General features: G+C 73.1%; 60 protein-coding genes (2 of these 60 cut by a window edge). 16 read left to right on the top strand and 44 right to left on the bottom strand.

Annotated elements, in window-relative coordinates:
• Positions 1 to 703: the 5' portion of an MDR family MFS transporter gene (locus GQ466_RS08085; RefSeq protein WP_202420006.1), read on the bottom strand. Its footprint begins 737 nt before the window's first position; only the first 703 of its 1,440 coding nucleotides appear in the window; its start codon is at positions 701 to 703; its stop codon lies off the left edge, out of view.
• A 90-nt stretch (positions 704 to 793) separates the two neighbouring features.
• Here GQ466_RS08085 and GQ466_RS08080 point away from each other — a divergent pair, with 90 nt between their 5' ends.
• Entirely contained in the window at positions 794 to 1,363 is a 570-nt protein-coding gene (locus tag GQ466_RS08080) for a TetR/AcrR family transcriptional regulator C-terminal ligand-binding domain-containing protein (protein WP_161102070.1), read from the top strand.
• 451 nt (positions 1,364 to 1,814) lie between these two features.
• Here the strand turns inward: GQ466_RS08080 and GQ466_RS08075 are convergent, their stop codons facing one another.
• Together GQ466_RS08075 and GQ466_RS08070 are read right to left on the bottom strand one after the other, a co-directional pair.
• Positions 1,815 to 2,795 carry an alpha/beta hydrolase family protein gene (locus GQ466_RS08075; protein ID WP_337193364.1) on the bottom strand — a complete coding sequence of 327 codons (981 nt, stop codon included), beginning with the start codon at positions 2,793 to 2,795 and terminating at the stop codon, positions 1,815 to 1,817.
• 72 nt (positions 2,796 to 2,867) lie between these two features.
• Positions 2,868 to 3,017, bottom strand: coding sequence for a hypothetical protein (locus GQ466_RS08070; RefSeq protein WP_161102069.1), 150 nt, complete (start codon positions 3,015 to 3,017; stop codon positions 2,868 to 2,870).
• Between the two features lie 73 nt (positions 3,018 to 3,090).
• Between GQ466_RS08070 and GQ466_RS08065 the strand changes: the two genes are divergently transcribed.
• Positions 3,091 to 4,014: a cupin domain-containing protein gene (locus GQ466_RS08065; RefSeq protein WP_161102068.1), complete on the top strand. Its 924-nt coding sequence runs from the start codon at positions 3,091 to 3,093 to the stop codon at positions 4,012 to 4,014.
• 261 nt (positions 4,015 to 4,275) lie between these two features.
• On the opposite strand, the gene GQ466_RS08060 is transcribed toward GQ466_RS08065, so the two are convergent.
• The 6 genes from GQ466_RS08060 to GQ466_RS08035 form a co-directional block, all read right to left on the bottom strand.
• Positions 4,276 to 4,782: a DUF5946 family protein gene (locus tag GQ466_RS08060; protein ID WP_161102067.1), complete on the bottom strand. Its 507-nt coding sequence runs from the start codon at positions 4,780 to 4,782 to the stop codon at positions 4,276 to 4,278.
• A gap of 37 nt (positions 4,783 to 4,819) precedes the next feature.
• On the bottom strand, positions 4,820 to 6,235 hold the full coding sequence (locus GQ466_RS08055; protein WP_161102066.1) for an RsmB/NOP family class I SAM-dependent RNA methyltransferase: 1,416 nt from the start codon (positions 6,233 to 6,235) through the stop codon (positions 4,820 to 4,822).
• Entirely contained in the window at positions 6,235 to 7,161 is a 927-nt protein-coding gene (gene fmt, locus GQ466_RS08050) for a methionyl-tRNA formyltransferase (RefSeq protein WP_161102065.1), read from the bottom strand. Before fmt ends, GQ466_RS08055 begins: the two co-directional genes overlap by 1 nt.
• Entirely contained in the window at positions 7,162 to 7,707 is a 546-nt protein-coding gene (def, locus tag GQ466_RS08045; protein ID WP_161102064.1) for a peptide deformylase, read from the bottom strand. It lies immediately after the preceding gene.
• Between the two features lie 70 nt (positions 7,708 to 7,777).
• Positions 7,778 to 9,007: a hypothetical protein gene (locus GQ466_RS08040; protein ID WP_161102063.1), complete on the bottom strand. Its 1,230-nt coding sequence runs from the start codon at positions 9,005 to 9,007 to the stop codon at positions 7,778 to 7,780.
• Between the two features lie 35 nt (positions 9,008 to 9,042).
• Positions 9,043 to 11,106 carry a primosomal protein N' gene (locus tag GQ466_RS08035; protein WP_161102062.1) on the bottom strand — a complete coding sequence of 688 codons (2,064 nt, stop codon included), beginning with the start codon at positions 11,104 to 11,106 and terminating at the stop codon, positions 9,043 to 9,045.
• Between the two features lie 84 nt (positions 11,107 to 11,190).
• On the opposite strand from GQ466_RS08035, the gene GQ466_RS08030 reads away from it, so the two are divergent.
• The gene (locus GQ466_RS08030; RefSeq protein ID WP_337193363.1) at positions 11,191 to 12,855 is read left to right on the top strand and encodes an MFS transporter; all 1,665 of its coding nucleotides are present in this window, start codon (positions 11,191 to 11,193) and stop codon (positions 12,853 to 12,855) included.
• Positions 12,856 to 14,739: 1,884 nt separating this feature from the next.
• Here the strand turns inward: GQ466_RS08030 and metK are convergent.
• The 13 genes from metK to pyrR form a co-directional block, all read right to left on the bottom strand.
• On the bottom strand, positions 14,740 to 15,933 hold the full coding sequence (gene metK / locus GQ466_RS08025; protein WP_103563232.1) for a methionine adenosyltransferase: 1,194 nt from the start codon (positions 15,931 to 15,933) through the stop codon (positions 14,740 to 14,742).
• A 159-nt stretch (positions 15,934 to 16,092) separates the two neighbouring features.
• Positions 16,093 to 17,325: a bifunctional phosphopantothenoylcysteine decarboxylase/phosphopantothenate--cysteine ligase CoaBC gene (gene coaBC / locus GQ466_RS08020; RefSeq protein WP_161102061.1), complete on the bottom strand. Its 1,233-nt coding sequence runs from the start codon at positions 17,323 to 17,325 to the stop codon at positions 16,093 to 16,095.
• An 11-nt stretch (positions 17,326 to 17,336) separates the two neighbouring features.
• Positions 17,337 to 17,591, bottom strand: coding sequence for a DNA-directed RNA polymerase subunit omega (gene rpoZ / locus GQ466_RS08015; RefSeq protein ID WP_103563234.1), 255 nt, complete (start codon positions 17,589 to 17,591; stop codon positions 17,337 to 17,339).
• A gap of 21 nt (positions 17,592 to 17,612) precedes the next feature.
• Complete coding sequence (gene gmk / locus GQ466_RS08010) at positions 17,613 to 18,203, bottom strand: guanylate kinase (RefSeq protein ID WP_161102060.1); 591 nt, start codon at positions 18,201 to 18,203, stop codon at positions 17,613 to 17,615.
• A gap of 94 nt (positions 18,204 to 18,297) precedes the next feature.
• Entirely contained in the window at positions 18,298 to 18,624 is a 327-nt protein-coding gene (gene mihF, locus GQ466_RS08005; RefSeq protein ID WP_019630791.1) for an integration host factor, actinobacterial type, read from the bottom strand.
• 343 nt (positions 18,625 to 18,967) lie between these two features.
• On the bottom strand, positions 18,968 to 19,660 hold the full coding sequence (gene pyrF, locus GQ466_RS08000) for an orotidine-5'-phosphate decarboxylase (RefSeq protein WP_161102059.1): 693 nt from the start codon (positions 19,658 to 19,660) through the stop codon (positions 18,968 to 18,970).
• On the bottom strand, positions 19,657 to 20,667 hold the full coding sequence (locus tag GQ466_RS07995) for a dihydroorotate dehydrogenase (RefSeq protein ID WP_161102058.1): 1,011 nt from the start codon (positions 20,665 to 20,667) through the stop codon (positions 19,657 to 19,659). The genes pyrF and GQ466_RS07995 overlap by 4 nt, the downstream gene beginning before the upstream one ends.
• The gene (locus GQ466_RS07990) at positions 20,664 to 21,551 is read right to left on the bottom strand and encodes an iron-sulfur cluster-binding protein (RefSeq protein ID WP_161102057.1); all 888 of its coding nucleotides are present in this window, start codon (positions 21,549 to 21,551) and stop codon (positions 20,664 to 20,666) included. The genes GQ466_RS07995 and GQ466_RS07990 overlap by 4 nt, the downstream gene beginning before the upstream one ends.
• A gap of 33 nt (positions 21,552 to 21,584) precedes the next feature.
• Positions 21,585 to 24,914, bottom strand: a complete 3,330-nt coding sequence (gene carB, locus GQ466_RS07985) for a carbamoyl-phosphate synthase large subunit (protein ID WP_161102056.1) — start codon at positions 24,912 to 24,914, stop codon at positions 21,585 to 21,587.
• The gene (gene carA, locus GQ466_RS07980) at positions 24,914 to 26,032 is read right to left on the bottom strand and encodes a glutamine-hydrolyzing carbamoyl-phosphate synthase small subunit (protein WP_161102055.1); all 1,119 of its coding nucleotides are present in this window, start codon (positions 26,030 to 26,032) and stop codon (positions 24,914 to 24,916) included. Before carA ends, carB begins: the two co-directional genes overlap by 1 nt.
• On the bottom strand, positions 26,029 to 27,315 hold the full coding sequence (locus tag GQ466_RS07975; protein WP_161102054.1) for a dihydroorotase: 1,287 nt from the start codon (positions 27,313 to 27,315) through the stop codon (positions 26,029 to 26,031). The genes carA and GQ466_RS07975 overlap by 4 nt, the downstream gene beginning before the upstream one ends.
• Positions 27,312 to 28,253, bottom strand: coding sequence for an aspartate carbamoyltransferase catalytic subunit (locus GQ466_RS07970; protein ID WP_161102053.1), 942 nt, complete (start codon positions 28,251 to 28,253; stop codon positions 27,312 to 27,314). The genes GQ466_RS07975 and GQ466_RS07970 overlap by 4 nt, the downstream gene beginning before the upstream one ends.
• The gene (pyrR, locus tag GQ466_RS07965; protein ID WP_161102052.1) at positions 28,250 to 28,855 is read right to left on the bottom strand and encodes a bifunctional pyr operon transcriptional regulator/uracil phosphoribosyltransferase PyrR; all 606 of its coding nucleotides are present in this window, start codon (positions 28,853 to 28,855) and stop codon (positions 28,250 to 28,252) included. Before pyrR ends, GQ466_RS07970 begins: the two co-directional genes overlap by 4 nt.
• Positions 28,856 to 29,275: 420 nt before the next feature.
• Between pyrR and bldD the strand changes: the two genes are divergently transcribed.
• On the top strand, positions 29,276 to 29,770 hold the full coding sequence (gene bldD, locus GQ466_RS07960; protein ID WP_103563243.1) for a transcriptional regulator BldD: 495 nt from the start codon (positions 29,276 to 29,278) through the stop codon (positions 29,768 to 29,770).
• A 210-nt stretch (positions 29,771 to 29,980) separates the two neighbouring features.
• Here the strand turns inward: bldD and GQ466_RS07955 are convergent, their stop codons facing one another.
• From GQ466_RS07955 to GQ466_RS07915, 9 genes are all read right to left on the bottom strand, one after another.
• A complete protein-coding gene (locus GQ466_RS07955) occupies positions 29,981 to 30,508 on the bottom strand; it encodes an SAV_6107 family HEPN domain-containing protein (RefSeq protein WP_161102051.1) in 528 nt (175 codons plus the stop codon).
• A 395-nt stretch (positions 30,509 to 30,903) separates the two neighbouring features.
• A complete protein-coding gene (locus GQ466_RS07950; protein WP_237417618.1) occupies positions 30,904 to 31,152 on the bottom strand; it encodes a hypothetical protein in 249 nt (82 codons plus the stop codon).
• A 77-nt stretch (positions 31,153 to 31,229) separates the two neighbouring features.
• Positions 31,230 to 32,543 carry an alkaline phosphatase D family protein gene (locus GQ466_RS07945; protein ID WP_161102050.1) on the bottom strand — a complete coding sequence of 438 codons (1,314 nt, stop codon included), beginning with the start codon at positions 32,541 to 32,543 and terminating at the stop codon, positions 31,230 to 31,232.
• Complete coding sequence (locus GQ466_RS07940) at positions 32,544 to 33,647, bottom strand: hypothetical protein (protein ID WP_161102049.1); 1,104 nt, start codon at positions 33,645 to 33,647, stop codon at positions 32,544 to 32,546.
• Between the two features lie 95 nt (positions 33,648 to 33,742).
• Positions 33,743 to 34,690 carry a hypothetical protein gene (locus GQ466_RS07935; protein WP_161102048.1) on the bottom strand — a complete coding sequence of 316 codons (948 nt, stop codon included), beginning with the start codon at positions 34,688 to 34,690 and terminating at the stop codon, positions 33,743 to 33,745.
• A 1-nt stretch (position 34,691) separates the two neighbouring features.
• Positions 34,692 to 35,846, bottom strand: coding sequence for a Gp37-like protein (locus GQ466_RS07930; RefSeq protein ID WP_161102047.1), 1,155 nt, complete (start codon positions 35,844 to 35,846; stop codon positions 34,692 to 34,694).
• Positions 35,843 to 36,838 (bottom strand): phage distal tail protein, encoded by a 996-nt coding sequence (locus GQ466_RS07925; protein WP_161102046.1) that lies wholly within the window; start codon positions 36,836 to 36,838, stop codon positions 35,843 to 35,845. Before GQ466_RS07925 ends, GQ466_RS07930 begins: the two co-directional genes overlap by 4 nt.
• Before the next feature lie 3 nt (positions 36,839 to 36,841).
• Complete coding sequence (locus GQ466_RS07920; protein WP_161102045.1) at positions 36,842 to 38,110, bottom strand: phage tail protein; 1,269 nt, start codon at positions 38,108 to 38,110, stop codon at positions 36,842 to 36,844.
• 24 nt (positions 38,111 to 38,134) lie between these two features.
• Positions 38,135 to 38,662: a hypothetical protein gene (locus GQ466_RS07915; RefSeq protein WP_161102044.1), complete on the bottom strand. Its 528-nt coding sequence runs from the start codon at positions 38,660 to 38,662 to the stop codon at positions 38,135 to 38,137.
• A 73-nt stretch (positions 38,663 to 38,735) separates the two neighbouring features.
• Between GQ466_RS07915 and GQ466_RS07910 the strand changes: the two genes are divergently transcribed.
• Positions 38,736 to 39,404 carry a hypothetical protein gene (locus GQ466_RS07910; protein ID WP_161102043.1) on the top strand — a complete coding sequence of 223 codons (669 nt, stop codon included), beginning with the start codon at positions 38,736 to 38,738 and terminating at the stop codon, positions 39,402 to 39,404.
• Between the two features lie 54 nt (positions 39,405 to 39,458).
• On the opposite strand, the gene GQ466_RS33095 is transcribed toward GQ466_RS07910, so the two are convergent.
• From GQ466_RS33095 to GQ466_RS07890, 4 genes are all read right to left on the bottom strand, one after another.
• Positions 39,459 to 39,659 carry a helix-turn-helix domain-containing protein gene (locus GQ466_RS33095; RefSeq protein WP_161102042.1) on the bottom strand — a complete coding sequence of 67 codons (201 nt, stop codon included), beginning with the start codon at positions 39,657 to 39,659 and terminating at the stop codon, positions 39,459 to 39,461.
• Positions 39,656 to 40,273, bottom strand: a complete 618-nt coding sequence (locus tag GQ466_RS07900; RefSeq protein ID WP_161102041.1) for a hypothetical protein — start codon at positions 40,271 to 40,273, stop codon at positions 39,656 to 39,658. Before GQ466_RS07900 ends, GQ466_RS33095 begins: the two co-directional genes overlap by 4 nt.
• 71 nt (positions 40,274 to 40,344) lie before the next feature.
• Positions 40,345 to 40,611, bottom strand: a complete 267-nt coding sequence (locus GQ466_RS07895; RefSeq protein ID WP_161102040.1) for a WhiB family transcriptional regulator — start codon at positions 40,609 to 40,611, stop codon at positions 40,345 to 40,347.
• A gap of 67 nt (positions 40,612 to 40,678) precedes the next feature.
• Positions 40,679 to 40,897, bottom strand: coding sequence for a helix-turn-helix domain-containing protein (locus tag GQ466_RS07890; protein ID WP_161102039.1), 219 nt, complete (start codon positions 40,895 to 40,897; stop codon positions 40,679 to 40,681).
• Between the two features lie 206 nt (positions 40,898 to 41,103).
• On the opposite strand from GQ466_RS07890, the gene GQ466_RS07885 reads away from it, so the two are divergent.
• Positions 41,104 to 41,604, top strand: coding sequence for a helix-turn-helix transcriptional regulator (locus tag GQ466_RS07885; protein WP_161102038.1), 501 nt, complete (start codon positions 41,104 to 41,106; stop codon positions 41,602 to 41,604).
• Positions 41,605 to 41,678: 74 nt separating this feature from the next.
• Here the strand turns inward: GQ466_RS07885 and GQ466_RS07880 are convergent, their stop codons facing one another.
• The 4 genes from GQ466_RS07880 to GQ466_RS07865 form a co-directional block, all read right to left on the bottom strand.
• Positions 41,679 to 41,954, bottom strand: a complete 276-nt coding sequence (locus GQ466_RS07880; RefSeq protein ID WP_202420005.1) for a hypothetical protein — start codon at positions 41,952 to 41,954, stop codon at positions 41,679 to 41,681.
• A gap of 98 nt (positions 41,955 to 42,052) precedes the next feature.
• Entirely contained in the window at positions 42,053 to 42,364 is a 312-nt protein-coding gene (locus GQ466_RS07875) for a hypothetical protein (RefSeq protein ID WP_161102037.1), read from the bottom strand.
• A complete protein-coding gene (locus GQ466_RS07870) occupies positions 42,361 to 42,912 on the bottom strand; it encodes a phage tail tube protein (RefSeq protein WP_161102036.1) in 552 nt (183 codons plus the stop codon). The genes GQ466_RS07875 and GQ466_RS07870 overlap by 4 nt, the downstream gene beginning before the upstream one ends.
• 14 nt (positions 42,913 to 42,926) lie before the next feature.
• Positions 42,927 to 43,358 (bottom strand): hypothetical protein, encoded by a 432-nt coding sequence (locus GQ466_RS07865; RefSeq protein ID WP_161102035.1) that lies wholly within the window; start codon positions 43,356 to 43,358, stop codon positions 42,927 to 42,929.
• A gap of 281 nt (positions 43,359 to 43,639) precedes the next feature.
• Here GQ466_RS07865 and GQ466_RS07860 point away from each other — a divergent pair, with 281 nt between their 5' ends.
• Genes GQ466_RS07860 through GQ466_RS07840 form a run of 5 tightly spaced genes read left to right on the top strand, consistent with a single transcriptional unit; the run spans position 43,640 to position 46,278 of the window.
• On the top strand, positions 43,640 to 44,104 hold the full coding sequence (locus GQ466_RS07860; protein WP_161102034.1) for a YbaK/EbsC family protein: 465 nt from the start codon (positions 43,640 to 43,642) through the stop codon (positions 44,102 to 44,104).
• 1 nt (position 44,105) lies between these two features.
• The gene (locus GQ466_RS07855) at positions 44,106 to 44,462 is read left to right on the top strand and encodes an arsenate reductase family protein (protein WP_161102033.1); all 357 of its coding nucleotides are present in this window, start codon (positions 44,106 to 44,108) and stop codon (positions 44,460 to 44,462) included.
• 46 nt (positions 44,463 to 44,508) lie between these two features.
• On the top strand, positions 44,509 to 45,336 hold the full coding sequence (locus tag GQ466_RS07850; RefSeq protein ID WP_161102032.1) for a hypothetical protein: 828 nt from the start codon (positions 44,509 to 44,511) through the stop codon (positions 45,334 to 45,336).
• Complete coding sequence (locus GQ466_RS07845) at positions 45,333 to 45,665, top strand: hypothetical protein (RefSeq protein ID WP_161102031.1); 333 nt, start codon at positions 45,333 to 45,335, stop codon at positions 45,663 to 45,665. Before GQ466_RS07850 ends, GQ466_RS07845 begins: the two co-directional genes overlap by 4 nt.
• Positions 45,666 to 45,675: 10 nt before the next feature.
• Positions 45,676 to 46,278: a GNAT family N-acetyltransferase gene (locus tag GQ466_RS07840; RefSeq protein ID WP_161102030.1), complete on the top strand. Its 603-nt coding sequence runs from the start codon at positions 45,676 to 45,678 to the stop codon at positions 46,276 to 46,278.
• Here GQ466_RS07840 and metF read toward each other — a convergent pair.
• The gene (metF, locus tag GQ466_RS07835) at positions 46,215 to 47,150 is read right to left on the bottom strand and encodes a methylenetetrahydrofolate reductase [NAD(P)H] (protein WP_161102029.1); all 936 of its coding nucleotides are present in this window, start codon (positions 47,148 to 47,150) and stop codon (positions 46,215 to 46,217) included. The genes GQ466_RS07840 and metF overlap by 64 nt on opposite strands.
• A 138-nt stretch (positions 47,151 to 47,288) precedes the next feature.
• Here metF and GQ466_RS07830 point away from each other — a divergent pair, with 138 nt between their 5' ends.
• From GQ466_RS07830 to GQ466_RS07815, 4 genes are all read left to right on the top strand, one after another.
• Positions 47,289 to 48,341, top strand: coding sequence for a polyprenyl synthetase family protein (locus tag GQ466_RS07830; protein WP_161102028.1), 1,053 nt, complete (start codon positions 47,289 to 47,291; stop codon positions 48,339 to 48,341).
• Positions 48,342 to 48,411: 70 nt separating this feature from the next.
• Entirely contained in the window at positions 48,412 to 48,927 is a 516-nt protein-coding gene (locus GQ466_RS07825; RefSeq protein ID WP_161102027.1) for a carboxymuconolactone decarboxylase family protein, read from the top strand.
• Complete coding sequence (locus GQ466_RS07820) at positions 48,924 to 51,053, top strand: glycoside hydrolase family 3 C-terminal domain-containing protein (RefSeq protein WP_161102026.1); 2,130 nt, start codon at positions 48,924 to 48,926, stop codon at positions 51,051 to 51,053. The genes GQ466_RS07825 and GQ466_RS07820 overlap by 4 nt, the downstream gene beginning before the upstream one ends.
• 83 nt (positions 51,054 to 51,136) lie before the next feature.
• Positions 51,137 to 52,060, top strand: a complete 924-nt coding sequence (locus tag GQ466_RS07815; RefSeq protein WP_161102025.1) for a protein kinase family protein — start codon at positions 51,137 to 51,139, stop codon at positions 52,058 to 52,060.
• 12 nt (positions 52,061 to 52,072) lie between these two features.
• Here the strand turns inward: GQ466_RS07815 and GQ466_RS30665 are convergent, their stop codons facing one another.
• The 4 genes from GQ466_RS30665 to GQ466_RS07800 form a co-directional block, all read right to left on the bottom strand.
• Positions 52,073 to 52,243 (bottom strand): hypothetical protein, encoded by a 171-nt coding sequence (locus GQ466_RS30665; protein WP_202420003.1) that lies wholly within the window; start codon positions 52,241 to 52,243, stop codon positions 52,073 to 52,075.
• Between the two features lie 84 nt (positions 52,244 to 52,327).
• Entirely contained in the window at positions 52,328 to 52,999 is a 672-nt protein-coding gene (gene thiE / locus GQ466_RS07810) for a thiamine phosphate synthase (protein WP_337193362.1), read from the bottom strand.
• Between the two features lie 67 nt (positions 53,000 to 53,066).
• Positions 53,067 to 53,441, bottom strand: a complete 375-nt coding sequence (locus GQ466_RS07805; protein ID WP_161102023.1) for an Rv2175c family DNA-binding protein — start codon at positions 53,439 to 53,441, stop codon at positions 53,067 to 53,069.
• 50 nt (positions 53,442 to 53,491) lie between these two features.
• Positions 53,492 to 54,703, bottom strand: coding sequence for an NAD(P)/FAD-dependent oxidoreductase (locus tag GQ466_RS07800; RefSeq protein WP_161102022.1), 1,212 nt, complete (start codon positions 54,701 to 54,703; stop codon positions 53,492 to 53,494).
• 175 nt (positions 54,704 to 54,878) lie between these two features.
• On the opposite strand from GQ466_RS07800, the gene thiO reads away from it, so the two are divergent.
• Positions 54,879 to 55,478, top strand: partial view of a glycine oxidase ThiO gene (gene thiO, locus GQ466_RS07795; RefSeq protein WP_161102021.1) — the 5' portion only. It continues 522 nt past the right edge of the window; the window shows 600 of its 1,122 coding nt (coding positions 1-600); it begins with the start codon at positions 54,879 to 54,881; its stop codon lies beyond the right edge, outside the window.

Below are 55,478 nucleotides of genomic sequence, written 5' to 3'. Positions count from 1 at the left end.
GCTGGGTCAGACCGTAGACGGCGGCGGCGATGCCGGGCGACAGCAGCAGCATGCCCACGGCGTCCAGGCGGGGACGGGGAACGGGGCGGGACTCGTCGGCGGGCAGGTCGCGCCGGGCGAAGTAACCGCCGGCGAGGCAGAAGGGGACGTTGAACAGGAAGATCCAGCGCCAGTCGCCCAGGTGCAGGAGGACGCCGCCCAGGACCGGGCCGAGGACCGGGCCGAGGGCGGTCGGCACGGTGATCAGGGACATGACCCTGCCGATGTTGCGGCCCTTGGCCGCCTGCATGATCAGCGTGGTCATCAGCACCATCATGATGCCGCCGCCGACCCCCTGGACGACCCGGAACATGATCAGGCTATGGATGCTCCACGCCCCCGCGCACAGCAGCGACCCGACGAAGAACAGGGCCAGGGCGGCGATCCACAGGCGTTTGCCGCCCAGGACCGACTGGGCCCACCCGACCGCCGGCATCGTGGCCGACAGGGCCAGGAGGTAGGCCGTCGTCACCCACTGGACGGTGCCGAGCGAGGCGTGCAGCCGCCCGGCGAGGCCGTCGACGGCGACGCTCATGATCGTGGTGTCGAAGATGACGGCGAGCGCGCCGATGATCAGCGCGATGATCATCCGCCGCAGGGCTGGGTCGACGCGGCCGGAGTCCGCGGAGGTGGGAGGCGGTGATGTCGTGGCTTCGGTGGCCATGAGCGCTCCTTAGGATAGACGACTCTATCTTACGGAGCCCAGACTAGGCGGTTAGGATTAGATAGGCAAATCTATCTAGGAGGAGTTCTCGTGGCCGAGCGACGCCGCGGCGCGGCGCTGGAGAAGGCGCTGCTGGACGCGGCCTGGCAGGAGCTCACCGAAGGCGGTTACGCCCGGTTCACCATGGACGCCGTCGTCAAGCGGGCGGGCACCAGCCCTCCGGTCCTCTACCGGCGCTGGCCCGACCGCGACGCGCTCGTCCGGGCGACCATCATCCACGTCGCCCGGGAGAACATCCTGGACGTCCCCGACACCGGGAGCCTGCGGGGCGATGTCCTCACCCTGCTGCGGGAGATCAACGCCACCCGCTTCCAGCTCGTCGTCGTCATGAACGCCCACCTGGCCGGGTACCGCCAGGAGACCGGGGCCGACCCCGGCGATCTGTTCGACCCAACGGTGACGGGCCGCAAGGAAGCCGTCGACGCCCTGTTCGCCCGCGCCGTCGACCGCGGCGAGATCCACCCGGAACGCCTGACCGAGCGCATCAAGACCCTGCCCTTCGACCTGCTGCGGCACGAGTTCCTCACGACCTTCGCCCCCGCGCCCGACCACGTCCTCGAAGAGATCGTCGACACGATCTTCCTGCCCCTGGTGCGCTGAACCGCCGCCCCGGACTCTGGGCGGACACCTTGATGTTGCCCCCGTTCGGCGGGCACGGATGTTGGGAGAGGCAGGGTTCGGCGATCTTGTGCAGGAGATCGTTCTGGTGCCCAGGATTTATCCCCCTGAGTTCCGTCGTGAAGTGCTCGATCTGCTGCGTGCTGGGCGAAGGTGAAGAACCCTTCTGACACAGACAGTCAGCGGGCCCCCGCCCGGTGTGGGCGGGGGCCCGCCGCCGTGCCCGGCGCCCGCTCGGCAACGACGACCCCCGGTACCCACGACCTACTTTGCGGCTGGTGGATACCACCATCCGGAACGTGGTGAGCGGGCGAGTTCGCTGATTGCCGTCCAAATACTTCCCGAGGGCCGCGTTCTGTCGGGCCAGCGGGCCGGCCGGGCAGAACGCCACGTCGTCGCTGGTCCTTGTGGTGCTGTCGCGTGCGCGGAGGGTCTACTTCGACTCGACGCGTCCGATCGGTGCTGTGCTGCCGGTGAGAGCTGCAGTGGCCCGCGCCCAGGCTGGATCTTCGGGGTAGAGCTCGCTACGCAGATAAGCCCAGATGAGCGCTCGTACGGCAGCGACACGGTCGGGGTTCTCGTCGGTGGTCTCGGCTGCGTCGAAGGTCGAAATACCGCCCAGCCCATGCTCCGCGTCGAAAAACTCCAGCAGGGTCTTCGGCGCGGGAGCCGCGGTGTAGGGATCGTTTCGCCAGTCCTGCCGGTCGGAGAAGTACGGAATCCAGTCCTTCTCTCCGACGACGATGAGGACCTTCGGCGTCATGCCGTCGAAATTGGTGCTGGTGAGCACCGCGTAAGGCTCCGCCGCCGGGCCGTTCAAGTCCTCGCCGCGACCGGGAGCGGCAATCATGACACGGGCGCCGAAGCGTGTGTCGACGGCTCCCACCGTCGACCCGTCGCTCGTGTCGATGATGGTCTGGCCCGAGATCAGGCCGACCGTGTGACCACCGGCCGAGTGACCGACAGCGGCGATCCGGCCGGCGTCCAGGCGCCCCGCCAGTCCCGGAACGGTGCGCTCGATGTCGCCGAGGTGGTCCACGACCTGGCGAAGATCTTCGGCTCGTGACTTCAGGTACAACGGTGCGTCCGGGTCATCGCTCTCTCGTAGGCCGAGGAACGTGGCGTCCAGGTGCGTGGGCTGTATCACGACGAACCCGTGCGCGGCCCAGAAGTTCACCATCGGACCGTAACCGTAGAAGGAGGGAATGAAGTTCGATGGGCCGTGCCCGTGTGAGAGAACGATGACCGGCAGATCGCCGCCGACGGCCGGAGCCGACACGCGAACCGCCAGCGGAATCGGCCGCCCCGGAACGTCGATCAGGACGGGATGGTAGGAGGAGACGGGCGTAGGGCTCGTCACCGGGATCCCGGCGGCATACGTCGACGGGTCTTTCGCAGAATCGTTGCGTTCCACGGAGCACTCCTTCTTAGTTGTTTGCGACGTCCAGGTCGGTGGCGCGTCAAAGGCGGTGCGGCACGAGAGGTGTCACAACGACGCGTTCGAGACGACCTCGAGCCGCGTGATCGCGAAGATCCGCAGCCACGCGACAGCCGACTCGGTGGACCGGACATCCGCCCGCACCGTGATCGGTGACCAGGGGCCGAGCGGCTGCTGGTTTCCCAAGGTGCTGGTCATGGCTCCAGTCTGCGCTCGTTCGGTTGAACTGAGAATGCTTGACAGGACGGTTTTTCTTCGCGAGAGTTCGGCCGTGGCCATCGATCATTTGTCCGAGGTGTTCGATCTCATCGAGGTTCGCGGCCAGATCTCCGGCGCGTTCGCCGTGCGCGGACACTGGGTCACGCAGTCCGTCATCGCGAGCCCGCTGAAGCTGTCGGTGATGGTTCGCGGCCGGTGCCGGCTGTCGACCGACGGGCTCGATGCCCCGATCGAGATGGAGGCCGGCGACGTCGCGGTCCTGACCGGTCGCTCGTGGCTGCGTGCCGAGGGCGGCGCCGGTGACGGTCCGCCCGTGGAGTTCGAGCCCGAGGCGGGGAAGTACGCCCTGCGCGTCGGCGGCGCGGACTTCGCCGTCGACGACGTCATCCTCGGCGGCCACGTCGAGCTCGACCCGGCCGGTGCGGCGCTGTTGACGCAGGCGCTGCCGGCCGTGGCGCTCATCCGAGCATCCGATTCCGCCGCGCCCGCCCTGCGCGCGTGCGTCGATCGGCTGGTCGAGGAGGTGACGGGCGAGCGTATGGGTGCTGCCTTCGCGGTGCGCCAGCACGCCCAGCTGTTCCTCCTGGAGGTGTTCCGGGCCTACCTCGGCCAGGCCGAGCTGCCGCCGGGATGGCTGCGGGCGCTGACTGACGACCGGCTGCGTCCTGCGCTGGCTCTCATGCACGGCGACCCCGGGCGGCCCTGGGGACTGGAGGAGCTGGCTCGTGCGGCAGCGATGTCACGGACGTCGTTCACCGTGCGCTTCCGCTCCGTGGCGGGTGTCCCTCCGCTGACCTACCTCAACTCCTGGCGGATGCTGCTGGCCCGGCGGGCGCTGCGCGACGACGACGTCCGGATCGGGGCCCTCGCCGCGCAACTGGGCTACACCTCGGAGAGCGCCTTCAGCACCGCCTTCAAACGCGAGGTGGGCGAGGCGCCCCTGCGCTACCGGCATCGGATCCGGCAAGCGTCGTGACCATCGGCGTCGACGGCGGATCCCGTGTGCTCCCCGCTCCCCTGCCGAGGAAGCCACCGGCGGCTCCTGTGACTGTTCCTCTGTCGTAGCGTTCGTCCACGCCGTGGAAGGTGGCGGCGATGAGATGCCCGCCGTCGTAGCCGGGTGCGTCGGCCATGTGGCCGACCTTGCGCCCAGGCCCGCCCGGCGGTCTTTGGCTGACCTTCTGGCTGGCCCGCCGACAGCGCGGACCAGCACGCCGAACGAGCTTTGAAACACTGCCTAGGCGGTCGGGCGCCAGCCGTCGAGCTGACGGTCGGTCATCGCGGCAACGTCGGCGTGCACATGGCTCCAGGCGGCCCAGACCGAGCGGCCCCACTCCTGGACGCGGTCGGCGTGCTCCGCGACCGTCCCGGCCATCGCTACATCGAAGACCGTGACGGCGCCGACGCTCGGTGCCCGCTCGAACTCGGGCCAGGCGGCGACCGTGTCGGCCAGGTACCCGTGGGCCTCCCGCGCCTGGACGCCGGTGAAGCCCCGCTCGAAGACCAGGTACAGCGCGTTCAACGCGAACGCCGTGGTGATCGGCTTCGTGGACGGCGCAAGGTGCTGGAGCCGGTAGGCGTCCGTGCAGGTCTGGTGCCACCGTCCCAGCTCCGCCGGGTGAGCCATGCCGAACGCGATGACCTCGCCGTACAGCTCCAGGCACTCCGGGGAAGCCCTGTACGCCGAGCCCGCGCCCTCACGCGCACCGGGAAGGTCAAGCCCGCAACCAGGACAAACACTCATCGGCGAATGATCGCGGTCCGACGATACGGCGGGCGGGTCAGGAGCGGGTGAGCAGGGAGAGGAACATCGCGTCGGTGCCGTGGCGGTGGGGCCAGAACTGGGCGTCTTCGCCGACCGCCACCCGGGTCAGGGAGGGGGCCAGGTCGGTGAGGACGGCTGGGGCGTTCAGGCGTTCGGTGTCGTCGCGTTCGCGGAGGATGTCGTCCACGACCACGCGGGTTTCGGCCACGTGCGGGGAGCAGGTCACGTAGGCGACCACCCCGCCGGGGCGGACGGCGTCCAACGCCGCGCGGAGCAGGGCGCGTTGGGTCGTGCCCAGCTCGGCCACCGCGCTGGGACCTCGGCGCCAGCGGGCCTCGGGGCGGCGGCGGAGGGCGCCCAGGCCGGTGCAGGGGGCGTCCAGGAGGATGCGGTCGAAGGACGCGGGGCGCCACGCGGGAGCTGTGCCGTCGGCGGCTATGACGGCTGTGCGGGTGTCCACTGTGCGGCGCACGAGCGCGGCGCGGTGGGGTTGCAGGTCGGCGGCCAGCAAGTGGGCGTTGCGGGGCGCGGCCAGGGCGGCCAGCAGCCCGGCTTTGCCGCCTGGGCCGGCGCAGACGTCCAGCCAGCGGGCGTCCGGGCCGTCCAAGGGGACGGCGGCCAGGGCGGCGGCCACCAGTTGGCTCGCCTCGTCCTGGACGGCCGCTCGGCCCTCGCGGACGGCCGCGAGGGTCGCGGGGTCGCCTTCGGGGAGGACGGCGCCGTACGGCGAGTAGGGGGCGGGGGCGGCGCCCGCGTCGGTCAGTTCCGCGACCGTCGCGCGGCCGGGGCGGGCCACCAGCGTCACGCGCGGACGGGCATTGTCGGCCGCCAGCAGCTCCGCGATCTCGGAGGCGTCCGGGCCGAGCGCGTCGCGCAGAGCGGACACGATCCACTTCGGGTGGCTGTGCGCGATGGAGAGCCGGGTCGTCAGGTCCGCGTCGGCGGGCGCGACGATCTCCAGCCACGCGTCCAGCGGACGGGCCGCCACCTTGCGCAGCACGGCGTTCGCGAACTTCGAGCCACCGGGGCCGGTCACCGAGCGGGCCAGGTCCACGGCGGTGCCGACGGCGGCGTGCGGCGGGATCCGCGTCGCGAGGATCTGGTGCGTCCCGAGCCGCAGGACGTCCAGCAGCGGCGCGTCGATGCGGCGCAGCTCGCGGTCGCTGCACAGCGCCAGGACGGCGTCGTACGTGCCGCGTCCGCGCAGCGTCCCGTAGGTCAGTTCGGTGGCGAGCGCGGCGTCGCGGCCGGTGAGGTGCCGGTCCCGCAGCCGCGCGGGCAGCAGCAGGTTCGCGTACGCGTCGCGGGTCTCGACGGCGCGGATCACGTCGAACGCGGTGCGCCGGACGAGGTCCTCGGGGCGTCCGGTGCGGCGCGGGCCTCCCGGACGGCGGCTGTCCCGGCCCCGGTGGGCGCGGTGGTCACGGGCCATCAGTGCAGCGCGTCCTTACCGGTCACGTCGATGCCGCGCGCCCAGTCCGCGGCGTTCATGAGGCGCTTGCCCTCGGGCCGGACCTCGCCGAGCACGACGGGGTGCGTGGCGGTGCCGACGAGGACGTCCTTCTTCCCGGCCAGCAGCTCGCCGGGCGCGAGCGCGGGCCCGTCCGGGACGAGCCGCACCGGGCCGAGCTTGAGCCGCGCGTCCCGGAACGTCGTCCAGGCGCCGGGCGCGGGCGTGCAGGCGCGCACGAGCCGGTCCACGTGCCGGGCGGGGGTGCGCCAGTCGATCCGCGCGTCGTCCGGGGTGATCTTCGGGGCGGTGGAGACGCCCTCGGCGGGCTGCGGACGCGGCGACAGCGCGCCCGCCTCGATGCCGTCCATCGTGTCCGCGAGCAGCCGCGCCCCGGCGAGCGACAGCCGCTCCAGCAGCGTCCCGGACGTGTCGTCCGGACGGATCGGCTCGGTCAGCACCCCGAACACCGGCCCGGTGTCGAGCCCTTCCTCGATCTGGAACGTCGCGGCGCCGGTGACGTCGTCGCCGTGCAGGATCGCGTGCTGGACGGGCGCCGCCCCCCGCCACGCCGGCAGCAGGGAGAAGTGCAGGTTCACCCAGCCATGAACCGGAATGTCCAGAGCAGATTTCGGGATCAACGCCCCATAGGCCACGACCGGGCAGCAGTCCGGCGCGAGCGCGCGCAACCGGTCCAGGAACTCCGGGTCGCGGACCTTGGCGGGCTTCAGCACCTCGATCCCGGCGTCCGCGGCCCGCTCGGCGACGGGCGACGCGACGAGCCGCCGCCCCCGTCCGGCGGGCGCGTCGGGACGGGTCACGACCGCCGCCACCTCGTGCCCGGACGCCAGCAGCGCCTCCAGGGCGGGCACCGCGGTCGCGGGCGTTCCGGCGAAGACGAGACGCACTCAGATGGCCTTCCCGAACGTGGGGTGCGGGGACTGCCGGACGACCGGCGGCCCGTCCCCGAACCACTCGGCCTCGCGGATCGCCTTCATCGCGGCCTTGCGCTGCTCGGGGTCCATCCGGTCGATGAAGATGATCCCGTCCAGGTGGTCGGTCTCGTGCTGGACGCAGCGCGCCAGCAGATGCGTGCCCTCCAGCGTGATCGGCTCGCCGTGCTGGTTGAACCCGCGCGCCACGGCCCGCACCGAACGCGGCGTCGGGAACGCCAGGCCGGGCAGGGACAGGCAGCCCTCGTCGTCGGTCTCCTGCTCGTCCGACAGGTCCAGCGTCGGGTTCACGACGTGGCCGAGGACGTCGTCGACGTAGTAGGTGAACACCCGCAGCCCCACGCCGAGCTGCGGCGCCGCGAGGCCCGCGCCGGGCGCGTCGATCATCGTGTCCGTGAGGTCCTTGACGAGCTGCCGCAGCTCCTTGTCGAAATCCCGGACCGGCTCGGCGGGCGTGCGCAGCACCGGGTCGCCGAAGATGCGGATGGGCTTGACGGCCAACGCGGACTCCGTTTCACAGGCGGGCGTTCGAGGGTCCAGTCTACGGAGCCCGTGACCTTGGTCGCGCCGGTCACAGCGCGGGCGACGCCTCGCCGTCCAGGGGCGCGGTGTACCCGTCGGCGAGCAGCATCTCGCGGACGCCCCAGAGTCCGAGCGGGGTGAGCGTCCAGCCGTCCCCGGCGCGGACGGCGACGCCCCACGCGGCGAGGTCGGCCAGCTCCAGCGTCAGCGCCTCGGTGACGACGGCGCCGTCGGTGATCGCGTAGGTCTCGGCGACGTGCTCGGCGAGCGCGGCGGCGATGGCGGTGTGCGGCACCGGCCCGCCCTGCTCGTACAGGTAGAGCAGGACGCCGGGCAGCTCCGCCCGGACGAGCCCCGCCGCGTCCTGGCCCGTGGGCGCGTCGGCGGCGGCCACGGCGTGCTCGAACAGGCCGAGCCAGGCTGTCAGGACGTCGTCCCCGGCGAGCGCGGCCTGCGCCGGGCCGGGCGCGCCGACGCCGCCGGACGTGTCCAGCACATCCGCGCGCACCGCCGCCCACCACAGCCGGTGCAGTTCCGGCAGATCGGACAGGGCGGCGACGGTCGCGGCGCGGCGCGGGATGGCGAGGCCGATCGCGTCCACGGCGGCCAGCGCCTCCCGCGCGGACGGCTCGGCCCCGGCGGTCAGCCGCCGGTTCACCGCCCACGCCGCGAGCGCGAGCGCCTGCCTGGTCAGCCCCGACTCGGCGGCGGCGACGGCCAGCTCGTCGCGGGACGGCAGCCGCACCGGCGGGACGACCAGGTCGTCGCCGTGCTCGCGCAGGTAGGCGTCCACACGGGCGTAGCGCTCGCGCTCGGGCAGCGCCTCGAACGCGGCGACCCAGCCGTCGGCGGCGTCCTGGTCGGCGGGGTCGACGCCGTCCGCGCGCATCAGCGCGGTCATGATCTCGGCGGCGGCGCGGCGCTCGTCGGACTCGGCGCCGGCGACGGCCCGGGCGAACTCGGGGGCGATCTCGGCCAGCGCCGCCGTCAGCGCGGGCCCGTCGGCGTGCCCGCGCGCGCCGAGGTAGGCGACCAGGTGGCCGACGGCGGTGAGGATCGCGGGGACCTCGTCGGCCTCGGCGACGACGGCGTCCGGGAACGCCTCGAGCAGCAGGCGGCGCAGCGCGGCCGGGTCGAGCGCGTCCGGGCCGGTCAGGTCGATCTCCTCGCGGGCCAGGTCCAGCAGGAGCCGGACGCCCTGGACGTCCACCGGCTCGTCGTGTTCGTCGGTCCACCGGCGCAGATCGTCGGCGGTGCGCTCCACCCAGTCCTCGGCCACCCGAGCACCCTAGAGCACGGGCGGGCGCCGGGCCGTCAGATCAGTTCGAGCGGGTCGATCCGGATGCGGACGACCTCGTCGGCGCGGCGCGCGCTGCGGACGGCCGCCGCCGCGCGCAGGGCCCGGGCCAGCGCGGACGCGGCCCCCGGCGGCACCCTGACGAGGGCGCGCTCCTTGTCGTCCTCGACGGGGACCGGGCCGAGGACTTCTGCGCCGTCCGGCAGCCGGGCGTCGGCGAGCAGTTCGCGCAGCGCGGCGGGGGACGCGGTCAGCGACGCCATCCGCGCGGCGGGCGGGAACCCCGCCTCGCGCCGCTCGGCCAGTTCCAGTTCGGCGTAGGTCGCGGGGTCCCAGCGGACGAGGGCCTGGACGGGGCGCAGCGCGCCGTCCGCCGCGACCACGACCGCGCCGCCGGGGCGGACCAGCGCGGCGGCGTTCATCCAGCGCCGCAGCGCCTCCTCGCCCGCCCGCAGGTCCGGGCGGGCCAGCAGGACGCGGCCGTCCAGCAGCAGCGCCGCCGCGTAGCCGTCCGCCGCGACCGGCTCGGCGCCCGGCGTCGCGACGACCAGCGCCGGTTCCGCGCCGACCTCGGTGAGGATCTGGTCGCGGCCCGACGTCCGCACCGGGACGCCCGGGAACGCCCGGCCCATCTCCTCGGCCGTCCGGCGCGCGCCGACCGCGACCGCGCGGACCTGGAAGTGCCCGCACTCGGGGCAGTGCCAGTCGCCCGCGATGCGCCCGCACCAGCGGCAGGACGGCGCGGCGTGCGACGACATCAGCATCAGCGGGCCCTGGCACGCGGTGCAGCGCGCGGCCTCCCGGCACCGGCCGCACGCCAGTCCCGGGACGTAGCCGCGTCGCGGGACCTGGACGAGCACCGGGCCGTCGGCGAGCGCGGCGCGGGCCGTCCGGAACGCCAGTTCGCCGAGCCTCGCCGTGCGGGCCGCCGCGTCGCGCGCCAGCTCGCCGTCCTCCCCGGCGGGCCTGACGCGCGGCATCACCGCCCTGACCTGCGCGCGGTCGGCGGCGAGCGCGTGCGCCCAGCCCGTCTCGACGAGCCGCGTCGTGTCGGTGGTGCGGGTGAAGCCGCCGAACAGCGCGCCCGCGCCGACGCGGTGCGCCCGCAGGGCCAGGACCTCGCGCGGGTGCGGGTAGGGGGCGTGCGGCTCGGCGTGGACGTCGTCGCCGTCGTCCCACAGCACGACCAGGCCGAGGTCTTCGACCGGGGCGAACATCGTCGCGCGGGTGCCGACGACCGCGCGGACGTTCCCGCGCCGCACCTTGAGCCACCGCCGGTAGCGCACGGTCGGGCCGAGGTCGGCGGTGAGCGCGACGTGGCGTCCGTCGCCCAGTTCGGCGGTCAGCGCGGCGTCGACGCGGGCGACGTCGCGGCCGTCGGCGACGACGACCAGGGCGCCTCGTCCGCCTGCCAGCGTTGCCGCCACCGCGCGTGCGACGGCGTCCGGCCAGTCGCGGCCGGGGAGCGCGGACCAGACGGCCCTTGGGGCTCGTCCTTCCCTGAGTGCTGCGAGGAAGGACGGGCCTGCCGGATATTTCGCCCATGGGCCGGGGCCGGTCGTCAGGTCCTCGTGCTCCTGCGGCTCGGGGGGCGGCTCGGCCTCCACGCGGGCGTGCCGGGGCGGGATCGCGAGGCGCAGGACGTCGGCCATCGTCCCGGCGTAGCGGTCGGCGACCGCGCGGGCCAGCGCGGCGATCTCCGTCGCCAGCACCGGTTCGGGGGACGTGACGCGCTCCAGGTACAGCAGGCGGCCGTCGTGCTCGCTCTCCTCGACGCGTTCGAGCACGTAGCCGTCCACGAGCCGGCCCGCGAACCTTACGCGGACGCGGCAGCCGGGCACCGTCTGGGTGTCCAGTTTGTCCGGGACGAGGTAGTCGAACGGACGATCCAGGTGCGGCAGCGGGACGTCCACCGCCACCCGCGCCACCGGCAGTTCGGCCGCCGGGCGCCGCTCCCCCTTGCGGGCCGTTCGCGTCGCGGGCGCCGCCGCCGTGCCGCCGGACGGTAGGGTCGGACCGGGCCGCGCGGCGACCTCGTGCAATCCCGGGATCAGGCCCGTGCCCCCGCCGTCGCTCGTCACCGTCCCGTCCTACCAGACGCCGGGGACGGTCCGACGCCGCGCGGCGACCCGCACGACCGTTCGCGAAGGACGAGCAGGCCCACCGTGACCACAGCACACATTCCCGAGCGCCTCGACACCACCGGCCCCGAGCGTCCCCCGCGCCGTCCGGCCTGGCGCCGCTACGCCGACCCGCGCAACCCGGTGACGGCCGCCACGTTGCTCGCCGCCGTCCTGCACCTGGTCTGGGCGCGGTGGCTGGCCGCCGAGGGCGGCGACCTGGCCGCGCAGGCGTTCTGGACGCACTTCGCCGGCGACCACCCCGGCTCCGCCTACAGCCTCGCGTGGTACGGCGGCATCCATCCGGTGTCCTACAGCGTGCTGTCGCCGTATGTCATGTCATGGTTCGGCATCCGAACGGTCGCGACGGTCGCGGGCACGCTGTCGGCGACGCTGACGGCGCTGCTGCTCGTCCGGTTCCGCGCGCCCGCCACGCTCGCCGCGTCGCTGTGGGCCGCGTTCGCGATCTCCTGCAACGCCGGATCGGGACGCGTGACGTTCGGCCTCGGCCTGGTGTTCGCGCTCGGCGTGGTGCTGGTCGCGTTCACGCCGCGCGGGCGTCCGGTCCCGCGCGCCGCGTTGATGTTCGGGCTCGCGGTGGTCGCGACGCTCGCGTCCCCGGTCGCCGGACTGTTCCTGCTGGTCGTCGCCGCCGCCCTGTTCCTCACCGGCCGCCGCCGCGCCGGTCTCGCCATCGCCGCCGGGCCGCCCCTGGTCGTCGGCGTCACGACCGCTCTGTTCCCGTTCACGGGCGTGCAGCCGATCGGGCTGTTCTCGATCGTCGCGCCCGCGATCACGAGCGTCGTCGCCGTGCTGCTGTGCGCGCCGCGCTCGTGGACGCTCGTCCGCGTCGGCGCGGGCGTGTACCTCACGGGCATCGTGCTGACGTTCCTGATCCCGTCACCGATCGGCAGCAACGTCGAACGGCTGTCGCTGCTGTTCGGCGGGACGGTGCTGCTGTCGGCGGTCGCGGCGACGACCCGTCCGTGGCGGCTGGTGGCGCTGAGCGTCGCGTTCGTCGTGACCGCGGGCTGGATGATGGTGAAGCCGGTGGACGACATCATCCACACCCGTCCGGCCGCCGCCACCGCCGGCACCGTCGCGGGCCTGCGCGCCGAACTCGACCGCTACGGCGCCGCCCGGGGACGGATCGAGGTCGTGCCGCTGCGCTCCCACTGGGAGACGTCGGGCCTGGCGCGGAACTACACGCTCGCACGCGGCTGGAACCGCCAGGTGGACGCCGAACGCCACCCGATCTTCTACAAGGACGGCGCGCTCACCCCGGCGTCCTACCACGCGTGGCTGCGGCAGTGGGCCGTCCGCTTCGTCGTCCTGCCCGAGGACGAGACGGACTGGGCCGCCCACGAAGAGGCCGACCTCGTCCGCGCAGGCCAGCCCTACCTGCACGAGGTCTACCGCGACCAGTACTGGCGCCTCTACCAGGTGACAGACCCGGTGCCCTTGGTAGAACTCCCCTCGACCGTCGCCTGGATCCACTCCGACGAGCTGGCGGTGGACGTCCCGTCCCGCGGCTCAGTCCTCCTGCGGATCGTCTGGTCCCCCTGGCTGAGCGTCTCGACCGACCACGGCTCGGGCGGCGGCTGCCTCGAACGCGACGGCACCTTCGTCCGCCTTCACGCCCCCGGCCCCGGCCGCTACCGCATCGGAGCCCACTACACCGTCCCCCGAGGCACCCCCTGCCCCCACTAACCCACCCAAAAGCCACAAACAGAAGCACCCCACCCCCAGCGCGACGCGAGTGCGGGCTCGCGCGCACGCACGCACGCCGTGGAGCCAAAGCGCAGGCCCGCCCGCATGGTTAGCGCCGGGCCGCTCGCCTACCGGCGGGCAACGGCGCTACGCACGCGCTGATGCCCGCGCACGGGCGCGTTCACGCGTCCCCGGGCGCAGCACGCCCTAGCGCGCAAGCGCGCTGTGCACGCAGCGCGCTTACCGCGGGCGCGCGCCGGGCGCTCTGCACGCGGGCGCGCGCCAGACGCTTCGCACGGCGCTCCGCCGCCTTGGCACGCAGGCATGCTCGGCGCGCAGTCCACCTCTTCGCGCGACGCGCGCACGGCGCGGTCCGCGCCTTGCCGCGCCCGCGACCTCCCGTGCCCGCACGCCCCCGGCGCCACTGCACGGGCGCGCGCACGGTCTGGCGCCGGGCCGCTCGCCTAGCGGCTCGCGTCCCGGCGGGGAACGGCGCCGCGCGCCGGGTGGTGCCCGAGCGCTGGCGTGTTCCCGCGTCCTCGAGCGGAGCGCGCCCAGGCGCGCAGGCGCGCTTAGCGCGCGAGAGCGCGCCAGGCGCGGAGTAACGCGGGCGTGGGCGCATTGACGCGTCCCCGGGAGCGGTGCGCCCTAGCACGCAGGCGTGCCCTGCACCCACGCGCGCCCTGCGCCCACGCGCATACCGGGCGCTTCGCGCGCGAGAGCGCGCCCGGAGCAGGGTAACGCCCAGGCGTGGGCGCATTGGTGCATCCCCGGGTGCGGCGTGCCTTAGCGCGCAGGCGCGCCCTGCGCCTGTGCGCGTGCCAGGCGCTTAGCGCGCGAAAGCGCGCCAGGCGCGGGGTAACGCCCAGGCGTGGGCGCGTTGACGCGTCCCCGGCTGTGGTGCGCCCAGCGCCCGTGCGCGTACCGGGCGCTTTGCGCGCGAGAGTGCGCCCGGAGCGGGGTAACGCCGGGCCTGGGCGCGTCGACGCGTCCCGGGTGTGGCGCGCTCCCGCGCGCGGGCGCGTGCCGGGCGCTTCGCGCGCGAGAGTGCGCCAGGCGCGGGGTAACGCCGGGCCTGGGCGCGTTGACGCGTCCCGGGTGCGGCGCGCCCTGGCGCGCGGGCGCGCTTTGCGCGCGGGAGCGGGCCGGGCGCTTTGCGCGCGGCGCTCGGCCGCCTTGGCGCGCGGGCTTGCTCGGCGCCCAGCCCGCCTCTTCGCGCGACGCGCGCACGGCGTGGTCGGCGTCTTGCCGTGTACAGGCGCAGTCTCGCCGGGACGCGAGCCGCCAGGCGAGCGGCCCGGCGGGAAGTCACCCGCGCGCCCGCGCTCGACCCGCCCGGCGCGCGGGGACGGCGCGGGCGTGGCACGCGCGGAGCGCAACGCGGACGCGGCGCAGCGCAGGCATGGCGCAGCGCAGGCATGGCGCAGCGCAGGCATGGCGCAGCGCAGGCATGGCGCAGCGCAGGCATGGCGCAGCGCAGGCATGGCGCAGCACAGGCATGGCGCAGCACAGGCATGGCGCAGCACAGGCATGGCGCAGCACAGGCATGGCGCAGCACAGGCATGGCGCAGCACAGGCATGGCGCAGCACAGGCATGGCGCAGCACAGGCATGGCGCAGCACAGGCATGGCACGGGTGCCGCGCGGCGCAGGCGCGGGCCCGACCCGACGGGGACTCAGCGCGGACTCAGCGCCGATGCGGCGCGAGTGCGGCATGGCACGGGGGTGGCGCGGTGCGGGCGTGGAATGGCACGCGCGCGTGGCGTGGCGCGGGTGTGGTGTGGGTGCGGGGTGGGACGTTGTGGGGTTGGGGTGGGGTGCGAAAGGTCCGCTGTCGTGGGCGGTTGTGCCGGGACAGCGGACCTTTCGGGTTGCGTGGGGTTTGTTAGAGGCCGGCGGCCGAGGCGAGGGCGTCGGCGCGGTCGGTGGACTCCCAGGAGAAGTCGGGCTCGCGGCGGCCGAAGTGGCCGTAGGCGGCGGTCTGGGAGTAGATGGGGCGGAGGAGGTCCAGGTCGCGGACGATCGCGGCGGGACGCAGGTCGAAGACGTCGAGGACGGCTTCCTGGATCTTGGCGACGGGCAGCTTCTCGGTGCCGAAGGTCTCGACGAAGACGCCCACGGGCTGGGCCTTGCCGATCGCGTAGGCGACCTGGACCTCGGCGCGGTCGGCGAGCTGCGCCGCGACGATGTTCTTGGCGACCCAGCGCATCGCGTAGGCGGCGGAGCGGTCCACCTTGGACGGGTCCTTGCCGGAGAAGGCGCCGCCGCCGTGGCGGGCCATGCCGCCGTAGGTGTCGACGATGATCTTGCGGCCGGTGAGGCCGGCGTCGCCCATCGGGCCGCCGATCTCGAAGCGGCCGGTCGGGTTGACGAGGAGGCGGTAGCCGTCGGAGTCGATGTCGAACTCGGCGAGGACCGGGTCGACGACGTGCTCCTTGATGTCCGGCGTCAGCAGTTCCTTCAGGTCGATGTCGGGAGCGTGCTGGCTGGACACCACGACGGTGTCGAGCCGGACGGCGCGGGCGCCGTCGTACTCGATCGTGACCTGGGTCTTGCCGTCGGGACGCAGGTAGGGCACCACGCCGCCCTTGCGGACCGCCGACAGGCGCTGCGCGAGCCGGTGCGCCAGCGTGATCGGCAGCGGCATCAGCTCGGGGGTCTCGTTGGTGGCGTAGCCGAACATGAGGCCCTGGTCGCCGGCGCCCTGCCGGTCGAGGTCGTCGGAGCCCTCGCCCTCGCGGGTCTCGTAGGCGTCGTCCACGCCCTGGGCGATGTCGGGGGACTGCGCGCCGATGGACACCGACACGCCGCAGGAGTGGCCGTCGAAGCCCTTCTTGGACGAGTCGTAGCCGATCTCCAGGATCTTCTCCCGGATCACGCCGGGAATGTCCACATAGGTCTCGGTGGTGACCTCACCGGCGACGTGGACCTGCCCGGTGGTGATCAGGGTCTCGACGGCGACCCGGCTGCGCGGGTCGTCCTTGAGCATCGCGTCCAGGAGGGTGTCGCTGATCTGGTCAGCGATCTTGTCCGGATGCCCCTCGGTGACGGACTCGGAGGTGAACAGACGGCGAGACACGTTGCGTGGACTCCTTGCAGCGGCTGCTGACTGATGTCGCAGAGCGGATGTGGTGGTCGGCACGGCCGGGGGTTACGCCCGCCCCCGCCCGGGGTTCGGTTTTCCGAGGAAGTCTATAGGGATGGGCTCTCCGGCGGCGTGGCGCGTCCCGGCCGCGTCTCAGCCGTCGAGACGGGCGGCCACGAGGTCCCACACGACGTCGGCGAGCGCCTCCTTCGGGCCGCGCGGCACCTCGACCGACGAGCCGTCCGCGCCGAGCACCACGGCCGCGTTGTCGGGGCGCCCGAACGCGAGGTCCGCGCCGACCTGGTTGACGACGAGCAGGTCGCAGCCCTTGCGGGCGAGCTTGGCGCGGCCGTTGGCGAGGACGTCGTCGGTCTCGGCGGCGAACCCGACGATCACCTGCCCGGCGTGCGGGCGGGCGCCGAGCTCGGCGAGGACGTCGGGGTTCTGCACCAGCTCGATCGACGGGGCCGAAGCGCCGTCCCGCTTCTTGATCTTGGACGGGCGGTACCCGGCGGGCCGGAAGTCCGCCACGGCCGCCGCCATCACGACGGCGTCGGCCCGATCAGCCGCCGAAAGCACGGCCTCGCGGAGCTGCAACGCCGACTCGACGACCACGACCCGCACCCCGGCCGGGTCGGGCAGCGCGACGTTCGCGGCGACCAGCGTCACCCGCGCGCCCCGCGCCGCCGCCGTCCGGGCGAGCGCGTAGCCCTGCAGCCCGGACGACCGGTTGCCGAGGAACCGGACGGGGTCCAGCGCCTCCCGCGTCCCGCCCGCCGAGACGACGACGTGCCGCCCGTCCAGATCCCGCGGCAGCGCCCCACGGGCCAGCACGCCCCGCGCCACCTCGAACAGGGCCTCCGGGTCGGGCAGCCGCCCCGGGCCCGTGTCCTTGCCGGTGAGCCGCCCGGACGCCGGGTCCACGACGATCGACCCGCGCGCCCGCAGCGTCGCGACGTTCGCCTGCGTGGCCGGGTGCTCCCACATCTCGGTGTGCATGGCGGGCGCGAACACGACCGGGCACCGCGCGGTGAGCAGCGTGTTGGTGAGCAGGTCGTCGGCGAGCCCGTGCGCCGCGCGGGCCAGCAGGTCGGCGGTGGCGGGGGCGACGAACACGAGGTCGGCGGTCTGGCCGATGCGCACGTGCGGCACGTCGGCGACGCCGTCCCAGACGCGCGTCGCGACCGGACGGCCCGACAGCGCCGCCCAGGTGGGCTCCCCGACGAACCGGAGCGCGTCCGCGGTGGGCACGACCGTGACGTCGTGCCCCGACTCGGTGAACCGCCGCAGCAGCTCGCAGACCTTGTAGGCGGCGATGCCGGCGCCGACGCCGAGCACCACGCGGGGCCGGGCGGACGCGGCGGGACCGCCGTCGTGCGGAGTCATCCGGGGCCGGATCAGCCCTCGACGGGCTCGGCGTGCAGGAGCCCCTCGCGCGTCTCGCGGAGCGCGATCGACAGCGGCTTCTCCTGGACCTGGGTCTCCACCAGGGGGCCGACGTACTCCAGCAGGCCCTCGCCGAGCTGGGCGTAGTAGGCGTTGATCTGCCGGGCGCGCTTGGCCGCGATGCTCACGAGGCCGTACTTGGTGTCGACGACTTCGAGCAGCTCGTCGATCGACGGGTTGGTGATGCCTTCGTTGCTGGCTGCCACGCGGTGGCCTTCCGATCGAAGCTAAGGGTGGACGACCATCAAGGTTAGCAGTTCGGCGCACACGTCCCGGACGGACGTGTTGACGAGCGTGAGGTCGAACTCCTTCTCGGCCGCGAGTTCGACGCGGGCGGCGGCGAGCCGGCGCTCGATGACGTCCGGCGGTTCGGTGCCGCGCCCGGTCAGGCGGCGGACGAGTTCGTCCCAGCTCGGCGGCGCGAGGAACACCAGGCGCGCCTCGGGCATCGCGGCGCGGACCTGGCGGGCGCCCTGCAGATCGATCTCCAGCAGGACGGGCTCGCCCCGGGTGAGGCGTTCGACGACGGGTCCGCGCGGAGTTCCATAGCGATTTCCGGCGAATTCCGCCCATTCAAGAAGTTCCCCTTCGGCGACGAGCCGGTCGAAACCGGCATCGTCGACGAAGAAGTACTGCACACCGTGCTTTTCTCCCGGCCGGGGAGACCGGGTTGTCACCGAGACCGACAGCCACACCTCAGGATGCGAACGCCGGATCTCGGCGACGACCGTGCTCTTCCCGACGCCTGACGGGCCGGAGAGGACCGTCAGCCGCCGGTGGGAGGGAGCTTGCACGTCGAAGCCTTCCGAAGCAGTCATGAATGCCTCGGAACCGGACGAGATGGAGCCGGCGCCGGGCACACCCGGACCGGCCGCGACGGCATCGCCGTCACGCCCGTCCACGGAGCGCGGGTCAGCGGTTTCCACCGCCGCCGAACTCACGCTCCAGGGAGGCGCGCTGGTTGGCGCCGAGACCCCGCACGCGGCGGGATTCGGCGATGCCCAGGCGCTCCATGATCTGCTTGGCACGCACCTTGCCCACACCGGGCAGGGATTCCAGGAGGGCCGACACCTTCATCTTTCCGATGACGTCGTCGGCCTGACCCTCCTTGAGGACCTCGGCGAGCGAGGTCCCCCCGTGCTTGAGCCGGTTCTTTACCTCGGCCCGCTCTTTACGGGCCTTGGCAGCCTTCTCCAGGGCTGCGGCGCGCTGTTCGGGGGTCAGGGGCGGAAGAGCCACGCCGGGTCACCTCAGGTTTCCACTCGACGGAGTCGGACGGGACGGGAAACTAGCGAGTTCACGCCCCATAAGGCAACGTGAAAGCCCGTTTAGCCCGCCACAAAATCACGAAAATCACTCCTTGAAGCGTCCCGAATACAGAGGGTACACAACTCGGGCCGGTCCGGCACCCAACCCCCCGCCATCCTGGGACTTTCGCATGATCGTGGAAAACCGCCCACTGCGGCCCGGAATGTGTGACTCGTCACCCTGACCGAGGCCCCCGGCGGAGAGTCGGCACGCCCGTTATGGAGCGTTCCATTCATGCCCCGCGAACCCCCGGCGACCGCTCGGCGGAGCGCGCTCAGCGCGCGGCGCGGAGCCCGGCGGCGAGCGCCGCGGCGGCGGCGCCGGGATCGTCCGCCCGCGTGATCGGACGCCCGACGACGACCAGGTCCGCCCCGGCCGCGAGCGCGCTCTCGGGCGTCGCGACGCGCGCCTGGTCCTGAACGTCCGCCCCCGCGGGCCGCACCCCCGGCGTGATGATCACGACGTCCGGCCCGACGGCGTCGCGGACCGCCGACGCCTCGCGCGGCGAGCACACGAGCGCCCGCGCGCCCGCCTCGACGGCGAGGACCGCGAACCGCAGCACGGCGGCGGGCACCGGGCCGGCGACGCCGAGCGCGGCGAGGTCCGCGTCGTCCAGCGATGTGAGAAGCGTCACGGCGGCGACGCGCGTGTCGGGCGCGGCCTCCACCGCCGCCCGCACCATGTCCGGCCCCCCGGCCGCGTGGACGGTCAGGTACGCGGGCTTCAGCCGCGCCACCGACCGCGCCGCGCCCGCCACGGTCGCCGGAATGTCGTGCAGCTTCAAATCCAGGAAAAGGTCCGCGTCGCCCGCGTCCCGCACGCGAGTGACCGCCTCGGTGCCGTAGCGCAAATACAGCTCAAGACCGACCTTGAGCGTGCTGACGTGCGGCGCGACGAGCGACGCCCACCGCGCGGCCGTGTCCAGCTCGGGGGCGTCCAGCGCGACGGCGACGGGGGCGCGGGTCATGGCAGGGTCTCCTTCAGTTCGGGCTCGGCCGGCGCCGCGGGCGGCGGGACGTCGATCCCGGCGAGCGGCGGGACGTACCCGGCGGGCTTGTGGGCCAGCCCGACGGCGTCGGCGACGCGGCCGAGCCGGCGGGCGGCCAGGGCCTCCTCCAGCTCGCGCAGGATGCGCGGGACGGCCCCGGGATCGTGGAACAGGGTCGTGCCCACCGCGACCGCCGACGCGCCCGCCAGCAGGAACTCCAGGGCGTCCAGGCCGGACGTGACGCCGCCGACCCCCACGATCGGCACGTCCGGCAGCGCGGCGTGGACCTGGTAGACGCACCGCAGCGCGATCGGGCGGATCGCCGGCCCCGACAGCCCGCCCGACACGCCGGTGAGCGTGGGCCGCAGCGTCGTGGTGTCGATCGCCATGCCCTCGACGGTGTTGATGAGCGTCAGGCCGTCCGCGCCCGCGTCCACGCACGCCAGCGCGACGTTCGCGAGGTCGGCGGCGTCCGGCGCGAGCTTGGCCAGCACCGGCGTGCCCGGCGCCGCCCCGGCCCGCGCGGCCCGCACGACCGACGCCGCCGAGCGCGGGTGCCGGGAGAACATCCGCCCCCGGTCCTCGACGTTCGGGCAGGCGACGTTGACCTCGATCGCCGCGACGCCGGGCGCGCCGCGCAGCCGGGCGGCCAGCTCGCCGAACTCCTCGGCGCTGTCGCCCGCGAGCGACACGACGACCGGGACGTCCTGCTCGGCGAGCCACGGCAGGTCCCGGTCGAGGAAGCCTTCGATGCCGGGCCCGGGCAGTCCCATCGCGGTCAGCAAAGCGCTCGGCGCCTCGGCGACGCGCGGCGTGGGCCGTCCGGCGCGGGGCCGCAGCGTCACCGACGGCGTGACGAACGCGCCGAGCTTGGACAGCTCGAAGAACTGCGCCAGCTCGCGTCCCGAGCCGCCGCACCCGGCGGCGGTCAGCAGCGGCGCGGACAGGTCGAGCGGGCCGAGGACGGTCCGCAGGCGGTCGCTCACCGGGCGCCTCCGTCGGGGAGTGCGGCGGCGCGCGGCGCGCCGAGGGCGTCGAACGGGATCGTGCCGAGGTCGCCCCAGCGGACGCGGTCGCCGCGCAGGACGGGCCCGTCGGCGCAGGCCCGGACCATGCGCGTGACGCCGTCCTCGCCCTGGACGGGCAGGACGCACGTCATGCACGCCCCGATGCCGCACGCGCCCGTCCGGCCGAGGAACTCCTGCACCGACACCTGCGAGGGCAGGCCGAACTCGGCGGCGACGCGCGTGACGGCCCGCAGGAGCGGCGTCGGGCCGCACGCGTAGACGACGTCCGCGCCCGTCTCGGCCACGACGCGGGGCAGGATCTCGCGGACGGTGCCGCGCTCCCCCGTCGAGCCGTCCTCGGTCGTGACGGTCGCGCTGTCGCCGATGCGCTGGGCCATGCGGGAGCCGAACACGTGCCGTCCGGTCGTCCCGCCGAGGACGAAGTGGACGTGGCACCCGCGCCGCCGCAGCGTGTCGGCGAGGGCGAACAGCGCGGCGCCGCCCGGTCCCCCGCCGACCAGCAGGCAGGTGACGGGGTCGCGGGGCAGCCGGAACGGGCGGCCGAGCGGCCCGAGGACGTCGAGTTTGTCGCGGGAGCGGCGCCCGGCCAGCCACGCGGTGCCGGGTTCGGTGTCGGCGAAGACGACCTCGACCGTCCCGCCGTAGTCCGGTTTCACCTCGTAGACGCCGAAGCAGCGGCGGATCAGCCGGGACGAGTGGTCGCCGCCGACCGCCAGCGCCACGAACTGCCCCGGCCGGAACCGTTCGGCGACGGCCGGGGCGACCAGTGTCATCGCGTGGTAGTCCTGCACCCCGCGGACCGTCAGGACCGTCGCCGACGTCTGCACCGGTGAGTCGGACACAAGCTCCCTCTCGTCGTCGCTACGCGGGCGCGCTCACTCCCGCCCCGGCGCGCCGCGCAGCCGCTCAGCGTGCTCCTGGAGGGAGCGGACGCCGACATGGCCGCCGGTGATGGCCTCGATGCCCTGGACGGCGGCGGCGAGGCCCTGCACCGTGGTGACGCACGGTACGCCGCGCAGGACCGCCGCGGTGCGGATCTCGTAGCCGTCGAGCCGGGGACCGGACTGGCCGGGGCCGCCGAACGGAGTATTGACGATGAGGTCGACCTCGCCGTCGAGGACGCGCCGCACGATGGTCGGCTCCCCGTCCGGACCGGGACCCGCGCCGTGCTTGCGGACGATCTTGGCACGCACGCCGTTGCGGCGCAGGACCTCGGCGGTCCCCTCCGTGGCAAGAATCTCAAAGCCCAGGTCCGCGAGCCGCTTCACCGGGAAGATCATGTGCCGTTTGTCCCGGTTGGCGACGGAGACGAACACGCGTCCCTTCGTCGGCAGCGACCCGTACGCGGCCTGCTGCGACTTGGCGTAGGCGGTGCCGAACACCTCGTCGATGCCCATGACCTCGCCGGTCGAGCGCATCTCCGGGCCGAGGACGGTGTCCACGAACTCGCCGCCCCGGTCGCGGAACCGGTCGAACGGCAGCACCGCCTCCTTGACCGCGATCGGCGCGTCCAGCGGCAGCGACCCGCCGTCCCCCGACGCCGGCAGCAGCCCCTCGGCGCGCAGCTCGGCGACCGTCGCGCCCATCATGACGCGCGCGGCGGCCTTGGCCAGCGGCACGGCCGTCGCCTTGGAAACGAACGGGACGGTCCGCGACGCGCGCGGGTTGGCCTCCAGCACGTACAGGACGCCCGCCGACAGCGCGTACTGGACGTTCATGAGCCCCCGCACGCCGATGCCCTTGGCCAGCGCCTCGGTGGACTCGCGGATCCGCCGGACGTCGTCGTGCCCGAGCGTGATCGGCGGCAGCGCGCACGCCGAGTCGCCCGAGTGGATCCCGGCCTCCTCGATGTGCTCCATCACGCCGCCGAGGTACAGCTCCTCGCCGTCGAACAGGGCGTCGACGTCGATCTCGATGGCCTCGTCCAGGAACCGGTCCACGAGGACGGGGTGGTCGGGGCTGGCCTCGGTCGCCTTGGCCATGTAGTCGCGCAGCGTCGTGTCGTCGTAGACGATCTCCATGCCGCGCCCGCCGAGCACGTAGGACGGCCGGACGAGCACCGGGTAGCCGATCTCGGCGGCGATGTCGCGGGCGTCCTCGTAGGACGTCGCGGTGCCGTGCTTGGGCGCCAGCAGCCCCGCGCGGTGCAGGACGCGCCCGAACGCGCCCCGGTCCTCGGCGAGGTGGATGCTCTCGGGCGACGTCCCGACGACGGGCACGCCCGCGTTCTTGAGGCGCTGCGCGAGGCCGAGCGGCGTCTGCCCGCCGAGCTGGACGATGACGCCCGCGACCGTCCCGGTCTCCTGCTCGGCGTGGACGACCTCCAGGACGTCCTCCAGCGTCAGCGGCTCGAAGTACAGCCGCCCCGAGGTGTCGTAGTCGGTCGAGACGGTCTCGGGGTTGCAGTTGACCATCACGGTCTCGTAGCCCGCGTCGGCCAGCGTGAACGACGCGTGGACGCAGGAGTAGTCGAACTCCACGCCCTGCCCGATCCGGTTCGGCCCGGACCCGAGGATGATCACCTTGGGCTTGTCGCCCGGCGGGACCTCGGTCTCCTCGTCGTAGGACGAGTACAGGTACGGCGTCCGCGCGGCGAACTCGGCGGCGCAAGTGTCGACCGTCAGGTACACGGGCCGGACGCCGAGCGCGTGCCGCAGCTCCCGCACGACCTCCTCCGACAGCCCGCGGATCTCTCCGATCTGCGCGTCGGAGAACCCGTGCCGCTTGGCGTGCAGCAGCGCGTCGCGGGTGAGCGCGTCGCTGGACGTGCGGATCTCCTCGGCGATGGCGTTGAGGCCCGCGATCTGGTCGAGGAACCACGGGTCGATCGAGGTGGCCGCGTACGCCTCCTCGATCGTCGCGCCCGCCCACAGGGCCCGCTGGACGTCGCGGAGCCGTCCGTCGTGCGGGCTGGCCGCCGACTCCAGCAGCGCGACGGGGTCGCCGGGGTCGCCCGCCCAGGAGAACGGGGCGCCCTTCTGTTCCAGCGACCGCAGCGCCTTCTGGAGCGCCTCGGCGAAGTTGCGGCCGATCGCCATCGCCTCGCCGACCGACTTCATGTGCGTGGTCAGCGACGCGTCCGCGCCGGGGAACTTCTCGAACGCGAACCGGGGCACCTTGACGACCACGTAGTCGAGCGTCGGCTCGAACGACGCGGGCGTCTCGGCGGTGATGTCGTTCGGGATCTCGTCCAGCGTGTAGCCGATGGCGAGCTTGGCCGCGATCTTGGCGATCGGGAAGCCGGTGGCCTTGGACGCCAGCGCCGACGACCGCGACACGCGCGGGTTCATCTCGATGACGATCATCCGGCCGGTGCCCGGGTGGACGGCGAACTGGATGTTGCAGCCGCCGGTGTCCACGCCGACCTCGCGGATGACGGCGATGGCGACGTCCCGCATGTTCTGGTACTCGCGGTCGGTCAGGGTCAGCGCGGGCGCGACGGTGATCGAGTCGCCGGTGTGGACGCCCATCGGGTCCAGGTTCTCGATCGAGCAGACGATGACGACGTTGTCGGCCCGGTCCCGCATGACCTCCAGCTCGTACTCCTTCCAGCCGAGGATCGACTCCTCCAGGAGCACCTCGCTGGTCGGGCTGGCGGCCAGGCCGGACCCGGCGATGCGGCGCAGGTCGTCCTCGTCGTGGGCGAAGCCGGACCCGGCGCCGCCCATCGTGAACGACGGCCGCACGACCATCGGGTAGCCCAGCTCGCCGGCGGCGGCCAGGCACTCGTCCATCGTGTGGCAGATGATCGACCGCGCGGACTCGGCGTTCAGGCCCTGCTCGGCGGCGACCTTGGCGACGACGCCCTTGAAGCGCTCGCGGTTCTCGCCCGCCTGGATCGCCTCGACGTCCGCGCCGATCAGCTCGACGCCGTACCGCTCCAGCGCGCCGCTCTCGAACAGCGCGATGGCGGTGTTCAGCGCGGTCTGGCCGCCGAGCGTGGGCAGCAGCGCGTCCGGGCGCTCCTTGGCGATGATCTTCTCGACGACCTCGGGGGTGATCGGCTCGACGTAGGTGGCGTCGGCCAGCTCGGGGTCGGTCATGATCGTCGCGGGGTTGCTGTTGACCAGCACGACCCGCAGGCCCTCGGCCTTCAGCACCCGGCACGCCTGGCTGCCGGAGTAGTCGAACTCGGCCGCCTGGCCGATGACGATCGGCCCGGAGCCGATCACGAGAACGCTGGAGAGGTCCGTCCGGCGCGGCATCACTCCGCTCCCTTCGTCATCAGGTCGCAGAAGCGGTCGAACAGGCCGGTGGCGTCGTGCGGGCCCGCCGCCGCCTCCGGGTGGTACTGGACGGAGAACGCGGGCCGGTCCAGCAGCCGCAGGCCCTCCACGCAGCCGTCGTTGAGGTTGACGTGGCTGACCTCGGCACGGCCGTAGGGGGTGTCGAACGGGCCGTCGGTCGGCGCGTCCACCGCGAAGCCGTGGTTGTGCGCCGACACCGCGACGCGTCCGGTCGCGCGGTCCTGGACGGGCTGGTTGACGCCCCGGTGCCCGAACCGCAGCTTGTACGTCCCGAGGCCGAGCGCGCGGCCGAAGATCTGGTTCCCGAAGCAGATCCCGAAGAACGGGACCTCGGCCGTCAGCACGCCGCGCAGCGCGGCCACCGCGCCGTCGGCGGTCGCCGGGTCGCCCGGGCCGTTGGAGAAGAACACGCCGTCGGGGCGCAGCGCGAGGATGTCGGCGGCGGTGACGTCGGCGGGCAGCACGTGGACCTCGCAGCCCCGCTCGGCCAGCCGGTGCGGCGTCATCGCCTTGATGCCGAGGTCCACGGCGGCGACGGTGAACCGCCTGTCCCCGATCGCCGGGACGACGTACGGCTCCCGCGTCGAGACCTCCTTGGCCAGGTCCGCGCCCTCCATCCCGGGGGCCGCCTGGACGCGCGCGACGAGTTCGCGCTCGTCCGCGACCGCCGGGCCGCTGAAGATCCCGGCGCGCATCGCGCCGCGGTCGCGCAGGTGGCGGGTCAGCGCGCGGGTGCCGGGGATCGCGATCCCGACGACGCCCTGGTCGCGCAGCGCCGACCCGAGCGACCCGGTGGCCCGCCAGTTCGACGCGACCCGCGCGGGCTCGCGCACGACGTACCCGGCGACCTGGATGCGGGACGACTCGGGGTCCTCCTCGTTCACGCCCGTGTTGCCGATGTGGGGGGCCGTCATCGCGACGATCTGGCGCGCGTACGACGGGTCGGTCAGCGTCTCCTGGTAGCCGGTCATGCCGGTGTTGAAGACGATCTCGCCGAGCGTCTCCCCCACGGCCCCGTACGGCGTTCCCCGGAAGACGCGACCGTCCTCCAGGACGAGAATTGCGGTGTCGGTCACTGCAGCTTTCCTTCCAGCACGGTGGGGCGGCCCCGCAGGAACGTCGCGACGACCCGGCCGGGGAGGGTGAGCCCGGCGTAGGGGGTGTTGCGGCTCTTGGACGTCATCGCGGCCGGGTCCACGGCGCGGCGCGGCGACGCGTCGTACACGGTGAGGTTCGCGGGCGCGCCCGGCTCGATCGGGCGGCCCTGCCCGTCCAGCCGGCCGATCCGCGCGGGGGCGAACGACATGCGGTCGGCGACGCCGGCCCAGTCCAGCAGGCCGGTCTCGATCATCGCCTCCTGGACGACCGGCAGCGCGGTCTCCAGCCCGATCATCCCCATCGCCGCCTCGGCCCACTCGGTCTCCTTGGCCTCGACCGGGTGCGGGGCGTGGTCGGTGGCGACGCAGTCGACGGTGCCGTCGGCGAGGGCGTGCCGCAGCGCGGTGACGTCGTCGACGGTGCGCAGCGGCGGGTTCACCTTGAAGATCGGGTCGTAGCCGCAGGCGCGGGTGTCGTCCAGCAGCAGGTGGTGCGGCGTCACCTCGGCGGTGACCTGGCAGCCCCGGCTCTTGGCCCACCGGATGATCTCGACGGACCCGGCGGTGGACACGTGGCAGACGTGCAGCCGCGACCCGACGTGCTCGGCGAGCAGCACGTCCCGCGCGATGATCGCCTCCTCGGCGACCGCCGGCCAGCCGCGCAGCCCGAGCGCCGCCGACATCTCGCCCTCGTTGAGCTGGGCGCCCTCGGTCAGGCGCGGCTCCTGCGCGTGCTGCGCGACGACGCCGTCGAACGCCTTCACGTACTCCAGCGCCCGCCGCATGATCACCGCGTCCGACACGCAGTGCCCGTCGTCGGAGAACACCCGGACGCGGGCGGCCGAGTCGGCCATCGCGCCCAGCTCGGCGAGCTGCTCGCCGCGGATGCCGTTGGTGACCGCGCCGACCGGGTGGACGTCGCAGTACCCCGCCTCGCGGCCGAGCCGCCAGACCTGCTCCACGACGCCCGCGGTGTCGGCCACCGGGTCGGTGTTGGCCATCGCGTGGACGGCCGTGTACCCGCCCATCGCGGCGGCCTTCGTCCCGGACTCGACGGTCTCGGCGTCCTCGCGGCCGGGCTCGCGCAGGTGGGTGTGCAGGTCCACCAGGCCGGGCAGCACGACGAGGCCGGTCGCGTCCACGACCTCGGCGTCGCCGGCGTCCAGGCCGCGGCCGACCGCCGCGATCACGCCGTCGCGGACGAGGACGTCCGCCGCCTCGCCGCCGAGGATCCGGCCGTTCCTGATCAGGTACGCGGTCACGCGGGGACCTCCTTGCCGATGGCGGGCTCGGAGCCTCCGAGCAGCAGATAGAGCACGGCCATCCGGGCGCTGACGCCGTTGGCGACCTGCTCGACGATCGTGGACCGCACCGAGTCGGCGACCTCCGCCGCGATCTCCACGCCCCGGTTCATCGGCCCGGGGTGCATGACGATCGCGTGCTCGGGCAGCCGCGCCATGCGGGGCGCGTCCAGGCCGTAGCGGCGGCTGTACTCGCGGACGGTCGGGAAGTACGCCGCGTTCATCCGCTCCTGCTGGACGCGCAGCATCATCACGACGTCGCTCTTGGGCAGCACCGCGTCGAGGTCGTAGGAGATCTCGCACGGCCACGACCCGACCGCGACCGGGAACAGCGTCGGCGGCGCCACCAAGGTGACCTCCGCGCCGAGCGTGGCCAGCAGCAGCACGTTGGAACGGGCCACGCGGCTGTGCAGGACGTCCCCGACGATCGTCACCCGGCGGCCGTCCAGGTCGCCGAGGCGGCGGCGCATCGTGAACGCGTCCAGCAGCGCCTGCGTCGGGTGCTCGTGCGTGCCGTCGCCCGCGTTGACGACGCTGCCCTGGACCCAGCGCGCCAGCCGGTGCGGGGCGCCGGACGCGCCGTGCCGGATCACCACGCCGTCCGCGCCCATCGCCTCCAGGGTGAGCGCGGTGTCCTTCAGGCTCTCGCCCTTGGACACGCTGGAGCCCTTCGCCGAGAAGTTGATCACGTCGGCGGACAGGCGCTTGGCGGCGGCCTCGAACGAGATGCGGGTGCGGGTGGAGTCCTCGTAGAAGAGGTTCACGACCGTCCGGCCGCGCAGCGTCGGGAGCTTCTTGACCGTCCGGTCGGCGACCTGGGCCATCTCCTCGGCCGTGTCGAGGACGAGCAGGGCGTCGTCGCGGGTCAGGTCCGCCGCCGAGATCAGATGGCGGTTCACTCGTCCTCCTCGGCGGTTCCGGCGACGGGTCCGAGCAGGACAGCGTCGCGGCCGTCGTTCTCCGCCAGCAGCACGCGGACGGTCTCGCGCATCGACGTCGGCAGGTTCTTGCCCACGTAGTCGGCGCGGATGGGCAGGTCGCGGTGGCCCCGGTCGACCAGGACGGCGAGCTGCACCGCGCGGGGCCGGCCGAGGTCGTTCAGCGCGTCGAGCGCGGCGCGGACGGTGCGGCCGGAGAACAGCACGTCGTCCACCAGCACGACGACGCGGTCGTCCACGCCCTCCGGCGGCGGCTCGGTGCGGCCGAGCGCGCGGGCGGGCTTGAGCCGCAGGTCGTCGCGGTACATGGTCACGTCGAGCGAGCCCCACGGGAACGCGCGGCCCTCGACCTCCTCCAGGGCGCCCGCGAGGCGCTCGGCGAGCGTCACGCCGCGGGTCTGGATGCCGAGCAGGACGACGGCGTCGCCGCCCTTGGTGCGTTCGAGGATCTCGTGCGCGATGCGCGTCAGCGCGCGCCGGATGTCCGGTCCCTCCAGGACGGCCTTGGCCCCGGGACCGTCGGCCGCGCGCCCGGAACCGGGCTCGCGGAAGGCAGCATTCACCGCCGAACCCCCTTTCCCGCCTCACAGGACGGGTCTTAAAGGACGCCTTGTCCCGTTCACGGTAGCAGGGGCCGCCGACCGCCCCGCACCCGGCGTCCGACCGTCTTGCCTGGTGAGAGGCGTCACACGTGGGTATACAGAGCGGACACGGGCCGGCGTGCGGACGGGCGGCCGGGACGGTGCGCACGGGCGCCCGGCGCCCTACCGCATGACCCCGGGAAGAGCAGCGGATTAGACCGCTTTTTTCCAATCGGCTTGACCTTCGGCCGTCCCCGTTTTACCGTCACTGTCCGTAACCATCCCTGGAGGCAGTCTCTAGAGGCCCGAACCGGCCCCCTGACCTGTCTCCCCCCGGGACGATCCGCAGCGTTCGCCCGGGGCCGTTGAACGACGATGAAAGTGAGCCTGGGGGGCCGCGAAATGCCGTCTGAATACGCTAAGGCTCTCGGTGCGCGCCTGCGCGCCATCCGCACCCAGCAGGGCCTGTCCCTGCACGGAGTGGAGGAGAAGTCGCGAGGGCGCTGGAAGGCCGTCGTCGTGGGTTCGTACGAGCGGGGCGACCGAGCCGTCACCGTGCAGAAGCTCGCCGAGCTCGCCGACTTCTACGGCGTGCCGGTGTCGGAGCTACTGCCCGGGGGCGCCGCGCCGAGTCCGCTCGGGCCGACGCCCAAGCTCGTCATCGACCTGGAGCGCCTGCAGCAGCTGCCGAAGGACAAGGCCGGGCCCCTCGCCCGCTACGCCCAGACGATCCAGAGCCAGCGGGGCGACTACAACGGGAAGGTCCTGTCGATCCGGCAGGAGGACCTGCGCTCCCTCGCCGTGATCTACGACAAGTCCCCGACGGAGCTGACCGAGGAGCTGATCGGCTGGGGCGTCCTGGACCCGGAGGCCCGCCGGGCCGTCGAGTCCTTCTAGCGCGTTCGCCGGGGGCGGGGACGGATCCGATCCGTCCCCGCCCCCGGCGTTTTCCGGGGACCGGGGGCGCGGGCCAAGGGGCGAACCCGCGCCCCCGGCCGGATCGACGGCCGGTCCGGGGGGGGTTGAACCGGCCGCCAGGTCACCTCGGCCGCCGCGCGCGCGTCCTTCCGGCGCGGGGGCGAACTCCCGCGCCGGAGGGACCGGTATTCACAGCATCGACTGGCCGGGGACGCCGAGGGTGTCCTCGACCAGGGAGACGAACACGTCGGCGTCCTGGACGAGTTCGTCGGCCTCGCGCGGCGTCACCGCGCGCGGCAGGCCGGCCTCGGCGGCGGCGCGCTTGTCGGCGCCCGCCGCGAAGAACGCGGCCCACTCGCGCAGCGCCGGGTCGGCCTCGGGCAGCAGCACCCACACGCTGCGCGGCCGTCCGCGCCGGTGGGTCTCCAGGGGCTCGGACGCGGCGAGCACGGCCGCCGCCGCGCGCAGCGCCGCCATGTGGGCGTGGACGTACCGGAGGGCGGGCGAGGTCGCCTCGGCGGCCTCGGCGAGGCTCCGCCGCGCGGCGTGCAACTGGCTGACGGCCGTGTGCGCCGTACGGGGGGCCGGGAGGGGACGGGGGCGTGGGCTCGGCGCGGGACTCGGCGCGGGGTTCGGCGTCGCCGTCGGCGCCGGTCCGGGCCGCGCGGGCGCGTGGGCGCCGCGCGTCACGGTCGTGTCGTGTGTCGTTCCGGACATGGTGCCTCCTTCCGGGCGCGGGCGCCCGGCCGGGCGCGGAGCTTCCCCTCTCCCCGCCCGGCCGGCCGGGTCCGCCGCCGTCGCGCATACGGCGGCGGACCCGATGGCCCTGGTGCGGTCCGCGAGTACCGCACCACATCGAACAAAAGTTCGATGCCACACCAGTTAACCGCCCCCGCGACGATTCGTCAATGTGTTCGAACGGACACCGCTCCCCACCGTCACCACCTCCCCCGAAAACCCCATCTGACCAGGCACGACACCCGTTCGAACGAACATCACCCGTAACGCGGCACCCGCCGCACCACACCCGCACCGAGCAGCACACGCCCCGCGACCAGAACCTCCGAAAAGGCCGCCGCCGCGCCCCTGGCGAGGCGCGGCGGCGGCCGGGGTCAGGACCCGGCGAGACCCGCGACGATGGACGCCACCGCCGACAGCAGCCCGAGCACGACCGACAGCGGCAGCGCGTACCGCCACCGCTCGCTCGCGCGCAGCCGCTGCTCGTGGTCGGCGAGCTGGGCGCGGATCTGCTCGAACGTGGTGAGCATCCCGTCCACCTTGCCGCCCAGGGCGACGAGCTTGTCGTAGATGTCCCGGGCCGTGATGATCACGCCGGGCGGCGGGGTCATCGGCTCAGTCATCGGCGTCCGTCTCCGGGACGTCCGGCTCGGCCGTCCTCATGATCACCAGTGGCACGACGTTTCCTCCTCTCCGCTGATCAGGTCCACGTGTCGCCCTGCCAGACCCGGGCGTCGGCCTGCGCGGACGCCCCGACCCGCACGGTCGGACGCGCCCACACGCCGTCGTCCGTCCACACCTCGGTCGTGGTGTCGGGCTCCGGCCGGTAGCCGGACGCGTCGAACGTCTTCGACAGTTGCGCGAGGACCTGGCCGGTGTGGTCGCGCCCGGTGAACGCGACCGTGATCGTGTTGCCGGCGTCCGTGACCTGGACGTGCCCGAACTGGCCCGTCCCGGCGGGCGCGACGATCGGCCCGATCTGCCACGTCCCCGACCCGCTGGACGTCTGGTCGAGCGGCGCGGCGACCAGCTCCATCGCGCCGATCCGCGAGTTGCGGCCGTCGTCGGCGGCGATGGCGTGCATGTCCGCGCTGAGCACGACGGTCTTCGCGCCCAGCCCGTAGGCGTTGACGAACGCGTTGATCTCGGCGAACTCGGTCTGGTAGTCGCCCCACCGGTCGCCGCCGACGGCCGTCATCCGGTGCGGGATGGACTCGCAGAGGAAGACGACGGGCTCGGCGCACGTCTGCAGCAGGTCCAGGAACCACCGCTTCTGCTCGGCGCCGAGCATGGTCTTGCTCGCGCCCTCCGGGTCCGTCGTGTTGGAACGGAACGTCCGGGTGTCGAGCAGGATGAAGCGGCACCGTCCGACCACCCACGTGCAGTACAGACCCGATTCGGGCAGCGGGTAGAACGTCCCGTGCGCCCGCATCGACTCCTGCGCGGGCGCCGCGCCGACCGATCCCGACCAGCCGAAACGTCCGGTGAAGTCGTGGTTGTCCCAGGTGGCGACCGTCGGCACCTCGCGGAGGAGCCGACTGTACCGAGCGGTCGAGTAAGCGTCCTCGAACGCCGAGTCGTACTGCGTCCGGTCCGCGGAGTCGATGTCCGAGTAGTGGATGTCGCCCATGAACAGGAACTGCAGCGGATTCATGGAGCGGATCTGGTCGTAGACGACGTGGTTGGACGACCTGATGCGGTCCCCGGCGAAGCAGAACCCGAAGTTCGCCTGCGCGCCGGGGGCGGGCAGCGTCCGGAACCGGCCCTGGTCGGCGAGCACGACGCCGTCCGCCTCGACGGCCCAGAAGTACGCGGTCGCGACGGCGAGGCCGGAGATCTCGTGTTTGGTGAGCCCGCGCCCGTCGGGAGCCTGCGCGGACGACGCCACCGGGTTCGCGAGGTCCGCGCTCGCCGAGACGAGCACGCGGACGCTCGCCGCGCCGGACGTCCGGACGGTGAAGCGGGCCGCGGACTCGGTCGTCGCCCCGACCCAGCCGTAGGAGAGCCCGGCCATCTAGTTCTGCCTCCGCGTCAGGCCGATCTGCACGCCGAAGCCGTTGTCCGAAGCGGGCTGGAACGAGGCCGTCCTGACCCCGGACGGCCCCGCGACCGGCTGCGCGAAGTCGCAGACCAGCACCGACGGGACCAGGCTGGTGCCCGTCCCCGTCTGGTAGAGCCGCCGCGTCGTGCCCGCCGGGTCCGTCACGGACGTCGGGACGCCGGGCGACTTCTCCCCGAAGATCGACAGGACGAGCGCGTCGGGGACCGCCGTGGTGATCGACGGCGCGTCGCTGTTGTTGCCCGTGCCCGAGCGGATCGCGTAGGTGCCCACCTGCGGGGTGCTCGCCGCGTTCGCGTACGCGACGATGCCGGCCGACACGCGGGCCGTGACGGACGTCTGGGTCGCCGTCGCGAAGCTCCAGGACGGCGCCGTGTCGCCCGCCGCGTAGACCCTCCCGTAGATCGCGATGCGGGTGTCCCCGCCGAACTGCTGGGACGCCTGGAGGATCGTCCAGCCGTCCGGTTGCGCGGACAGCAGCTCACCGGCGCCGGAGGCGAACACGACGACGGCCACGAGGTAGTCCCCCGGCACCAGGCCGGCGGGCAGCGCGCAGGTCACCGTGGACGCCGCGGTGAACACGCCGTTGGCCGCGCGGAACGCGATCGGGTTCCCGCCCGTCGGCGCGGACGTGTCGAACCAGACGTCGCCCGTGCCGGGGTTCGCGGGGGCCGTCGGGGACGCCGTGAGCCGTCCGACGCCCGACAGGCGGGCCTCCAGCGCGGCCAGCCGCGTCGCGACGTCGCCCACCTCGGCGCCGAGGTCGGTCGCGGTGATGAGCCGCCGCGCGCCCGAGCCGTCCAGCGACGCCGACGCCCACATCGCGCGGATGCCGTCGGGCGCGGTGCCGAACGCGGGGATCGCGCCGGACGCGTCCGAGAGGACCGCGTCGTTCGGGATCGCCGTGCCCGTCGTGTCGAGCAGCCCGGTGATCTGCGCGCCGCCGGTCGCCGCCGACCAGAACGTCACCGCGACGTTCGGCGCGAGCTTCAGCTCGCCCGACTCGCCCTGCGTCACCACATAGTCGGCGATGCCTCCGCCGAACGAATGCCTCGCCATTCAGACCACCCCTGCCTTGCGCAACTGGTTGTTCATTCGATGTCTCCCGGACATGCAAAAAGCCCCGGCGACGCGGGGCTTGGAGAAGGGTTCGGTCAGGCGCCGAGCCAGGTGTTCGACAGGTAGACGTGGTGGCCGATCGGAATGTCGGCGGCGACGTGCTGGAGCCGGACCTCGCCCGTGCTCGGGTCCACGTAAAGGCGTCCTGGCACCACATAGCCGCCCTTGGTGCCGTTGTCGCAGACCACCGCGGGCGAGTGCCGGAACGCGGGCAGGAACTCCCGCCGGGTGAGCACGGCGAGCAGCGTGCCGTCCGCGTCCGCCTTGCCGTAGACGCTGTTGATGCGCCGCAGCGCGCCCGCCAGATGGACGACGCCGTTGACCCGGCGGACCTTGACCTGCCAGCTCGTCTCCCAGACCGACGGCCACGCGGGCTGCAGGTCGACCCAGCCGGTGTCCTCGGCGACGACGCGCCAGTTCGTCCCGCCGGTGTTGCCGACCCACCGCGCGGTGTCGCTCTCGTAGACGAGCTGGCCCATCGCGGGCTTGTCGGGACGGTTGCCGGAGAAGCTGGGGGCCACGCCGACGCCGGCGAACTCGCGGGCGTCCTTCACGTCGTCGACGCCGAGCGTGGTGGCGTTCGCGCCGACGCGGATCGTGGCGAGCGGCAGTTCCCAGACCCCGCCGGGCGTCCGGACGGGCTCGGGCGCCGTGAGCGTGCCGGCCGTGCCCTTCCGCACCGCGAAGGTCACCGCGTCGGCCGCGGGGTCGGCGCGCAGCACGGCCAGGTCCGTGCGCGCCTGGGCGGACGCGGTGGCGACCGTGACGGTCTCCCCCGCCCCCGTCGACTCGTACCAGTAGCCGCCGACGTGGGCGAACCCGGGCGACATCTTCACCGCCATGCCGCCGGACGGCGCGACCTTGCAGTCCGCGCCGGACGGGTTGCCGCGCACGCCGTCGAGCTGGAACCCCTGGAACAGGCGGGCCAGCTCGATCTCCGTCGCGATCGGCCTGGTCTCGAACACTCCGGACTTCTCGGTCATCTCATCTCCTCGTCTGCAGGGTGTGGACCTTGCGGCGCAGCTCGGCGAACCGCCGGTAGATGCGCGGCGACTCCTCGTCGTCGCCGATCACGGGCGTGACGACCTCGCCGTCGTCGGCGTTGCGCGTGTAGCGGACCTCGCGGACGACGTCGCTCCACGGGATCCCGTCGATCTCGACCGTGACCGTGTCGCCCTTGCGGTAGTCACGACCGAGGACGACGGCGTCGGTGTCGATCGGTTCGAACGTGATGCTGGCCTTGCCGCGCGCTTCCTCGAACCGTCCGGCGGCCATCTGCGCGGGGGTCAGCGAGTCCTGGCCGTCGCCGGAGTCGGTGCCGTCCAGGAACTCCTCGATCCGCAGGCCGGACCAGGCCGGGTCGCTCTCCTCGACGCCGTAGAACTTGCGCTGGGTGTCGCCCTCCTTGTCGCCGATGACGAGGAAGGTGGCCTCGGGCGGGTTCAGCGTGTACTGGTAGGAGCGCAGGTTCCCGAGTTCGATGGAGAACCGCGCCGCAGCGGACTGGTCGCGGGGCTGGTAGACGCCGAACTCCAGGGCGCCGTCCCAGGTCTGGACGACGTCGAAGCCGACTCCGCCGCGCGTGGCGACGTCGACCATCTCGTCCCAGAGGACCCCGAACCGGGACTTGACGCCGGTGTTGGCGCCGCGTCCGCCGTCCGTCCCGAGCCGCAGCCCGGGGACCCGGCGCGACGCCAGGGCGTTCGGGCCGGCGTGGTCGTTCACGAGCCGGTGCAGGACGGTCTCGGCCTTGGCGGGCTGCGCGACGACGTAGTTCGCCGTGCTGTAGAGCGTGCCGGACGCGACGCAGTCCACCGCCGGATTGGGGTACACCAGCCGGGTCAGCCAGCCCTTGTCGCAGGGGCCGGACACGGTGAGCGTGCCATGGCCGCCGTCGTCCACGTTGTGCTCGCGCTCGACCAGGCGGGTCGGCCCGGAGAACGCGATCTGGCCGTCCCGGACGAACACGATCCCGGCGTTGTCGCGCAGCAGCGCGGCGTCGTGGGACGCGGCGTCCACGGTGATCGTCCACGAGCCGAGCGCGAGGTGCCGGTCGATGATCTCCATCGTGGCCTCGCCCGCGACCTCGCCGACGATCCTGCGCTGCGCGTCGCGGACGAGGATCTGCCAGCCGCTCACGCCGTCCTCGCCGCGAGCGTCTGCGGGGCGGCGGTCGGGTACGCCGTCTTGTAGAGCGGAACGAACGTCAGCTGGACGCTCGTCGCGTCGCCCGCGCCCCCGAGGTTCATGTCCACGACATTGGCGCCGGGCGCGAGCGGCCACAGGTCGGACGCGGGCTCCAGCGACGGCCACAGATTGTCCGTGCCGTTCAGGACGATCGTCCGACGGCGCGGACGCGTGTCCACCACGACGACGTCGGTGGCGGAAAGCGCGCGGTTGAGCTTCCACGTCAGCCCGAGCGTGCGGTTGACGAAACTCGCGCCCGCCGCGACGGGGCCGTGGATCGTCCAGCGCGGATACGACCGGGTGTCGCCGGGGCAGTCGACGGTCATGGCCGTCCCGATGACCTGCGCCGTCCGAACTTTCAGGTACTTCGGCGGGCCGATCGGCAGAAACGTCTCCGAGGTCTGCCCGATACTCCACAGCCGGGACGTCTCGACGCCCTGCCAGTAAGGTTCGGAGGCGTGGAGCGTGATGCCGAACTTCGCCCAGTTGAGGCCCGCCTCCTCCTTTCCTTCGGCGCCTTCCATGCCCTCGGTGTAGTAGGCGCGAATGGACCGCGGCTCGGCGCCGGGCTCGGCGACCGTCAGCACGCCCTCCCCGCCGCCGTTCACCGTCAGCGGGTCGAAGACGGACGCGAGCATCGCCCGCTTGGCGAGCGCGTCCGCCCGGTCGTTCCCGTAGACGGCGATGGGCAGGAAGATCTCGCGCGGCTTGGCGCGGACGCCGGTGACGACATCACCGTCCACCGCCCCCGATTCGCGCAGGTAGAGCTGGTACTGCGGCATACCGAGACCCTTGGACCCGGCGGTCAGCAGAAACCCGCTCCGCCAGTTCGACAGAATGGTCTCGACACCCGAACTGGACGTCCAGGTGACGGTCGCGACCTCGCGTTCCGCCGAGACCGGGGGGCCGGTGGGAGCATGCGGCTCCGTGTACAGAATCGGCACGATCTACCTCACAGAGTTGAGGATTTCCCAGCTCCGCAGCCGGGACGCGAACTGTCGGCTGGTCTCCTTGGGATCCTTGACGGCCCCGTGGAAGTGGAACTCGTAAGCCCCGGCGCTTTTCCCCCGCCCGGCGGACGCCACCGACCCGGCGACGGCCTTCCCGAGCACGGACCCCTGAGCACGCACGGCCTGCGTCTTCGGGACGTCGACGAGCTTGCCGAGCGACTTGTCGACGTGCTTCTTGCTACCGTCGATCCCGAGCGCCATGCCCTCACCGACGCCCTCACCCAGCGCCATCATGACCAGCGAAGGCGAGTTGATCCCGAGCGCCTTCTTGACGAATCCGGGAATCTTGTCGGTGACGGTGTTCTTGATGACGTCCACGATGTGGCCCGCCATCGACTTGATGCCGTTGACGAACCCCATGATCAGGTCCTTGCCCTTGTTGTAGAGCGTCCTGCCGACGTTCCCGATCCCGCTGAGGATCTTGCCGGGCAGCGCGCGAAAGAACCCGACAAGCGCCTGGAACTTTTCAACGACATAGTCCTTGGCGGCGATCGCCCCGGCCTTGATGTTGCTCCAGTACTTCTTGATCACATAGACGGCGATGCCGAACGGCCCCGTGATGATGGCGAGCAGCAGCGGCCAGTTCTGCTTGATCCAGTCCCAGACGACCTTGGCCGCGTCCTTCACCCACTTGATCGAGTTCGACACGATCTTCATGGCCTGCGACACGATCTTCTGAAACGTCTTGGACTTCATGACGCTCTCGACCAGCTTCTCCAGGAACGGCTGCAGCAGCATCAAGATGAGCCCCGCCGGCCCGAGCGCAGCCTTGAACCCGGCCCCGAGGCCTTTGAGCCCCGTACCGGCGATCTTCCCGGCCGGCCCCATCGCCTTCATCCCCTTGCCGGCGTTCCCGAGCTGTTTCCCGCTCTTGGTGGCCTCCATCCCCGTGTCAGAAAGGTTCTTCTTGAACAGGGACATGAACCTGCCGCTTGTGCCGAATTGCTTCTGCATCGAAGCGACACCGGATCCGGCCCCTTTCGATTTCCTCTCAAGATTGCCCAGTTCAGTCCCGGCAGCAGAGACCTGCCCTTTGATCGCGGTCGCCCCGGCCGCCGCTCGCCTCGCACCTCCCTGAACGCTGGACAGGCCGGAACCGACATGCCGAGCAGACTGATTAAGCCGCTCGAAAGCAGTTGACGCGCGCAGCGCAGAACCGCGTACCTTTGCAAGGCCCTGCGCGACGCGAGACAAAGATCCTGACATGAGAATTCCTTACCCGTAGTGCGACTAAGCGAGCGATCCCATGCCACCCGCCGCCCGCATCATTCTTTCTTCCAGGGTGCTGACCGCATTGGTCGTCCGTTCTGCCTCCATGCGAAGCTTCACCACTCTCGCCATATGCTTTTCTGCCGCGGCCTCGGCCTTTACGGCCTGCTGCTCGAGTTTTCGCAACTCGTCCTGCAGTCTAGATCGGTCGTTGACATCGATGTTGTGCCGCTGCGCGTCCTGCCGGATCGTGTTAATTTGATTCCGACTGTTCGTCGCGGCTTCGAGCCTCCGCTTCGCCGCCTCGCGCTGGAGGTCGATATCGCCGCGAGCGTTCAACGTGAACCGCTTGAGCTTGTCCGTGAAATCGAACAACGCCCAATCCGCCTTGAAGAGCTTGATATCGGCACTGGCGACCCCTGCGGCGATCGCGAAAGCGGTGAACTCGGTCTTGAGCGACGACGCCTCTTTGCGCCAATCCTGATAGTCCTTGGCACCCTTCTCCAGTTCGGCGACTGCGCTATCGATCTGCTGGATCGAACGAGTCATCGACCTATCAACCTTTCTAGGATCACCATCAAATGGCGATGTCGGCGACAGAAATCGATGGAGCGAGATCCACGTGAACGTTCCCGAACACAAGAATCCGCCATCGACGGTGGCGATTATCGGCGCCCACCTTCTAGTGATTGCAATATTCGCCTACGGCACGACGGTCGGCCTCGCCGGGCTCGCCGCCACGACGTCCGGCGCCTCTTGCCAAAACGGCGCCGGGCACAGATCTTGCTCGATGGACGGCTTCTACCCGATCGCGGGCGTGTACGTCCTGGCGGCGGCGGTCGCTCTCGCCTTCGCATTCAGGCATGCCGACGTGCGGCCGAAAACCAGAAGCGAAATTGATCGAGTGGTGCCACTGGTGGCCTACGCGACCGTGTTCGCCACCTCGTACGCAGATCACCGATCCATGCTCGGTGCCGGAGAGTTCAGCTTTTTCATCGGCATAATTCCGCCGATCGCCCTCGTGGCCTTGCTTCTGGATCTCGCATGGTGGCTCAGAATCTCGTCCGCGCACCACCTGCTCTGGAACGACCACCATTCCCGGCGCGCGTCAATAGTCCAATCGAACTCGGCTGCACTGCCACCCGAACGCCATGAGTTCGACCGAGCCGACAACAAGTGGCATCCGGGCCGTTCCGACCTGCTGATCACCGCCTTGAACGTGATATTTGCGATCGGCGGAATCTGTGCCGGGGTATGGACACACGTGGCATTGATGGCGGCAAATATGTGACGTCACACGATCCGGCATGGCGCGGGTCCGGGTCAGGGACCCGCGCCGGGGCGGTCAGTGGGAGCGGGTGGCGCCTCTTTGGCGGGTGGCTCGTTCGGCTTTGAGGAGGGCCAGTTCGGTTACGAAGACTCGGCGGTTGATGCGGAGGGCGGGGAGGTGGCCTCGGTGGATCCACTGGCGGATTGTTGCGGGGGCCACGCCTACTCGGGTTGCTGCTTGGGGCACCGTCAGGTAGGTGCGTGCCAGGTCTGTCATGACGCGCTCCTGAGGGGGTGGCGTTGTTGTGCGGGGGTTGTCCAGCCGCAGGCTTGGCAGTGGATCTCGTCGGCCGTCGGGTCGTGCTTCAGGGTGAGCAGGTCGCAGGACGGGCACGGGTTGGTGAGTTCGCGCGGGGGGCCGTCGAGGGAGGCTCTTGCTCTTAGGCGGCGGTGCAGGGAGAGGACTTCTTGGCCGAAGTCCTGTGCGCCGTCGAAGGTCAGGAGGCCGTCCAGGTGGGTGGTCAGCCAGGTTATGCAGGCGGAGAGAGTCGGGGTGTAGCGGCCTCGGCGGGGGCGGGGGGCGAAGTTACGGAGTTCGCGGTAGGCGTCTTCCCAGGTCAGGAGGGTCTGGAGGAGTTCGTCCAGGTCGTCTACCGCGGGGGACGGGGACGGACGGCCGGGGGTGCCGGAGACGCGTTCGGAGAGGCCGGTCGCGCGGCGGTCGAGGGACGTTCCCACGCGGGCCGCCAGGTCGGTCAGCTCCGCCAGGCGTGCGCGGAGCAGGGAGCTGCACGGCGCGCACCAGATCGAGGCGCCGGCGGTCGGGGCGGGAGCGGGGCGGCGGCGCGGACCTCGGTGTGGAGCGTTGCACGGACCCGGGCAGGCGGACATGAGACTCCTCAGAGGACGGTGGAATGAGGATGTGTGCGGTGCGGGTCCGCACGGCGGGGACGTGCGGCGGGTCAGGCGGGGACGTCGTAGCGGCGGGCGGCGATCCGCGCGCGGACGCGGACGGCCATCCGCTCCCGCTCGGTCGTCCCGCCCCAGACGCCTTCGAGGGACTCGTCGGCGAGGGCCTGGTCGAGGCAGGCCGCGCGCACCGGGCACGCGGCGCAGATCTGCTTCGCCGCGGCGATGGCGGCGCGCTGGCCCGCCAGGGCGAAGAACAGGTCGGGATCGGCGTCGCGGCACCGGGCGCGTTCGTGCCAGGGCGCGGCGGTCTCGAACATCACCGGTCTCCCTGCAAGAGGCATGGCGATCACTCCCCCAGGACGGTTCGGGTACGGAGAACTACTGCTAACTGACGATTATTGACGTCGGGTCAACCGCCAGCGCGCGGGCCAGGCCGGTGGCCACCCCGACGGAGGCGCGGGGCCGCCGGCCCGTCTCCAGCATCGACAGGTACGACGTGTCGATCCCGGCGAGGACTGCGAGATCGGCCTGGCGCAGCCCCATCCCGAGCCGGAGCGCGCGCAGCTCCGCCCCGTTCACCCAGACAAGATCATGACGTTTCATGGCGGCAAATATAGGCAACTTTCCGCGTCAAATACCGGTAGGTTTCTGACGCTCCACTGTGATAGTCATCACATGTCAATCCGACAAACCGGGTAAACCTAAACCGCCCACCCCCGTTCACATGCGGTGATGTTGGGACGAGACGGACATCACCTTTGACGGCGAACCGGCACCGATGCGTCACCCTCCTGCGACAGAATGACGCGATGCCCCTGCAGAGACACGCGGCCATCGGAAACGCGGTGGCGACCCGCCGCGTTCGCCTCGGTCTGCGTCAGAGCGATCTGGCACGCGAAGCCGGCGTGTCCGAGACCACGATCCGCAACATCGAGGCCGGCCGCATCGGCGGCCGGCCGACCAAGTGGCCTCTGGTCGAACGCGCGCTCGGCTGGCCGCCCGGCTCGTTCGAGACGCTGAGCGCGGGCGGCCAGCCGCCCGAGAGCCTGCCGCCCGGGTCCCGCGGCGCGCCCTGCGACGACTGGCCAGACCGGCTCCCCCGCCGGATCCGCGACGAACTGGCCGAGCACGACCTCTTCGACTCCGACGTGGTGGAGCTCGGCGAGGGGCTGCGCGTGGTCGTGCTCGCGTTGGAGACCGCGCCGCCCGCCGCCGACGGCACCGGGCGGCGCCGCCGGGCCGTGCGCTGGGAGGGCGTCCGGCACCGGCTGCGCGCCGCCGCGGCGGAGGAGGAGAACCTCACGCAATAGAACATACGTTCGAGGCTAGTCCCGGCGCGAGGTCCGTGTCACGTGACTGAACCGCCCTGACCAGGCGCGACCCCCTAAAGGTCGGCGAAGAACCAGGCGAGATCCTGCTCTCCGGCCGACGCCGCGGGCGTCTCGTCCTCCTCGTCCGCCACGCCGGGCCGGGGCACCGGGACGGGCGGATCCGGCGGGCTCTCCCCCTCGGCCGTGTGCGCGGACGTGAACAGCCAGTTGCCGATCGCCAGGTGGTCGATCACCGACGCGAGCAGGTGCTCGCCGAGGCCCCACGCCGACTCCTCGCCGTGGAGCTCCCGCGCGAAGGCGCTGTCGCGCGGCAGGTGCTTGAGCAGCACCCACACCCGCCGCGCCGACAGCGTCCCGCGATGGTGATCGAGCAGGTCGACCCCGTAGTAACGGAGCAGATCGGCCTCGATCGCCTCGGCGTGCTCGGTCAGGAGCTCGTCGAGGCCGAGTCTTCCCCCGGGAACATGCCCGACTCCTGGCCGTACGCCTCGACCAGCGCCTGGACGTCCTGGACGCTGACCCGGTGTCGCCGGAACCGCTCGTACTGCTCGGGACCGAGCAGCAGGCGCAGCATGCCCGCGACGTCGGACGCGTCCAGGTCGCCCAGCTCGCGCACGACCTCGTGCGGCAGCTCGATCGGCAGCGCGTACGCCTCGCCGTCGATCTCGAACTCCCATTCGCGGCCGAGCGCCTCCAGCCGCTGCGCGCGGGCCGCGTTGACGCTGTACCGGCCGCTCACTTGGCCATCCAGCTCGCGAGCGGCAGCGACGGGACGGCGTCGGACGCGATGGCGTTGACCGTGACGCCGAGCTTCACCGGCGCCGTCTTGGCGAACTGCACCTCGTCGGTCTCGGTGACGACCGCGCGCGGGATGTAGAAGCGGTTCATGCTCCCGCCGTCGGTGAACTGCACCGCGAGCGCGAACTCGACCGGCTGCGGGCTCGCGGAGATGTCGTAGCGCAGGACGCCGTCCGTCGGGGTCAGCGGGTGCTGGCCCTCGCCCATGAAGAACGGGAGGGTGTCGGCGTTGATCTGCATGAGCTGGAACTTGACGGTCAGGTCGCGGTCGCTCTGCAGGAACCGCACCGCCGCCGAGGACTGCCACACGTCGACGGGGTCGAGCTTGTCCTTCTTCGTGAACTTGATGCCGTCGTTGGTGGTGTAGCCGAGGTTCTTCCAGTCCGCCGCGAGAGGGGCGTCCGGAACGGCGAGGTCGGTGTTCTTCGGCGCGATGAAGACATGGCCGGTCCCGGCCACGCGGATCTCGGTCGCGTTCCATCCAGACATGTTTACTCCTCTGATTACTGCAAATGAATGAGCAGGCGGACGTTCAGGCAGTAGCGGGTGAACTCCGGGTGATTACGGTCGGTCAGGCGACGCAGGCCGCGCAGCCCTTCGTCCTCCGTCACATCGGCCACGGTGAATCCGGAGAATTGCGTTCGGGTCAGTCCCGGAAGCAGGGCGCGCACGGTCCGCAGCAGCGTGTGCGCGGCCGTGACCGACGGCCCGTAGGTCTCGATCCGCAGCCAGCCCTCGTCGAGGATCTCGTCCTCCCGGTATCCCCCGCCGTCCCTGATCAGGACGACGAGCGGGGTCGTCCCGTCGAACGCGGCCGGGCGCGCCGGCCCGACCGGGACGCCGGCCAGCTCGGGCCGCGCGGCCAGATATCCGCCGACGGCCGCCTCGATGTCGGGGAAGACCGCCGCCGCGGGGACCTCCGTCGATTCCGTCACCGCACCTCCTTTCCCAGTGAAAGAGAAGGCCCCCGCCGTATCCCGGCGGGGGCCTTTCGGTCGTCGACGGCGGCGGACGACAGAGCGCCACCATCGGAGTCAAGCGTGACAGGATCCCGCACCCCGGGCAATTGACTGGCACAACGCCTTTCCGTCACCCGGAATCGGCGGCGGGCCGCTTCAATAAGAGGTCCACCGTCGCCGCCCAGCGTGCCGCCCGGACGGTCCGCGCTCAATTGACCGGTGCGCCGGACGGTGCCGCGCGGCTCTACAGTGCTGGGGTGCATGCGAATGTGGAGCGGGTGGCCGCGGCGCTGCGGGAGCGGGGCGCGGCCGGGGAGATCGTCGATCTGGGCGAGGCGGTGCCGACCGCGCAGGCGGCGGCGGACAAGCTCGGCTGCGCGGTGGGCGCCATCGCCAACAGCCTCGTGTTCGACGCCGACGGGGAGCCGCTGCTCGTCCTGACGAGCGGGGCGCACCGCGTCGACACGAAGAAGGTGGCGGCGTTCGTCGGGGCGGCGAAGGTGCGCCGCGCGACGCCGGAGTTCGTGCGGGCGGCGACCGGCCAGCCGATCGGCGGCGTCGCGCCGCTCGGGCATCCGGCGCCGGTCCGCACGCTCGTGGACGTCTGGCTGGAGCGGTACGAGCAGGTGTGGGCCGCGGGCGGCATCCCGCACACCGTGTTCCCGACGACCTTCGCCGAGCTGGTGCGCGTCACCGGCGGCGACCCCGTGGAGGTGGAGTGACATGAGCACCGAGATCTGGCACAACCCGCGCTGCTCCAAGAGCCGCGCCGCCAAGGCCGCGCTGGACGAGGCGGGCGTCGCCTACACCGAGCGCCGCTACCTGGACGCGCCGCCGACGGCCGAGGAGCTGGACCGGGTCCTGACGGCCGCCGGGCTGGAGCCGTGGGACGCCGCCCGCCTGGCCGAGCCCGTCGCCAAGGAGCTGGGCCTGAAGGACCTCGAACACGACCGCGCGAAGTGGATCGCGGTGCTCGTGGAGCACCCCGTCCTGATCCAGCGGCCGATCATCGTGACGGACGTGGCCGCCGTGGTCGCGCGGGACCCCGAATCGGTCCGCAAGGCCCTCGACAGTGCGTGACACGCGTGTGATTCTGGGGAGTTGACCGGGGCTGCAGGGAGGCGCGATGACGGACATGCGGGCCGCGGCCCGGCGCGATCCGGACTTCCGGGCCATCGACCCGCCCGCGCTGGACCATCTCGTCCGGCAGGTGCAGGACGCGCGGTCCGCGATCGCCGGGTGGCTCGCGGGGCACCGGCCGCCGCCGGGCGTCGCGGCGACGGGCTACCGGGAGGCCGAGGAGGTCGCGGTCTGGCTGACGACCCAGTTCGGCATGCTGTCGCGCCGCTACAGCTTCGCGATCACCCATCCGGACCCGGCCGGCGGGGTGGGGACGCCGCCCGCCGCGCCCGCGCCGAGGTCCGGCGGCGGCAGCGGCGGAACGGGCGGCGGCGGCCACGCCCCGGCCCCGCACGTTCCGCGCCTGTCCCCCGTCCACGCCGTCACGCCGCACGGCGCGGGCGACCTCGGCAACTTCCCGACACGCGAGGACGCCCTGAAAGCGGCCCGCGGCGACGCCGGGGCGCTGCTCACGGCGCTGGAGAAGGGCGAGGGCGTCCCGGCCGACGTCTGGGCGCACCTGAAGGCCGACGCGGGCGACCCCGACTACGCCGAGGCGCTGTACGAGCAGCTGGGGCCGTCCGGCGTCGCGGCGCTCGTCGCGGGCGCGGGCGGCGACCAGGGGAGGCTGGCGGCGATCCGGGAGTCGCTGGGCGTCGCGAGCCACCACACGACGATCGACGCCGCCTGGATGCGGACGTTCCTCGCCGACGCCCGCCGCGACGGCGCCGGATCAGCCGCCGTCGCCGTGCTGACCGGCGCGCCGCTGAGCGCGAAGTCCAAGGCCGCGCTCGCCAAACTGGACCTGGGCGCGCCCGCCGGGACGGTGCGATGAGCGTCCCGCCGCCGCCCGGCAGCCTGCCGCCGCCGCTGGACGCGATCGCCGCCGCCGAGCTGCCGCCCGGCCAGCGCCCGAACCCCGAGTACCGGACGCTCTACCAGGCGTACGTGGACGCCTACGGCAGCGTCGACCGCGTCCGGACGGCCCTGGACCCTGCCGTCCGCACGTTCGGGAGCACCGACGCCTGGCTCGGCCCCGAGGCGCGCACGTGGGGCGCCGAGCTGGAGGCGAAGCAGGCCGCCCTGCGCCGCGCCGCCGACCACATCCTCTGGGACGTCTACGACCGCCTCGTAGCGACCGCGCGGACCATCCCGTCCGTCTAGGCTCGGACGGGTGAAGGACCCGAAGCTCCGCGAGCTGGACGAGCGGGCGTTCCAGCGTCGGCTGAACCCGATCCTGCGGGTGTACGCCGCCGCGATGCGCCCGCCCGACGACCAGCTTCCCGGCCGTAACACGATCATGGCGCGGCACGCGCGGTACCCGCGGTTCCGGGCGCTCGTCGCGGAGGACCCGGCGCGGTTCCCCGTGCTCGGCGGCCGGATCGCCGGGTTCACCTACGGGTTCCACGGCGGCGGCGGGCAGTGGTGGCACGACGTCGTGTACCGGGAGCTGGAGCGGCGCGGCGGCCCGGAGCTGGCCGACCGGTGGATGGGGGACTCGTTCGAGGTGGCCGAGCTGCACGTCCGTCCGGAGGCGCAGGGCAGGGGGCTCGGGCGCAGGCTGCTGACGACGCTGTGCGAGGGCCGGGAGGAGGCCACGGTGGTGCTGTCCACCCTGGACCTCGACCCGGACTCCCCGGCGCGTAATTTGTACCGTTCCGTCGGTCTGACGGATCTGCTGACCGGGTTCGCGTTCCCCGGCGGCGGCCCGCCCTACGCGGTGATGGGCGGCGCGCTGCCGCTGGCCGCGTACCGGTCGGCCTCCAGCAGCTCGTAGACCTCGCGGGTCGCCGTCGAGCGGTTGAACGTGACGAAGTGGATGCCGGGCGCGCCCTGGTCGAGCAGCGTCCGGCACATCTCGGCGGCGTGCTCCACGCCGAGCCGCCGGACGGACTCCGGGTCGTGCGCGACGGCCTCGAACCGCGCGCGGAGCTCGGGCGGGAACGGCGCCCCGGAGAGCTGCTCGGACCGCTCGATCGTGCTGAGCTTCGTGACCGGCATGACGCACGGGATGATCGGCACGTCGCCGCCCGCCGCCGCGACGCGGTCGCGCAGCGCGAAGTAGTCGTCGGCGCGGAAGAACATCTGGGTGATGGCGTAGTCGGCCCCGGCCCGGCACTTCTGGATGAAGTACCGCGTGTCGCTCTCGATGTCGGGCGAGCGCGGGTGCTTGTACGGGAACGCCGCGACGCCGACGCAGAAGTCGCCGTAGCTGCGGATCAGCCGGACCAGCTCCGCCGCGTACTCCAGGCCCTGCGGGTGCTTGACCCACTCGCCGAGCGGGTCGCCCGGCGGGTCGCCGCGCAGGGCGAGGATGTTGCGGACGCCCGCGTCGGCGAACCGTCCGACGAGGTGGCGCAGCTCGGCGACCGTGTGGTTGACGGCGGTGAAGTGCGAGACCGGTGTGAGCGTCGTCTCGGTCGCGATGCGCTCCACGATGTCGACCGTGGTGTCGCGGGTGCTGCCGCCCGCGCCGTAGGTGACCGACACGAACGACGGCCCGAGCGGCTCCAGGTCGCGGATGGCGCGCCAGAGATTGCGCATGCCCTGCTCGGTCTTCGGCGGGAGGAACTCGAACGAGAACGTCCGGCCGCCGGCGGCGAGGAGTTCGCGGATCGTGGGGGCTCGGTCGGGGCGCACGATGGGCATTGCTCCAGACTACAGCGAGCGTCCGCCGGGCCGGGGGCGGCGTCACGTCCCAGCAAAACCACCATTAGCCTTAATATCGCTAATCTCACGACTTACCCCTCTATGTACTAAGAGCCCATTCTGTATACGATTCCCGGCATGCCCCTCAGCCGCGTCCGCAAGGAGATCGACGACGCGCTCGCGGCCTTCGTCGACCGGCAGCGACCCGGCCTGCTCGCGGTGGACGCGGAGCTCACCGGCCTCCTGGACGCCCTGGACGCCCTGCTCGCGGGCGGCAAGCGGCTGCGCCCCGCGTTCTGCTACTGGGGCTGGCGCGCGGCGGGCGGCGACGGCGCCCAGCCCGGCCTGCTCGACGCCGCCGCGTCCCTGGAGCTGCTCCAGGCGAGCGCGCTGATCCACGACGACGTCATGGACTCCAGCGACACCCGGCGCGGCCAGCCGTCCGCGCACCGCAGGTTCGAGGCGCTCGCGGCCCGGGGCGGCTGGTCCGGCGCCGCCGCGTTCGGGGAGGGCGCGGCGATCGTCCTCGGCGACCTGTGCCTGGCGTGGTCCGGCGAGATGTTCGAGACCAGCGGCCTCGCCGACGACCGCCTCGCGCGCGGACGCCGCGTCTACGACGTCATGCGCACCGAGGTCATGTGCGGGCAGTACCTGGACCTGATGGTCGGGGCGCGCGGCCGGGCGTCCGTCGCCGAGGCGCTGCGGGTCGTGGAGTTCAAGAGCGCCAAGTACACGATCGAGCGCCCGCTGCACCTCGGCGCGGCGCTGGCCGGCGGCGAGGACGACGTCCGCGCCGCGCTCACCGGCTACGGGATGCCCGTCGGCATCGCGTTCCAGCTCCGCGACGACGTCCTCGGCGTGTTCGGCGACCCGGCCGAGACCGGCAAGCCCGCGGGCGACGACCTGCGCGAGGGCAAGCGGACGGTCCTGGTCGCGCTCACGCTGGAGCGCGCGACCCCGGCGCAGGCCGCGACGGTCGGGCGGCTGCTCGGCGATCCGGGGCTGGACGCCGCCGGGGTGGACGCGCTGCGCACGATCATCGCCGAGACCGGCGGGCTGGCGGCCTGCGAGGCGCTGATCGACCGGTACGCGGGCGAGGCGGCGGCGGTGCTGGCGGACGCGCCGATCGCGGCGGACGCGCAGGCGGCGCTGTCGGAGCTGGCGGTCGCGGCCATCGCCCGCAGCGCCTGATTGGCACAATCCGGCCACAAACCCCGCATGGACTAGCATTTCGCCACCGATGAGTGGCAGAAAGGGGACCATGCCCCGGATCCCCCCGCTCCCCGAAGAGGCGTGGACCGACGAGCTGCGGGCCGTCGTGTCCGCCACCGGCCCGCTCCACGTCTTCACCACGCTCGCCCGCCACCCCGACCTGTTCCGCGCCTGGCTCGGCCTCGGCACCAAGCTGCTGACCGAGGGGCTGCTGGACGGCCGCGTCCGCGAGATGGCCATCCTGCGCGTCGCCCACCACCGGCGGAGCGAGTACGAGTGGTTCCACCACAGCGCGCTCGGGCTTCAGGAGGGCCTGACCGAGGACGAGGTCGCCGCGCTGCGCCGCGACCTGGACGCGCACCCGTGGGACGAGGCCGACCGGGCCGTCCTCGCGGCGGCCGACGAGCTGCACGCGGACGGGGCGGTCGGCGACGCCACCTGGGCCGCCCTCGCCGCGCGGTTCGACGAGCGGGAGCTGATCGAGCTGGTGCTGCTCGTCGGGTTCTACCAGCTCACGGCGTTCGCGCTGAACTCCCTGGGCGTCGAGGTCGAGGACCGGTCGTGAGGATCGGCCGCGTCCCGGCGGCCGGGCTCGTCGCCGCGCTGGCGGGCGGCGCGCTCGCGCTCGGCGCCGGCCCGTCGGACGCGCGCACGGACACGCGCTGCGGGAGCGTCGCCGAGCGTCCGTGGTGCGACCGGTCGCTGGCGCCCGACAAGCGGGCCGGGCTCGTCCTGGCGAAGATGACCGACGACGAGAAGATCGCGCTGCTGTCGTCGGACGACCCGCTGGGCGGCCCGCTCGGCGGGTTCTGGGACGGCGCGCACGCCGACACCAACGCGGGGATCCCCCGGCTCGGCGTCCCGCCGCTGTACATGGCGGACGGCCCGGCGGGCGTCCGGCAGGGCAACGCCACCGCGCTGCCCGCCCCGATCGCGCTGGCCGCCGGCTTCGACCCGGCCGCCGCCGCCCGCTACGGCGCGACGGTGGCGTGGGAGGCGCGGCACCGCGGCAACGACGTGATCTTCGGGCCGACCGTGGACGTCCTGCGCACGCCGCGCGACGGCCGGTCGTTCGAGGGCTTCGGAGAGGACCCGTACCTGTCGGCGAGCCTGTCCGCGCCGTGGGTGAAGGGCGCGCAGCAGCAGGGCGTGATGACGTCGGTGAAGCACCTCGCGGTCTACACGCAGGAGACCGACCGCCTGTCCCTGGACATGACGGTGGACGAGCGCACGCTCCGCGAGATCTACCTGCCCCCGTTCGAGGCGGCCGTCCGCGACGGCGGCACGGCGACCGTCATGTGCGGGTTCGGGAAGGTGAACGGGCGCTGGGCGTGCGAGGACGGCGGCGTCCTCAACGGCGTCCTGCGCGGCGAGTGGGGCTTCACCGGGTTCACCGCGTCCGACCACACGGCCGTGCAGAGCGAGATCGGCTCGGCGAACAACGGCCTGGACATGGAGCTGCCGATCGGCGCGAAGTACAACGCGTGGCTGCTCAAGCGGGCCGTGGAGCAGGGCAAGGTGGAGCAGGCGACGATCGACGGCCACGCCCGCGCGATCCTGCGGACGATGTTCGCGTTCGGCGTCTTCGACCGCGACGCCTACCCCAACGACCTGGCCCGCGTCGACCGGACGGCGAGCGAGACCGCCGCCCGGGAGATCGAGGAGGCCGGGATCACGCTGCTGCGCAACTCCGGCGGCGTCCTGCCGCTGCGCGCCGGGGACCCGGTCGCGCTGATCGGGCACGGCGCGCGCGACCCGATCAGCGGTTCGGGGTCGGCGCAGGTGCAGCCGTTCTCGTCCGTCTCGCCCGAGCGCGGCATCACCGCGCGCGCCGGAGCGTCCGTCACCTACGCCGACGGCCGGGACGTGCGCGCGGCGGCCGAGGCGGCGCGCAAGGCCAAGGTGGCGATCGTGTTCGCGACCGACAGCGAGGGCGAGTTCTTCGACCGGTCCTGCCTGACGCTGGCCTGCGGCGACCCGTGGCGCGGCGACCAGGACGCGCTGATCTCCGCCGTCGCCGCCGCCAACCCGAACACGATCGTCGTGCTGGAGACCGGCGGCCCGGTGCTCATGCCGTGGGCCGACCGGGTGCGCGGCATCGTCGCGGCCTGGTACCCGGGACAGCAGGCGGGCACGGCGCTGGCCCGCGTGCTCTACGGGGACGTGGACGCGTCCGGACGCCTCCCGCTGACGTTCCCGGTGGACGAGAAGGACGCGCCCGCCGTCCCCGGCACCGACAAGAAGGCCGTCTTCAGCGAGGGCGTGAACGTCGGGTACCGGCACTACGACGCCAAGGGCATAACGCCGCGCTACCCGTTCGGGTACGGCCTGTCGTACACCGCCTTCCGTTACGACGGCCTGAAGGTGTCACCGACCGGCGTGCAGGTCACGGTGACCAACACCGGCGCCCGGGCGGGGACGGCCGTCCCGCAGCTCTACCTCGAGCTGCCGTCGCGGGCGTCCGTCCCGCAGCCGCCGCGCCAGCTCAAGGGCTACCAGAAGGTGGCGCTCGCGCCCGGGCAGAGCGCGACCGTCACGTTCCCGCTGACCGAACGGTCGCTGGCGTACTGGGACACCGGCGCGGACGCGTGGAAGGTCGCGCCCGGCTGCTACCGCGTCGCGGTCGGCGCGTCGTCCCGGGACCTGCCGCTGACCGGGGCGTTCGGGCGGGGCGGCGCGCCCTGCCGATGATCATCGGGGTTCGGCTGCCGGTGCGCGGCCGGGCACGGTACAAATAAGCGCGATCTCCCGTCCCCCCGCAGCCGGAGCGTCCTGTGCCGCACGATTCCTCCCGGCGGTCGGCCCCCCGCCGCCTGCACGCGGTGCCGCGCCCCGAGCGCGGGCCGCGCGAACGGGGCGTTCCGCTCGGCCCGGACGACCCGCGCCGCATCGGGCGCTACCGCCTCGCCGGACGGCTGGACGACCAGACGTTCCTCGGCCGCTCCCCCGAGGGCGCGGCGGTCGCCGTCCGGCGGCTGCGCGGCGAGGGACGCGCGGCGGGCCGGGCGCGCAACCGGGCCGCCGCGTTCCAGGACGTCACCGGACGCCACGTCGCGCACGTCCTGCACGCCGGGGTCAGCGAGGGCCGCGCGTTCGTCGTGACCGAGTTCGTGGACGGCCCGTCGCTCGCGGCGGCCGTCGCCGCCGGGGGCCCGCTGGCCGGGGCGGCGCTGCGCGACGTCGCGCTGCGCACGGCGGCGGGCCTGGCGTCGGTCCACCGGGCGGGCCTCGTCCACGGCGGGTGCGGGCCGCGCGCGGTGCTGCTCGGCCCGGACGGGACCAGGCTCGCGGGCCTCGGCGTCCCGCCGCCCGGCGACCCGGCCTACCTGGCGCCCGAGCAGATCGAGGACGAGCCGGTCGGCGCGCCCGCCGACGTGTTCGCCTGGGCCGCGACGCTCGTGTTCGCCGCGACCGGACGGCCGCCGTTCGGCACCGGTCCCGGCGCCGCGCGCCGCATCGCCGCCCGCCGTCCCGACCTCGGGACGCTGGACGGCCCGCTGCGCGACCTCGCGCTGCGCTGCCTGGACAAGAACCCGGCGGCGCGGCCGACGGCGGCGGCGCTGGTGCGGGCGCTGCGCGACGACCGGGCGCCCGAGCCGAGGCCGCGCCCGACCCGCATCCCCCGCTACCGGTGGCGGATGATGATCGCGCTCGCGACGGTCGTGGCGCTCGGGTTCGTCATCGGGGTCCTGGTCTGACGCCCGTCCGGCCTACCAGTGCGGGGGCCGGTCCGCGAGCAGGCGGTCGTCGTCGGACGCGTCGCCGCGCCATTCGCCCCAGCCGACGTCGGTCTCGTCGCCGGTGACGTCGGGAAGGATCACGAGTTCGTCGTCCTGCTCGACGGTGCGGTCGTCGTCGGGGACCTCGGGTCCACTGCTCATGGCTCCATTGTCGGCCATCGCGGCGCGCGGCGTGCGCGGGTAGGGCAGATGTTCACGCGGCCTTCGTCACGTCGGCACCCGCGGTCACGCGGGCGGCAGCGCGGCGGCCAGTTCCGCGGCGGCCTTGCCGGGGTCGGCGGCATCGGTGAGCGCGCGGACGACCACGATCCGCCGCGCCCCCGCCGCCAGCACCGCGCCGAGCCGGTCGCCGTCGATGCCGCCGATCGCGAACCACGGCCGGGCCGGGTTCCGGGCGGCCGTGTGCTCGACCAGCCCGAGGCCGGGCGCGGCGCGGCCGGGCTTGGTGGGCGTGGGCCAGACGGGGCCGGTGCAGAAGTAGTCGACGCCGGGCTCGTCCGCCGCCGCGTCGGCCTCGGCGGGGGCGTGCGTGGAGCGGCCGATCAGGACGTCTTCGCCGACGATCGCGCGGGCGGCGGCGACGGGCAGGTCGTCCTGGCCGAGGTGCAGGACGTCCGCGCCGACCGCGTGGGCGATGTCGGCGCGGTCGTTGACGGCCAGCAGCGCGCCGTGCCGGTCGCACGCCGCCCGGAAGACCGCCAGATGCGCCATCTCCTGCCGGGCCTCCAGGCCCTTCTGCCGGAGCTGGACGACGTCCACGCCGCCCGCGAGGACGGCGTCGAGGAACGCGGGCAGGTCGCCCTGGCGCTCCCGGGCGTCGGTGCAGAGGTAGAGGCGGGCGCGGTCGAGCCGGGCGCGCAGCGCGACGGCGCGCTCGGAGGGCAGGTGCCTGGACACGGGGGCGGGGGTTTCCTTTCCTGTGGACGGCGCGGGCCTTCGGCCGGCCCGCGCCATCCTTCCAGGCTCAGAAGGCGAGGGCCTGGGCGCGGCGGCGGACCTCCGTCCCGCGGTTCTCCGTGAGCGCCTGGACGGGCGTGCCGGGGAGCGTGTCGTCGGCGGTGAACAGCCAGCGCAGCGTCTCCTCGTCGTCGAACCCGGCGTCGGCCAGCAGCGTGAGCGTGCCGGAGAGGCCCTTGACGACCTGGCCGTCGCGGATGAAGGCGGCGGGAACGACGGGCCGGCCGTCGCGCCGGACGGCGAGGAGCTTGCGCTCGCTGAGGAGCTGACGGACGCGGTTCGGCTTGATGCCGAGGCTGTCGGCGGCCTCCTGGAGGGAGAGCCACTCTCCGATCAGAGCGTCGGTGCGGGGGTCGGCGACCTTGTCAACGGTAGCGTGCATCTGCGTCACGCCCCCTTGCTACCACGTCCGAAGAGTGCTCAAACCCGGCGTCACGACGGTCGGTCCCGGACGGCCTGCCGGAGCGGAATGTCCGGATCGGCGGCGATGGCCGGGTCCACGGGCGTCCCGGCGGTCATGAGGCGCCGGGCCTGCACGAGGTCGCGCGGCCGGTCGACGGTGAGGACGGCGTCGATCCGGTCCCCGGTGAGCCAGACCGACGACCAGGACGCGCCCGCCGGGTCGCCCCGGTCGATCCGGCGCTCGGCGTTCTCGTGCCGCCCGAGGTACTGGACCATATGCCCGAACTGCTCGGACCAGAAGTACGGGATCGCGTCGTAGGCGGCGTCCTCGCCGAGCAGGGTCGCGGCGGCGGTCTCGGGGGCGTTGAGCGCGGCGTCCCAGTGCTCGACCAGCAGGCGGCGGCCGTACCGGTGCGACCACCAGGCGGCGCAGTCGCCGACGGCCACGATGTCGGGCCGGGGCACCCCGCCGATCGAGGCGCGCAGCGCGGCGTCGGCGAGGACGCCGCGTTCGACGTCCAGGCCGGACCCGTCGAGCCAGCCGACGTCGGGCCGGACGCCGATCCCGGTGACCACGGCGTCGGCGCCGATGCGCTCCCCGCCCGCGAGCAGGAGACCGTCGTGCTCGACGGACGCGACGCGCACGCCCGTCCGCAGCTCCACGCCCGCCGCCGCGTACCAGGGGGCGGTGCGCGCGCCGAGGTCCGCGCCGAGGGCCTGGCCGAGGGGCGCGTCGCCCGCCTCGGCGACCGTCACCCGGCAGCCCTTCTTCGCGGCGGCCGTGGCGACCTCCGCGCCGATCCAGCCCGCGCCGACGATTACGATCCGGGCGCCGGGGACGAGGTGTTCCCGCAGCTCGTGGGCGTCCTCGTGGGTGCGCAGGACGTGCTGGCGGCCGGGCCCGGGCAGCAGGACGGGCACGGCGCCGGTCGCGATGACGAGCCCGTCGAACGGGAGGTCCCCGGCCGTCGTCGCGAGCGTCCCGCCGCGTCCGGGGGCAGGACGCAGGCCGGTGGCGCGCTCGCCGAGCAGCAGGTCGCAGCGCAGCGCGTCCCAGTCGGCGGTCAGCTCGGTGGCGTCGGTCTCCCCGGCGAGGACGGCCTTGGACAGCGGCGGCCGGTCGTAGGGACGCCGCGCCTCGGCCCCGACGAGCGTCAGCGCGCCCGCGAACCCTCGGGCGCGCAGGGCTTCCGCGGCGCGCATGCCGGCCAGGCCGCCGCCGACGATGATCACACGGTCCATGCCCGGCACCCTAGCCGCGCCGGTCCCGGCGCCCCCTGCCCGGCCGTACAGTAAAACTGGACAAAGCACGGGAGTCCGGCACGACCGGGCTGAGAGGGCGGCTGGGACGCGCTGCGGGCGCGGGGCCGCCGACCGTCGGGACCTGATCCGGATCATGCCGGCGAAGGGAGCGCGCATGGAGATCGCCGTCATCGGCGCGGGCGTCGTGGGTCTCGCGACGGCCTGGCGCACCGCCGCGCGGGGCGCCGCCGTCACGCTGATCGACCCCGCGCCGGGCAGTGGCGCCACCTCGGTCGCCGCCGGGATGCTCGCCCCGCTCGGCGAGCTGGCCTACGGCGAGGAGGAACTGCTGCGGCTCGGGCTGGCGTCCCGCGATCTCTATCCGGCGTTCACCGCCGAGCTGGAGGACGCGACCGGCCTGTCCACGGGCTTCCGGGGCGACGGCTCGCTCCAGGTCGCCTTCGACGCCGACGACCTCGCCCGGCTGGACGACGCGCGCCGCTTCCAGGAGTCGCTGGGCGTGCCCGCCGAGACCCTCACCGGACGCGAGGCGCGGCGCCTGGAACCGCTGCTCGCGCCCGGCGTCCGGGGCGGGCTGCTCGCCCCCGAGGACGGGTCCGTAGATCCCCGGCGGCTCGTCCCGGCGCTGCTGGCCGCCCTGGAGAAGCTGGGCGTGCGGATCGTCCGGCGGCGCGCGGCCGAGGTGATCGTGACCGGCGGGGCCGCGACGGGCGTCCGGCTGGACGACGGGACCGCGCTGCCCGCCGACCGGGTC

The organism is Actinomadura rayongensis (assembly GCF_009831215.1).
In the GTDB taxonomy this organism is placed as follows: domain Bacteria; phylum Actinomycetota; class Actinomycetes; order Streptosporangiales; family Streptosporangiaceae; genus Spirillospora; species Spirillospora rayongensis.
This window is presented reverse-complemented; position numbering and strand designations above follow the sequence as displayed.

What these genes read in the sequence shown, in the direction of transcription:
- GQ466_RS07940 (WP_161102049.1), bottom strand. Translation starts at nt 33,647, where the DNA reads ATGGCGAGGCATTCGTTCGGCGGAGGCATCGCCGACTATGTGGTGACG.
- GQ466_RS07805 (WP_161102023.1), bottom strand. Translation starts at nt 53,441, where the DNA reads ATGCACGCTACCGTTGACAAGGTCGCCGACCCCCGCACCGACGCTCTG.
- GQ466_RS07870 (WP_161102036.1), bottom strand. Translation starts at nt 42,912, where the DNA reads ATGTCTGGATGGAACGCGACCGAGATCCGCGTGGCCGGGACCGGCCAT.
- GQ466_RS07895 (WP_161102040.1), bottom strand. Translation starts at nt 40,611, where the DNA reads ATGTTCGAGACCGCCGCGCCCTGGCACGAACGCGCCCGGTGCCGCGAC.
- GQ466_RS07955 (WP_161102051.1), bottom strand. Translation starts at nt 30,508, where the DNA reads ATGTCCGGAACGACACACGACACGACCGTGACGCGCGGCGCCCACGCG.
- metF (WP_161102029.1), bottom strand. Translation starts at nt 47,150, where the DNA reads ATGCCCATCGTGCGCCCCGACCGAGCCCCCACGATCCGCGAACTCCTC.
- GQ466_RS07900 (WP_161102041.1), bottom strand. Translation starts at nt 40,273, where the DNA reads ATGTCCGCCTGCCCGGGTCCGTGCAACGCTCCACACCGAGGTCCGCGC.
- GQ466_RS07800 (WP_161102022.1), bottom strand. Translation starts at nt 54,703, where the DNA reads ATGGACCGTGTGATCATCGTCGGCGGCGGCCTGGCCGGCATGCGCGCC.
- carB (WP_161102056.1), bottom strand. Translation starts at nt 24,914, where the DNA reads ATGCCGCGCCGGACGGACCTCTCCAGCGTTCTCGTGATCGGCTCCGGG.
- GQ466_RS07885 (WP_161102038.1), top strand. Translation starts at nt 41,104, where the DNA reads ATGCCCCTGCAGAGACACGCGGCCATCGGAAACGCGGTGGCGACCCGC.
- GQ466_RS07830 (WP_161102028.1), top strand. Translation starts at nt 47,289, where the DNA reads ATGCCCCTCAGCCGCGTCCGCAAGGAGATCGACGACGCGCTCGCGGCC.
- GQ466_RS07945 (WP_161102050.1), bottom strand. Translation starts at nt 32,543, where the DNA reads ATGGCCGGGCTCTCCTACGGCTGGGTCGGGGCGACGACCGAGTCCGCG.
- GQ466_RS07935 (WP_161102048.1), bottom strand. Translation starts at nt 34,690, where the DNA reads ATGACCGAGAAGTCCGGAGTGTTCGAGACCAGGCCGATCGCGACGGAG.
- GQ466_RS07855 (WP_161102033.1), top strand. Translation starts at nt 44,106, where the DNA reads ATGAGCACCGAGATCTGGCACAACCCGCGCTGCTCCAAGAGCCGCGCC.
- GQ466_RS07850 (WP_161102032.1), top strand. Translation starts at nt 44,509, where the DNA reads ATGACGGACATGCGGGCCGCGGCCCGGCGCGATCCGGACTTCCGGGCC.
- GQ466_RS33095 (WP_161102042.1), bottom strand. Translation starts at nt 39,659, where the DNA reads ATGACAGACCTGGCACGCACCTACCTGACGGTGCCCCAAGCAGCAACC.
- bldD (WP_103563243.1), top strand. Translation starts at nt 29,276, where the DNA reads ATGCCGTCTGAATACGCTAAGGCTCTCGGTGCGCGCCTGCGCGCCATC.
- GQ466_RS30665 (WP_202420003.1), bottom strand. Translation starts at nt 52,243, where the DNA reads ATGAGCAGTGGACCCGAGGTCCCCGACGACGACCGCACCGTCGAGCAG.
- GQ466_RS08070 (WP_161102069.1), bottom strand. Translation starts at nt 3,017, where the DNA reads ATGACCAGCACCTTGGGAAACCAGCAGCCGCTCGGCCCCTGGTCACCG.
- GQ466_RS07920 (WP_161102045.1), bottom strand. Translation starts at nt 38,110, where the DNA reads ATGTCAGGATCTTTGTCTCGCGTCGCGCAGGGCCTTGCAAAGGTACGC.
- GQ466_RS07950 (WP_237417618.1), bottom strand. Translation starts at nt 31,152, where the DNA reads ATGACTGAGCCGATGACCCCGCCGCCCGGCGTGATCATCACGGCCCGG.
- GQ466_RS07915 (WP_161102044.1), bottom strand. Translation starts at nt 38,662, where the DNA reads ATGACTCGTTCGATCCAGCAGATCGATAGCGCAGTCGCCGAACTGGAG.
- coaBC (WP_161102061.1), bottom strand. Translation starts at nt 17,325, where the DNA reads ATGACTCCGCACGACGGCGGTCCCGCCGCGTCCGCCCGGCCCCGCGTG.
- GQ466_RS07890 (WP_161102039.1), bottom strand. Translation starts at nt 40,897, where the DNA reads ATGAAACGTCATGATCTTGTCTGGGTGAACGGGGCGGAGCTGCGCGCG.
- GQ466_RS08060 (WP_161102067.1), bottom strand. Translation starts at nt 4,782, where the DNA reads ATGAGTGTTTGTCCTGGTTGCGGGCTTGACCTTCCCGGTGCGCGTGAG.
- GQ466_RS08055 (WP_161102066.1), bottom strand. Translation starts at nt 6,235, where the DNA reads ATGGCCCGTGACCACCGCGCCCACCGGGGCCGGGACAGCCGCCGTCCG.
- pyrF (WP_161102059.1), bottom strand. Translation starts at nt 19,660, where the DNA reads ATGACCCGCGCCCCCGTCGCCGTCGCGCTGGACGCCCCCGAGCTGGAC.
- gmk (WP_161102060.1), bottom strand. Translation starts at nt 18,203, where the DNA reads ATGACTGCTTCGGAAGGCTTCGACGTGCAAGCTCCCTCCCACCGGCGG.
- GQ466_RS07825 (WP_161102027.1), top strand. Translation starts at nt 48,412, where the DNA reads ATGCCCCGGATCCCCCCGCTCCCCGAAGAGGCGTGGACCGACGAGCTG.
- GQ466_RS07845 (WP_161102031.1), top strand. Translation starts at nt 45,333, where the DNA reads ATGAGCGTCCCGCCGCCGCCCGGCAGCCTGCCGCCGCCGCTGGACGCG.